Raw genomic sequence first — 57,671 nt, 5'->3', positions numbered from 1 at the left:
CGCGGCCCCACCGAGGTGATGGTCGACGCCGACACCGCCAAGAAGCACAAGCTGAAGCTCGGTGACGAGCTCCGCACCATCACCTTCCACGGCGACATCCGCGCGAAGATCTCCGGCATCGCCGAGTTCAAGGTCACCAACCCGGGCGCCACCGTCGTCTACTTCGACACGGCGACCGCCCAGCGCGGCCTGCTCGGCACCTCCGGCCTGTTCACCAACGTCATCGTCACCGCCAAGGACGGCGTCAGCGACGACCAGCTGAAGAGCAACATCGCCGCGTCCGTCGGCGCCGACACCTACAAGCTGCAGACCGCCGCCGAGGCCGCCGACGAGGGCCGCAAGGACGTCGGTTCCTTCCTCGACATCATGAAGTACGTGATGCTCGGCTTCGCCGGCATCGCCTTCCTGGTCGGCATCTTCCTCATCTTCAACACCTTCTCGATGCTGGTCGCCCAGCGCACCCGCGAGATCGGTCTGATGCGCGCCATCGGCTCCGACCGCTCGCAGATCAACCGCTCCGTGCTCACCGAGGCGCTGCTGCTCGGCGTGTTCGGCTCGGCCCTGGGCATCGGTGCGGGCATCGGCCTGGCCGTCGGCCTGATGAAGCTGATGGGCCTGATGGGCATGAACCTGTCCACCGAGGACCTCACCGTCCTGTGGACCACCCCGGTCATCGGCCTCGTCCTCGGCATCGTCGTCACCGTCGTCGCCGCCTGGATCCCGGCCCGCCGTGCCTCCCGGGTCTCCCCGATGGCCGCGCTGAGCTCGATCGGTGCCCCCGAGGACCGCAAGGCCGGCGTCGTCCGTGCCGTCATCGGTCTGGTGCTGACCGGCGCCGGCCTCGCCGCGCTGCTGCTGGCCGGCAACGCCGAGAAGGCGAAGGACGGGTCGCTGTGGCTCGCCCTGGGCGTCGTGGCCAGCCTGATCGGCTTCGTCGTGATCGGTCCGCTGCTCGCCGGCGGCGTGGTCAAGGTCCTGGCCGGGGCCGTCCTGCGGCCCTTCGGCTCGGTCGGCCGGCTCGCCGAGCGCAACGCGCTGCGCAACCCGCGCCGTACGGGTGCCACCGCGGCGGCCCTGATGATCGGCCTGGCGCTGGTCGCCTGCCTGTCCGTGGTCGGGTCCTCGATGGTGGCCTCCGCCACCGATGAGCTCGACAAGTCGGTGGGCGCGGACTTCATCGTGGCCTCCGACACCGGCCAGCCGGTGCTGCCGAAGGCCGAGGAGACCATGCGCGCCACCAGGGGTCTGGAGCACGTCACCGCCTACCGCACCGTGGACGCGAAGGTCACCGCCCCCGACGGCTCCGTCAAGAAGACCGACCTGAGCGTCACCGACCCGACGTACCCGCAGGACGTACGCCGCAAGATGCGGGCCGGCGAGCACAAGGACGCCTACGCGGCCGGCGCCATGGCGGTCGGCTCGCTCTACGCCGACGAGCACAAGATCAAGGTCGGCGACCGGATGACCGTCGCGTTCGAGGGCGGCAAGACCGCAGAGCTGAAGGTCGCCGCGATCACCCTCGACGAGGGCAACCTCGACAAGGGCGTGATGTACGTCAGCACCGCGACGGCCGAGGCGAACGTGCCCGCCGACAAGCTGCCGCGCCCGTTCATGCTGCTGGGCAAGGCCAAGGAAGGCCAGGCCGACGCCGCGTACGGGGCCCTGAAGGCGGACCTGGGCCAGTACCCGCAGTACACGGTGCGCGACCAGACCGACTACAAGCAGGCGCTGAAGGACCAGGTCGGCACCCTGCTGAACATGGTCTACGGCCTGCTGGGCCTGGCGATCATCGTGGCGGTGCTGGGCGTGGTGAACACCCTGGCCCTGTCGGTGGTGGAGCGGACCCGTGAGATCGGCCTGATGCGCGCCATCGGCCTCTCCCGCCGCCAGCTGCGCCGCATGATCCGCCTGGAGTCGGTGGTCATCGCCCTCTTCGGTGCGCTGCTCGGCCTGGGCCTGGGCATGGGCTGGGGCGCCACCGCCCAGCAGCTGCTCGCGCTGGAGGGCATGAAGGTGCTGGAGATCCCGTGGGGAACGATCATCGGGGTGTTCATCGGATCGGCCTTCGTGGGTCTGCTCGCGGCGCTGGTCCCGGCCTTCAGGGCCGGCCGGATGAACGTGCTGAACGCGATCGCCAGCGAGTAGCCGGCACGGCGCCCGCAGGGACGCAATGACGGGCCCGATGGCCCCGGTCCTCCTCGGGGGAGGGACCGGGGCCATCGGCGTAGGCTGGGAACCCCCGGCCCGCAAGGCGCGTCGGGCCCCTCGTGTTGCCCAGATCCCGGACCCTGCGGACGGAAGCCCTTACCTCATGAGCCTGCACGGACTGCTCGACGCCGTCGTCGCGGACCCCGCCCTCGCGGAAGCGGTCACCGCGGCTGCCGACGGCAACCGGATGCACGTGGACCTGGTCGGTCCGCCCGCGGCACGGCCCTTCGCGATCGCCGCGCTGGCCCGGCGTACCGAACGGACCGTCCTCGCCGTCACCGCCACCGGGCGGGAGGCCGAGGACCTGGCGGCGGCGCTGCGGTCGCTGATGCCGCCGGAGCTGGAGAGCTCCGTGGTGGACTACCCCGCCTGGGAGACCCTGCCGCACGAGCGGCTGAGCCCGCGCAGCGACACCGTCGGGCGCCGGCTCGCGGTGCTGCGCCGGCTCGCCCACCCCAGCAAGGACGACCCGGCGGCCGGCCCGGTCAGCATCGTCGTCGCGCCGATCCGGTCCGTGCTCCAGCCGCAGGTCAAGGGGCTCGGCGAGCTGGTGCCGGTGGCGCTGCGGCAGGGGCAGACCGCCGATCTCGGCGAGGTCACCGAGGGGCTCGCGGCCGCCGCCTACGCCCGGGTCGAGCTGGTCGAGAAGCGCGGCGAGTTCGCCGTGCGCGGCGGCATCCTCGACGTGTTCCCGCCCACCGAGGAGCACCCCCTCCGGGTGGAGTTCTGGGGCGACGAGGTCGAGGAGATCCGCTACTTCAAGGTGGCCGACCAGCGGTCCCTGGAGATCGCCGAGCACGGCCTGTGGGCCCCGCCGTGCCGCGAGCTGCTGCTGACCGGCGAGGTACGGGAGCGGGCCGCCGCCCTCGCCGAGGAGCACCCGGAGCTCGGCGAACTGCTCGGCAAGATCGCCGAGGGGATCGCGGTGGAGGGCATGGAGTCCCTCGCGCCGGTGCTCGTCGACGACATGGAGCTGCTGCTCGACGTGCTGCCGGCCGGTGCGATGGCGGTGGTCTGCGACCCCGAGCGGGTCCGTACCCGGGCCGCCGACCTCGTCGCGACCAGCCAGGAGTTCCTGCAGGCCTCGTGGGCCGCCACGGCCGGCGGGGGCGAGGCGCCCATCGACGTGGGCGCGGCCAGCCTCTGGGGCATCGCGGACGTCCGGGACCGGGCCCGCGAGCTCGGCACGATGTGGTGGTCGGTCTCGCCGTTCGCCGCCGACGAGGCCATCGGCGCCGACTCCCTCACCCTGGGCATGCACGCCCCCGAGAGCTACCGCGGCGACACCGCCCGCGCGCTGGCCGACACCAAGGGCCGGCTCGCCGACGGCTGGCGGACCGTCTTCGTGACGGAGGGTCACGGACCGGCCGCCCGTACCGTCGAGGTGCTCGGCGGCGAGGGCATCCCGGCCCGGCTGGAGGCCGACCTCGGCTCCCTTGAGCCTGCGCTGGTGCACGTGGCCTGCGGGTCCGTCGAGAGCGGCTTCGTCCACCCCGGCCTGAAGATCGCCGTACTGACCGAGACCGACCTGACCGGGCAGCGCACCGCCACCAAGGACCTCGGCCGGATGCCCACCCGGCGCCGCAAGACCATCGACCCCCTCACCCTGGAGGTCGGCGACTACATCGTCCACGAGCAGCACGGCGTCGGCCGCTACATCGAGATGGTGCAGCGCACCGTCCAGGGCGCCACCCGCGAGTACCTGCTCGTCGAGTACGCCCCCGCCAAGCGCGGCCAGCCCGGCGACCGCCTCTACATCCCCACCGACCAGCTGGAGCAGGTCACCAAGTACGTCGGCGGCGAGGCGCCCACCCTGCACCGGCTCGGCGGCGCCGACTGGACCAAGACCAAGGCGCGCGCGAAGAAGGCCGTCAAGGAGATCGCGGCCGACCTCATCAAGCTCTACAGCGCCCGCATGGCCGCCCCCGGGCACACCTTCGGCCCGGACACCCCCTGGCAGCGGGAGCTGGAGGACGCCTTCCCCTACGCGGAGACCCCCGACCAGCTGTCCACCATCGCCGAGGTCAAGGAGGACATGGAGAAGTCCGTCCCGATGGACCGGCTGATCTGCGGTGACGTCGGCTACGGCAAGACCGAGATCGCGGTCCGCGCGGCCTTCAAGGCGGTCCAGGACGGCAAGCAGGTCGCCGTGCTCGTCCCCACCACCCTGCTGGTGCAGCAGCACTTCGGCACCTTCTCCGAACGCTACAGCCAGTTCCCGGTCAACGTGCGGGCGCTGTCCCGCTTCCAGACCGACACCGAGGCCAAGGCCACCCTGGAGGGCCTCAAGGAGGGCTCGGTGGACGTGGTCATCGGCACGCACCGGCTGTTCTCCTCCGAGACCAAGTTCAAGGACCTCGGGCTGGTCATCGTCGACGAGGAGCAGCGGTTCGGCGTCGAGCACAAGGAGCAGCTGAAGAAGCTGCGGGCCAACGTCGACGTGCTGACCATGTCCGCGACCCCGATCCCGCGCACCCTGGAGATGGCGGTCACCGGCATCCGCGAGATGTCCACGATCACCACCCCGCCGGAGGAACGGCACCCGGTGCTGACCTTCGTCGGCCCGTACGAGGAGAAGCAGATCGGCGCGGCCATCCGGCGCGAACTGCTGCGCGAGGGCCAGGTCTTCTACATCCACAACCGGGTGGAGTCCATCGACCGGGCGGCCGCCAAGCTGCGCGAGATCGTGCCCGAGGCGCGGATCGCCACCGCCCACGGGCAGATGGGCGAGAGCCAGCTGGAGCAGGTCGTGGTCGACTTCTGGGAGAAGAAGTTCGACGTGCTGGTCTCCACCACGATCGTGGAGTCCGGCATCGACATCTCCAACGCCAACACCCTGATCGTGGAACGCGGCGACAACTTCGGCCTGAGCCAGCTGCACCAGCTGCGCGGCCGGGTGGGACGCAGCCGCGAGCGCGGGTACGCGTACTTCCTGTACCCGCCGGAGAAGCCGCTGACGGAGACCGCGCACGAGCGGCTGGCGACCATCGCCCAGCACACCGAGATGGGTGCGGGCATGTACGTGGCGATGAAGGACCTGGAGATCCGCGGTGCGGGCAACCTGCTCGGCGGCGAGCAGTCCGGGCACATCGCGGGCGTCGGCTTCGACCTGTACGTCCGCATGGTCGGCGAGGCGGTGGCCGACTACCGGGCTTCGCTGGAGGGCGGCGCCGAGGAGGAGCCGCCGCTGGAGGTCAAGATCGAGCTGCCGGTGGACGCGCACGTCCCGCACGACTACGCGCCCGGCGAGCGGCTCCGCCTCCAGGCGTACCGGTCCATCGCCTCCGCCAACTCGGAGGAGGACGTCAAGGCGGTGCGCGAGGAACTCACCGACCGCTACGGCAAGTTGCCGGAGCCGGTGGAGAACCTCCTGCTGGTGGCCGGGCTGCGGATGCTGGCCCGCGCCTGCGGGGTCGGCGACATCACCCTGCAGGGCAACAACATCCGCTTCGGCCCGGTGGAGCTGCGCGAGTCCCAGGAGCTGCGCCTCAAGCGGCTGTACCCGGGTTCGGTGATCAAGCCGGCCACCTCGCAGGTGCTGGTGCCCCGCCCGAAGACCGGCAAGATCGGCGGCAAGCCGCTGGTCGGCCGCGACCTCCTGGCCTGGACGGGGGAGTTCCTCACCCAGATCCTGGGCTGAGCGCGGGCGGCGGCCTTCCGGGCGGGGTGTCCGTCCGGAAGGCCGCGCGGTCGAGGCTCAGAGCTCGTCGAGGTCCAGGGCCGCGGCCATTGCCCGGTAGCCGGCGTCGCCCGGGTGGATGTGGTCGCCCGAGTCGTAGGCGGGCAGGATGCGGTCCCGGTCCTGCGGGTCCGACACGGTGCTGTCGAAGTCGACGACGGCGTCGTACGCGCCGGAGGTGCGGACCCACGCGTTGAACGCGTCGCGCCGGGCCTCGTTGTCCGGGGTGTCGTAGAAGGAGCCCTTGATCGGGGTCAGGGTCGAGCCGATCACCTTGATCCCGCGGGCGTGGGCCTGGCGGATCAGCGTGCGGTGGCCCTCGATCAGCTGGTTGACGGAGACCTCGGGGGTCGGGCCGCCGACGGCGCCGGGCATGCTGCCGCCGATGTCGTTGATGCCCTCCAGGAGGATGACCGTGCCCACGCCCGGCTCGCTCAGCACGTCCTTGCGGAAGCGGGCGACGGCCTTCTCGCCGGCCCAGGACCAGTCGTTGGTCACCTGGTTGCCGCCGATCCCGTGGTTGAGGACGCTACGGGGCCGCCCGGCTTCGACGAAACGTTCCGCCAGCTGGTCGGGGTAGCGGTTGTCGGCATCGGGGGTGGAACCGACGCCGTCGGTGATGGAGTCGCCGAAGGTCACCACGGCGTCCCGGCGCCGGGAGTCCCGGCCGCCGGAGACCTCGACCCCGGTCAGGTAGTACCAGGAGGTGCTGGTCTCCGTGAACGCCGTGCCGCTCACGTCCGAACGGTGATCGCCCACCGCCCGGTAGGCGGTGGCGCCGGCGAAGTGGTGGAAGGTGGTGGGGCCCGTCGGCCCGGCCAGGTAGAGGGTGACGGTCACCGACTCCAGCGCGTCCACCGGGAAGGGCACCCCGTCGCTGTGGGCCGTGCCGCCGGCCGGGATGGTGAGCGACCGGCCGTGGCCGAAGGTCAGCTGCCGCACCGAGCCGGGCCGCACCGCGCCGCCCCCGGCGGTCTTGGCCACCGTCGCCCCGGTGATCCGCAGCGGAGTGCTGCCGTAGCGGTTGGACAGCTCGATCCGGGCGCGGGTCCCCCCGGTGCTGACCCGGACCACCTGCCGGACCGTGTGGTCGGAGAAGCCCTGCTGCGACCAGTTCGGCCCGAAGGGTGCGGTCGGCTGCTGGGGCGAGGCGGCCCAACCGCCGCGCCAGGAGGCGCCGCCGGACCCGGCGCCGTGGTCCGCGGCCGCGGCCGCGGCGGGGCGCGCGGCCAGGGCCTCCGGGCCGGCGACGGGCAGTGCGGCCAGTGTGGCGGTGGTGAGCAGGGCGACGCCCGCGCGCCGTAACGGGCTCTTGATGGTCATGGTTTCCCCCGGTTCGTTCCGAAGTCCGTTTCTCTGACTGCGTGCACGCAATCAGGATCAAGTGGTGATCGACTCCGGCTATTCCCCGGGGTTCCGGGCAGGGGTCCGGCGCCCGGCGCGGTGAGGCGGGGTCAGGCGCGCAGCAGGAGGGCCGTACGGTCCCAGAGTCCGTCCAGGAGGGAAGGGTCGTCGGACAGCTTCGCGAAGAGGACCATGCCCTCCAGCTGGGCCAGTACCGCGCGGGCGGTGTCCCGGGAGCGGCCGGGCAGGGCCGCGTGCACCAGGTCGATCTGTTCGTCGAAGATCTCCGCGAGGCGGGCCTGGACCACCTCGTCCCGGCCGCTCACCTCCAGGGCCAGGTTGCCGAACAGGCAGCCGTGCACGGAACCGTGCTCGGCGCGGGCGGCGCGCTGGGCGGCCGCCTGCTGTTCGAAGAGCCCGCGCAGCCGGTCCTCGCCCGGGCCCGGGGCGGCCAGGAGGGCCGTCCAGGAGGGGCGCTGCGCGGCCCAGTGCGCGTTCACCGCCTCCACGGTCAGGGCCTGCTTCGACGGGAAGAAGTGGTAGAAGCTGCCCTTCTTCACGTCCGCGCGGGCGCAGATCTCGGCGACGCCCACGGCGGTGTAGCCGCGTTCGAGCACGAGCGCGCAGGCCGCGTCCAGCAGGCGTTCCCGTGCGGTGCTCGTCCGTCCCATGGCGGCGAGTATACGACCGGCCCACTGGTGAATAGTTGACCGGTCGTCTAGTCTCCGGGGCATGACTGCTTTCACGGAACTGTTCGGTCTGGAACACCCCGTCGTGCAGGGCCCGTTCGGCGGCGGGCTGTCCTCCGTCGCGCTGGCCTCGGCCGTCTCCGAGGCGGGCGGGCTCGGCTCCTACGGCGCGCACATCCTCACCCCCGAGGGGATCGGCGGGCTGGTGGAGGAGCTCCGCCGGGCCACCGGCCGGCCCTTCGCGGTCAACCTGTGGGTGCCGCACCCGGACGAGGCCGCCGGGCCCCCTGACGCGGACCGGCTCGCCCGCTACGCGGACCTGGTGCGGCCCTGGTACGAGGAACTCGGCCTGGATCCCGCCCTGCTGGAGGACCCGCCGCCGGCCCCCGCCTTCGACGCGCAGATCGAGGCGCTGCTGGCGGCCGCCCCGCCGGTGATCAGCTTCGTGATGGGGATCCCCCGGCCCGAGGTCCTCGCCGAGGCCCGGCGGCTGGGCATCGCCACCATCGGCACGGCGACCACGGTGGAGGAGGCCGAGGCGGTCGAGGCCGCCGGGATGGACGCGGTCGTGGCGTCGGGCAGTGACGCCGGCGGCCACCGGGGCTCGTTCCTGCGGCCGGTGAACGAATCGCTGGTCGGCACCTTCTCGCTGGTCCCGCAGGTGGCCCGGGCGGTGTCGGTGCCGGTGATCGCGGCCGGAGGCATCGCCGACGCCCGCGGCGTGGCCGCCGCGCTGACGCTGGGCGCCGACGCGGTGCAGGTGGGCACGGGCTTCCTGGCCACCGAGGAGTCCGGGGCGAGCGAGGTCCACCGGGCGGCGCTGGCCGGCCCCGAGGCCCGGTCGACCGTCCTGACCCGCGCCTTCTCCGGCCGCCTCGCGCGGGCCGTCCCGAACCGGTTCACCCGCGGGATGCTCCCCTACGAGGACCGGGTCGCGCCCTACCCGCTGCAGTACACGCTGACCCGGCCGCTGCGGGAGGCCGCGGCCGGGGGCGGCCGGAGCGGGCTCGCCAACCTCTGGGCGGGCCAGGCCGCCCCGCTCACCCGGCGCCGTCCGGCCGCGGAGTACCTCGCGGAACTCGCGACCGGGGTGCCCCGCCGCGCCACGCTCCGCTAGCGCAAGCCCGGGGGCGGGGGAGGTGGCGGATCAGGCCTTCTCGGAGGGGCCGCCTTCGAGCTTGTCGCCGTCGACGATGTCCTTGTCGGTCGGCGCCTGGGTGTTCACGGGCTTGTTGAACTCGGAGAAGGCGATCTCCCCGGTCTCCTTGCCCGTGACGGTGGTCTTCAGGAAGTACGGCTCGCCCTCCATGGCCACCCAGTAGGTCTCGTCGCCGTCCTTGCCGGCGTTGGTCAGGGTCCACGCCGGCCCGGCGGGCAGCTTGGTCTCCTGGCCCTTGCGGGCGAGCGGCAGGGATCCGAACTCGTCGAGCAGCTCGTCCAGGTCGCACACCTTGGCCATCTCCTTGGCCTCGGTGCTGGTGGCGGTCTTCTTCACCCAGCGGTCGGCGAGCTGCTTGACCACCGCCTGCTTGGTCTCCTCCGACTCGCCCTTCAGCGAGGCCCGGTAGAACTGCTTGTCGGCCTTGAAGTAGAGGAGCTTGGAGTCCTTGATGATCTTCATGGACCCCTGGCCCTGCATCGAGACGGTGCCCGCGCAGTCGCCGGCCTTGCTGATGGCGAGGTCGAGGCTCATCGGCTTGCCGTCCTCGATCACCTGTCCCTCGACGCGCAGCGAGGTGGCGGCCCGGGTGGCGGTGAGGGCCTTCTGGGCTATGTCCGGACCGGAGAGGTCGTTGAACGGGTGCTTGCTCGGGCTCGGGCTCGCGCTGGGAGCGGCCGGGGTGTTCGTCTTGCCGGGCTTCGCATCGTCGGAGCCCGAGCCGGATCCGTTGCAGGCGGTCAGCCCGAGAAGGGCGGCCGAGGCCAGGGCTGCGGTGGCGGTCACACGGGCAGGTCGCATGGATGCTACTTCCTGTTGCGGAGGTGTGGAGCCGGTCAAGGGGGCGGCGAGGGGCGAGTGTACGGGGCGGTACCGACACGGGGCGTCGGGGGAGACGCCCTCCCCTGCCGGGGCGGTTCCCCGGGAGGGTGCGTGCGGCGGCCCGGTCAGCAGCCCGGTCAGCCGCCCATCTTGGCCAGGTCGACGATGTCCTTGTCGGCCGGAGCCGGCACCTGCACCGGCTTGTCGAAGCCGGAGAAGTTCATCTCGCCGGCCTCCTCGCCGGTGTGGACCGTCTTCAGCAGGTAGGGCTCGCCCTTGGTGGCGACCCAGACGGTCTCCGTGCCGTCGTCGGTCTTGGTGGTGATCTCCAGGGCCTCCTGGCCGTTCACCGTGCCGGTCTTGCCCTTCTTCGCGCCCTCGCTCTTCTCGAACTCCTCGGTGAGCTTGCCCAGGTCGCAGAACCCGGCCACGTCCTTGGAATCGGCGTCGGTGGCCTTCGACTTCACCCACTTGCCCGCGAGCAGCTTCAGGGCGAGAGCGGCCTCGTCCTTGGGCATGTCCTTGAACTCCGAGCTGTAGAAAGCCTCGTCGGCCTTGAGGTAGAGGTCCTCGCCCTTCTTGAGCAGCTCGGCCTTGCCCTCGCCCTCGGTGCCGAAGGTGCCGGTGCACTCGGCCCCGCCCTTGGTCATGGACATCGTCACGTGGACGGTCTTGCCGCCGTCGGGGAAGGTGCCGCTGAAGGTCAGCGAGGAGGCCTTCCTGACGGTGTCGAGAGAGGCGTTGACCACCTCGGAACCGGACTTCCCGGCGAACGGGCCGGACTCGGCGGCGGAACAGCCGGTGAGGGCGAGGGCGGCCGTGCAGGCGAGGGCGGCGGAGGCGGTGGTCAGGCGGGCGGGGTTGCGCATGGGGGGAGGTCTTTCTGCGGGAGGGGGGAGCGGGGCGGAGAGAGCGGGTGGGGCGGTCAGGGTGGGGCGGGGCCGGCGTGGGGCCGGCGCGGCGGGCCCGGGAAGGCCCGCCGGCGCGTCACAGTACGGGGCGGGGACCAAAAGCGGAACGGTGGGGTCCGGTCCTCGCCCGAGGGTCGGCGGCCGGAGGTGGGGGCCTCCGGGCGGCCGGGGTCCGGCGGCTCAGCCGGTCTTCTTCCAGTCGGCGCAGCCGCTGGTCTTGAAGTAGGCGTCCTTGGCGGAGATGGTCACCACGGCCGAGCCTTCGGGGTTCTCGTTGGCGATGATCGAGTCGATGCCGTGCTCGGCGTCCTTGGTGCGCTCCCAGTAGCAGTTGTCGCTGCCCTCGGCCGGTCCGGCCGACTTGTAGGTGCCGGGGGCGAGGTCCAGGCCCACCTTGAACATGCCGCCGTCGCCCTTGGCCTCGGACTTCGGGCTGCCGGTCGCCTTCGGGTCCACGGCCTCCCAGTCCTTGCAGTCGTTGCTCTTGAGGATCTTGGCGGAAGCCTTGACGGTGAGGTAGCTGGAGCCGGTCACGTTGTCGTTGGCGATGATCGAGTCGGTCTCGCCGGAGGAGTCCTTGGCCAGCTCCCAGTAGCAGCCGCTCGTGGAGCTGTTGCCGCTGGTGCGGTACGTGCCGGGCTTGAGGTCCTTGCCCACCTCGAAGGTCCCGTTGCCCTTGAAGGCGCCGGCCTTCTTGGACTCTTCCTTCTTCTCCGGGGACTTCTCCTTGGTGCCGCCGGTGCCGGAGTCGGCGGGCTTGCTGCTGCTCGTGGACTTGCCCTTGTTCTTGTCCGCGTCGGTGTCCGTGTCGGAACAGGCGCTCAGGGTGACCAGGGCGAGTGCCGTGCCGATACCGGCGAGGGCCGTGCGGGTGAGCCTGGAGGCGTGCGACATGTCTGGCCTTTCTTCGATCCGGTGGTGGGGGGACGGGGGTAATAACAACAGAAGCTGTGAACCGAGTCAACAAGATTCATGAGATTCATCGAGTTCACGCTGTGAAGCTGGTTCTCGGCTGTGTACGGGTATCCTCTGTGCATGCCGGAGAACACTGCAGAGGCCAGCGCCGACCCCGCAGGCGGCGCAGGAGCCGCCACCGAGGCCGCCACCGAGGCCGTCGCCGAAGTCACCGCCGCCGAGATCGCCCGCCTCGCCGGCGTCGGCCGGGCGGCCGTGAGCAACTGGCGGCGCCGTCACGTCGACTTCCCCAAGCCGGTCGGCGGCACCGAGACCAGCCCCTCCTTCGCCCTCCCCCAGGTCGAGTCATGGCTGCGCGCCCAGGGCAAGCTCGCCGAGGTGCCGCTGCGCGAACGGGTCTGGCAGCAGGTCTCCGGCCACCCCGGCGGAGCCGTCGCGGGCCTCGTCGAAGCGGGCTGCGTCCTGCTCCTCGTACGCGATCGGCCGACCGATTGGCTGGAGGCCGCCGCAGTCTCCGACCCGCGTACGGCCGCCCTGCTCCGGCCCCTGCTCGCCGAGGTCCTCACCGCCCGCCTCGGCCCCGGCCACCCGCTGGCCGGCCCCGTCGCGGAGGGCATCCCCGCCGCCTCCGTCCCGCTGCTGCGCGCCGCCGCCGAACTCGCCGCCGAACTCGGCGCCCGCAAGGCCTTCGAGTTCCTCCTCGGCCGCCACCTCGACGCCAACCCCCGCCAGTACACGCTCACTCCGGCCGGCCCCGCCGAGCTGATGGCCGCACTGGCCGGCGACGCCGCCGGCACCGTCCTCGACCCGGCCGGCGGCACCGGCACCCTGCTGCGCGCCGTACGCGCCCCCGCCGCCCTCCACATCCAGGACAGCAGCCCGGAACTGGCCGCGCTCGGTGCCCTCCGGCTCGCCCTGCACGGCGGCGCCGAGGTCCGGGCCGCCGCCGCGGACAGCCTGCGCGCCGACGCCTTCCCGGGCCTGGCCGCCGACGCGGTGCTCTGCCACCCCCCGTTCAACGAGCGCAACTGGGGCCACGAGGAACTCGCCTACGACCCCCGCTGGGAGTACGGCTTCCCCGCCCGCACCGAATCCGAGCTCGCCTGGGTGCAGCACGCCCTCGCCCACCTCCGCGAGGGCGGCACCGCGGTGCTCCTGATGCCGCCCGCCGTCGCCGCCCGCCGCTCCGGCCGGCGCATCCGCGCCGACCTGCTCCGGCGCGGCGCCCTGCGCGCCGTCGTCGCGCTGCCCGCCGGCGCCGCGCCCCCGTACGGCATCCCGCTCCACCTGTGGGTGCTGCGCCGGCCGGCCCCGCACGGCCCCGCCCCCTCCGGGCTGCTGCTCGTCGAGACCGCCTCCCTCGCCGCCGACGGACGGGACAAGTCCTCCTGGCCGGCCGTGCAGGCCGCGGTGCTGGACGCCTGGACGGCGTACGACCGCACCGGCGCGGCCGAGGAGGCCCCGGGGGTCAGCCGGGTCGTCCCGGTCATCGAACTCCTCGACGACGACGTCGACCTGACCCCTGCCCGGCACCTTCCGCCGCCCGCCGCCGGCGGCGGGCCGGCGGAGCTCGCACGCGTAAGGGAGCGCCTGGACGAGACCCTCACCCGGGCCGCCCGGCTCACCCCGCCGCCCCCGGCGGCGCCCGCCCCGACCGCCGGACCCGCCGCCGCCCCGACCGCCGGACCCGCCGCCGGACCCGCCGCCTCCGGACCCGCCCGCCTGCCGCTCACCACCATCGGCGAACTCGCCCGGGCCGGCGCCGTACTGCTCCGCACCGGTACCGGCAGCGGCACCGGCCAGGCACCGGTCCTCACCGAACACGACGTCCACTCGGGCACCGCCCCCTCCGGCACCCTCGCCGAAGGGCCCGAGGACCCCGTGCGCACCGAACCCGGCGACGTCGTCGTCCCGGTGATCGGAGGGACCTCCGCCGCCCGCGTCATCGGAGCGGACGCCGCCGGCGCCGCCCTCGGCCGGAACCTGCAGCTGCTCCGCCCCGACCCGGACGCCCTCGACCCCTGGTTCCTGGCCGGGTTCCTGCGCGGCACCGCCAACAACCGGCAGGCCAGCAGCTATGCCTCCACCGCGACCCGGCTCGACGTGCGCAGGCTGCAACTGCCCCGGCTGGCCCTGGCCGACCAGCGCGTCTACGGCGAACGCTTCCGCGCCCTGGCCGAGTTCGAGGACGCGCTGCGGCTCGCCGGCCGCCTCGGCGAACAGCTCGTCCAGGGCATGTACGACGGACTCACCGACGGGACCGTCACGGTTGGGTACAACCCCTGACCACCGTCGGGAGTCGGTGTATACGCTCGGACCCGCACGTCCCCGTCAGTCCTTCACGCCAGTCCCCAGGAGCAGTGATGCACGGCCCCGGCTACCCGCCGCAGCAAGCCCGACCCGGCAACGGGTTCCTGGTGACCATGCGCGTGCTGTTCGCACTGCTGCCCGTACTGAGCTGCGGCCTGCTCGCGTTCGGGACGCTGATCCGGCTCGCGGTCGTCACCCGGCGCCCGCGCGACTGGGCCCTGTGCGTGGCCGACGGCGCCCTGATCGTGGTCTGCCTCGCCCTGGTCGGTGAGGACCCCACCGAGGACGCCAGCACCTGGATGGGAAACACCGGCATGATCACCATGCTGACCACGGCCGTGGTGGTCGTCGTGTACTTCCTCTACAGCGACATCAAGCACTGGGAGAACGTCCCGGCCGCGCCCGCCGGCTGGTACCCCCCGACTCCGCCGGTCACCCCGCAGTACGGCTACCCGCCGGTGGCGGACCGCACCCCGCCGACCGCGCACACCACGCCGTCCGCTCACACCACGCCGACCGCGCACATCCCGCCGTCCGCCCACACCACCGTCCCGATGCAGCCGCCCGCACCGCAGCCGCACCAGCCGCCCGCCCAGCAGCCCCACCAGCCGCCCCGCATCGGCCAGGTCCGCGCCGAACTCGACGAGCTCAGCGAGCTGCTCCGCAGACAGCAGGGAGAGCAGGACCGTTGACCGAGCGCGTCATCGCCGACCGGTACCAGCTCGCCACCGTCCTCGGCCAGGGCGGCATGGGCCAGGTGTGGACCGCCTACGACCGGCGGCTCGACCGCCGCGTCGCCGTCAAGCTGCTCCGCCCCGACAAGGTCGCCGGCCCCGGCACGGTCGCCGAGGAGCTGCGCCGCCGCTTCGTCCGCGAATGCCGGGTCACCGCGCAGGTCGACCACCCCGGCCTGGTCACCGTGCACGACGCCGGCAGCGACGGCGACGACCTGTACCTGGTGATGCAGTACGTCGAGGGCGCCGACCTCGCCGACCACCTCGCCGAGCACGAGCCCTACCCGTGGCCGTGGGCGGTCTCGGTGGCCGCGCAGCTCTGCTCGGTGCTCTCCGCCGTGCACGCCGTGCCCATCGTCCACCGCGACCTCAAGCCGCGGAACGTGATGGTCCGCCCGGACGGCACCATCCTGGTCCTCGACCTCGGTGTGGCCTCCGTGATGGACACCGACACCACCCGCCTCACCAACACCGGCACCCCCATCGGCAGTCCCGCCTACATGGCCCCCGAACAGGCCATGGGCGGCGCCGTCGGCCCGTACACCGACCTGTACGCGCTCGGCGTGCTCATGTACGAACTGCTCAGCGGCAGTGTCCCGTTCGCCGGATCCACCGCCCTCGGCGTACTGCACCGGCACCTGTACGAGCCGCCGCTCCCCGTCCGCCAGCTCCGCCCGGAGATCCCGCACCAGCTGGAAGCCCTGCTGCTGCACCTGCTCGCCAAGGACCCCCAGGACCGCCCCCGTTCCGCCCAGGAGGTCTACGAGGCCCTCGCCCCGCTGCTGCCCACCGCCGGCGGCCGGGCCCCGGCCGGGCCGATGGACCCCACCCGGCCGTTCCTGCGCCCGCAGGCGCCCTGGCCGGACCGGGCCACGGCCGCGGTCATCCCGCCCCGCCCGGCCTCCCTCCCCCCGACCCCGTCCGGGGGACCCCCGTCGCGCCCCGACATCGCCTCCTCCGTGGACGAGGTCAAGCGCCTGCTCGACGAGGGCAGGCTCACCCAGGCCGTGGACATCCTGGGCTCCCTGCTGCCGGCCGCCGCCGCCGAGCATGGGGAGAAGTCCCCGGTCGTCCGCTCCCTGCGCAAGCAGTACGCGGCCACGCTGATGGACGACGGCCAGTACCGGCGGGCCCTGCCCGAGCTGCGCCGGCTCGCCGACGAACTCCCGCCCGGCGACCCGCAGTCCCTCCGCTTCCGCTACGACGCCGCCCAGTGCCTGGACCAGCTCGGCGAGGCGGCCGCGGCGCTGGCGGAGTACCGCTCACTGCTGCCGCTGTTCGAGAACCACTACGCCAACCCGGACCCGGAGCTCGCCCTGGAGGTCCGCCGCCGGATGGGCCACCTGCTCCTCTCCCTCGGCGACCGGCAGGCGGCCCACGACACCCTGGCCCGGCTCCTCTACGACGCCGAACGCCTCCACGGCCCGGCCCACCCCCTCCCCGCCGAGGTCCGCCGGACCCTGGCCTGGCTGGGCCAGGTCCGCGGCTGACCTCACCCGGCGATCCGGGCCTCCGGGCTCGCCCCGGCCGGGGCACCGGCCGTGCCCTGGCCGCCCTGGCCGCCCTGAGCGGTCCGACCGCCCTCACCGGTCCGACCGCCCGCCGTGCCGCGCCGGCGCATCCGGGCCGCCCCCACGGGAACGAGCGCGAGGCCCGCCAGGCCGACCGCACCGAGGCCCAGGCCGGCCAGCAGGCCCGGCGGGCGGAAGGTGCAGGTCACCGTCGTGGTCCGGCCGTCCAGGGGGATCGCGACCAGGCCCAGGTGGCTCTCCGCCGAGCGCCCGTCGCAGGTCCAGCCCGGAATCCGGGGCGCCGCCAGCACCGCCGTGCCCGTCGACCCGGTCGGCAGCTCCGCCCGGACCCCGCGCGAACCGACCCGCACCGACACGGCGGCGGTGTCACGCAGCGCGGACACGGCCGCGTCCAGACGGCTCCGGTTCAGGCACTCCAGGGTCCAGCTCTGCGGCTCCTTCCTGGCGAAGACCAGCTTCGAGGCCGCGCCGTGCGAGACGCCCATCGGCTGCATCGCCGCCCGGTTCTTCGGGGCGTTGCCGCGCAGCACGAAGGACGTACCGTCCGCCAGCTTGGCCCGGCCGTCGTAGGCAGGGGCCCACAGGTAGGCCTCCGTACCCGCCGCGCACACCCCCGGGGCGACCGGCCGCTCGTACACCGGGGCCCCCAGCAGGAGTTCCTGGTTGCGGAACGGCGAGTCGCCGAAGACCGGCGGGGCCGCCGCCGGCGGGCGGACCGTCACCAGCGGCAGGGTGTCCCGGCGCAGCACCGAGCCGTCGGGCTGCAGCCGGGCGCCCACCGCGAACAGCGCGTCCGTCACCGGGTTGTCGATGCTCTGCACGTTCCGGCCGCGTGAGGTCCAGCCCGCGCCCAGCGCCGCCATCGTCCGCGTGAACACGTCCGGGGTGTGGCTGCTGTAGTACGAGCCGCCCTGTCCGCCCAGCAGCATCGGGTCGTTCCCGCCCAGGGCCGGCCGGCTCGGGTCCGTGCGGTACGCGGGCCAGCCGTCGGCCGCGGCCAGCGCCCGGGCCCGCTCGGTGTGCTCCCGCCCCCAGGACGGGTAGTCGTCCAGCAGGGCCAGCTTCTCGTGGTGGCCCCAGGCGTTGGTCGCCGCCGCCTGCCCGGCCAGCACCAGCGCGAGCAGCCCGGCCGCCGGCAGGACGAACCGCTGCCGGTGCAGCAGCCACCAGGCGAGCCCGGCCGCCGCCAGCCCGCCCAGGAACAGGGCGTACGACCAGGAGGTCGGCAGCGCGCTGCCGGTCGCGCCGAGCGCCGCCGCGGCCACCACCGCCGCGCCGCCGGCCAGGGCCCGCGGCCCCGGCCGGCCCGCCGCCAGCCCGGTCCACGCGGCGATCACCACGATCCCCGCCAGCACGAACGTCTGCCGGTAGGCGCTGCCGTTCGGGGTGGCGAAGACGTGCCAGGCCAGATGGGTCGGCTTCCACTGGAAGGAGAGGAACACCGCCAGCACCAGCCCGGTCCACCACAGTCTGCTCCGGGCCGGCACCGCCCGGTGGAACGGCAGCGCGGCCGCCAGCAGCAGCGTGCCCGTCCCCACGAACAGCGCGGGGGAGGAGAAGCTGTACGTGGCCGGCAGCAGGCGCGCGGCCAGGTCCGTCCACTTCTCCGGCTCGAACTCCCGCACCAGCCCCGGATAGGCGTGCCGCGACCCGAGGAACACCGGCACCAGCACCGGCCCGGCCAGCGCGATGCCCAGCAGGGTGGCGCCCGCAGCCCGCAGCACCACCCGCACCCGGTCCCGTACGTCCTCCTTCTCCAGGACCACGCGGACCAGCAGTACCAGCGCCGCCCCGAGCGTCGCCATGTAGGCGGTGTAGAAGTTCGCCGCCCAGCACACCGCCACCACCACCGGGGCGAGCACCGTCCGGCGCCGCCGCAGCGCCCACTCGCCGGTCAGGCAGAGCGCGGGGAAGGCGATCAGGCCGTCCAGCCACATCGTGTTGTAGGAGGCCTCGATCACCGACCAGCCGCACAGCGCGTACGAGGCGCCCAGCACCGCCGCACCCCACCACGGGCCGGGCCGCATCGTCCGCAGCAGCCCGGCCATCACCGCCGCGGCCGTCGCGATCTTCAGCACGGTGATCACGTACACCGCGAGGTCGATGTCCTCGCGCGGGAAGAGACCGACCAGCACGGCGAACGGGCTCGTCAGGTACGTGCCGAAGTCGGGCAGGAAGCTGGTGCCGTAGCCCGACTGCCAGTTGAGCAGCACTCCGCCCGAGGCCTCGCCGTGCAGCATGTCCCACAACCGGGCGTGGAACGGCACGAATTGGTTGCCGAGGTCATTGAGGCTGCGGTTCCGGTGGCCGTACGGGAAGACCCGGGCGGCCGCGTCCCCGGCGCACACCGCCAGCGCGGCGATCAGCGCCGCGAGCGCCGATCCGTACAGGCCGGGGCGGCGCGGTGCGTTGTGCGGTGTCGACATGGTGGGGTGACCTTGGCAGTGTCGGGAGACGGACGGATGGCCGACGGGTGAACACGCACCCCGACGGCACGGGAATCGTTGGTCGAACCGGTGGCCCGTACCAACCTGAGCTCATACCATCGATCATCGCAAGGCCCTTGTGCACTGACGCACAATCTCACGGCCCTGGAGGCTCCTTTGCACCCTCGTCGTCGCACTGCGCTCTCCGTCTCCGCCGCCCTGCTCCTCGCGGCACCGCTGCTCTCCGCCTGCTCCGGCGAGGCGCGCCCCGGCACGGCGGCCGTCGTCGGCGGTGAGCGGATCACGACCTCCACGCTCCAGGCCCAGGTGAAGGACGTGCGCGCGGCCCAGCAGCGCACCGACGACCCGGCCCAGCAGATCGCCGCCACCACCCGGCTGGAGCGGGTCAAGCTCAGCAGGATGGTCCAGCTGCGGGTCCTGGAGCGGGCCGCGGACGACGCCGGGATCACCGTGACCACCAAGGAGATCGAGGGCGTCGCCAAGAACCAGCTGGCACAGGCCGGCGGCGACCCCGCGCAACTGGAGAGGCTCCTGCTGGCCCAGCGGACCCCGCTGGCCCCCGGCCAGGCCGCCGAGGAGATCCGCTTCCAGCTCCTCTACGGCAAGCTCCTCGACCGCTACGGCGAGGAGCAGGCCATGGCCCGTCTCGCCGCGGCCGCCGGACAGCTGCACATCGAGATCAACCCGCGCTACGGCGCGTGGGACGCCAAGCAGATCACCCTCGGCGAGGGCCGCACCCCGTGGATCACGCAGAAGACCCGCACCGAGGAACCCCAGGCCTGACACGACCGGCCACCGGGGTAGGTTCGGGGTGTGACCGACCACGACGCCCTCTCCGCACACCCCGACCGGCCCGCCGACGGGGGCACCGGCCGGATCGTCCTGCTGACCACCAGCCACCGGGTCGCGCCCGGCCTGCTGTCCTGGCCCGCGTGGCAGACCCTGCGCGGCGCCGACCGGGTGCTGTGCGCCGACCCGGAGCACCCGCAGCTGCCCTACCTGCGGGAGGCCGGGATCCGGGTGGAGGAGGAGAGCCCCGAGGCCCGGGACCTGGTCGAGGAGTGCGCCGGCGGCCGGACGGTCGTGGTGCTGCCCACCGGTGAGGGCGACCGGCGCCTGACCGACGGCCTGGCCCGCATGGCCGGCTCCGGCCGGGTCGCCATGCCCGGCCTGGAACTGCTGCCCGGCTCCTACGACCTGCCCGGCGCCCGGCTGCTCGACCTGGTCCAGGTCATGGACCGGGTCCGCCGGGAGTGCCCGTGGACCTCGCAGAAGACCCACGAGGGCCTGGCCAAGTACGCCATCGAGGAGGCGTACGAGCTGGTCGAGGCCATCGAGGCGGGGGACCGCGAGGAACTCCTGGAGGAGCTCGGCGACGTGCTGCTCCAGGTCGTCTTCCACGCTCGGATCGCGGAGGAGAGCGAGGAGGAACCCTTCTCCATCGACGACGTGGCCGGCGCCCTGGTCGCGAAGCTCGTCCACCGGCACCCGCACGTCTTCGGCGACGCCGAGGCCGAGACCCCCGAGGACGTCCGCGAGCACTGGCAGCGGACCAAGGCGGAGGAGAAGCAGCGGGAGTCGGTGACCGACGGCGTCCCGCTGGGCCAGCCCGGACTGGCCCTGGCCGCGAAACTCGCGGGGCGGGCCCGCGCCGGCGGCATCGAGGTCGCGCTGCCCCGGGGCGAGGGCATCGGGTACGAGCTGCTGGCGCTCGCCGCACGGGCGGAGGCGGAAGGAGTGGAGCCGGAGACCGCGCTGCGCGCGGCGGCCCGCGCCTACCGCGACGCGATCCGCGCCGCGGAGGGCATCGACGGATAGCCCCGGCCGTGATCCGCCGGACACCCCCTTGCCCCGGCGCGGCTCGTGTCACCGACGCGGGGAGCGGCCCGAGGGGTTGTGCCAGCAGGGGTCCGGCGGGTTCAGGAACCACTCGCCGAAGCCGAGCGGGCGCGACCGGCCCCCGCCGCCCACGGGCACCGCGTCGTGGAAGGTCCGGCCCGGCGGGGCACCCAGTTCCTCCAGCACCACGGCGGTCCGCTCGATGAACACCGGAGGCCCGGCCAGGTACACGTCCTGGTCCGGCCACAGCCCCCGGGTGCCGAGCGCGGTCGCCAGCCGGTCCGTGGCCTGCTTGCGGTGCCGGCCCGGAGCGGGGGTGATGTAGGTGACGCTCAGCCAGCCGAAGGACGCCGCGAACTCCTCCATCAGCGGGCGGTCGTACAGGTGCGCCTGGTCGCGGGCGACGGCGAAGAGCCGCACGTCCTGATCGGGAGGGCGCTCGGCGAGTTCCTCCAGCATGGCCCGCACCGGCGCCCAGCCCGTCCCGGCGGCGATCATGCTTATCGGCCGTCCGTCCCGGCGCAGGACCATCCGCCCGCCGGGCGCTCCCAGCCGCAGCACCTCTCCCGGCTGCGCCTCGCGCACCAGGGCGGGGCTCAGCCGGCCCCGCTCGATCCGGCTGACGTGCAGATCGACGGTGTGGTCGGGACGGGGCGCGTTGCCCAGGGAGTACGTGCGCCAGGTCGTCGGCACGCGTTCGCTGCTCACACTGACGTACTGGCCCGGCCGGTACGGCAGCGGGAGGTGGGGCCGCAGGGTCAGCACCCCTATGTCCTCTCCGTACTGGAGGTGCTGCACGATCTCCGCGTCCCACCACGGAGGGTCATCGCTCTCCGCGGCGCCGGCCGTCATCGCGTCGGCGATCAGCTGGTACGCCTCGCCCCAGGCCTTCTCCAGGGCCGGGTTCCACGCCGCGCCGGAGGTCTCGGCGAGCGCGGCGAGCAGGCTGGCGCCGACGGCGGCGTAGTGTTCGGGGCGGATCAGGAACTTCCGGTGGTCCCGGCCGAGTTCCCGTAGATAGGGGAGGACGGTGTCGTCGTCCAGGTGGGCGATGACATGGGTGAGCGAGGCGAACAGCCGGTCCCGCTGGCGTTCCATGTCCTCGAAGGAGGACGGGAACAGCTCGCGGATCGCGGGGTTGTGCCAGAAGAGGTGCGAGTAGAAGAACTTGACCGCGTGCTCGGCCCGCCTCTCCACCACCGCGAAACTGTCTCTCAAGATCCTCACATCCACAGGACCGAAAGTAGGAACAGCGGACGAGGCCAGGTCAAGCTCCGTCCGATCTACGGACAGCCGCGACGAACGCCACATAACGGATGGGGCTCCGCGGGCGGGATACGGTCGGACCGTGCACGATGACCCGCCCACGCTGTTCGACTGGCAGTTCGCGACCGACCCCTACCCCGCCTACGCCTGGCTGCGCGAGCACTCCCCGGTGCACCGCACCACGCTGCCCAGCGGGGTCGAGGCCTGGCTGGTGACCCGGTACGCCGACGCCCGCCAGGCCCTGGCCGACCAGCGGCTCAGCAAGAACCCGGTGCACCACGCGGAGCCGGCGCACGCCAAGGGCAAGACCGGGATCCCGGGGGAGCGCAAGGCGGAGCTGATGACCCACCTGCTCAACATCGACCCGCCGGACCACACCCGGCTGCGGCGGCTGGTGTCGAAGGCCTTCACCCCGCGGCGGGTCGCCGAGTTCACCCCGCGGGTGCAGGAGCTCACCGACCACCTCATCGACGGCTTCGCGGACCGGGGGGAGGCGGACCTCATCCACGAGTTCGCGTTCCCGCTCCCCATCTACGCCATTTGCGAGATGCTCGGCGTACCGCGCGAGGACCAGGACGACTTCCGCGACTGGGCCGGGATGATGATCCGCCACGGCGGCGGTCCGCGCGGCGGGGTCGCCAGGTCCGTGAAGAAGATGCGGAACTATCTGGTCGACCTCATCCATCGTAAAAGGGATGATCCGGGCGATGACCTGATCTCGGGTCTGATCCGGGCGAGCGACCACGGCGAGCACCTGACGGAGAACGAGGCCGCCGCCATGGCCTTCATCCTGCTGTTCGCGGGGTTCGAGACCACGGTCAACCTCATCGGCAACGGGGTCCACTCCCTCTTCGTGAACCCGGACCAGCGGGCCCGCCTCCAGGCCTCCCTCGCGGCGGGGGAGACGGAGCTGCTCGCCACCGGGGTCGAGGAACTCCTCCGCTACGACGGCCCGGTCGAGCTGGCCACCTGGAGGTTCGCCACCCGCCCGCTGGTCCTCGGCGGCCGGGAGATCGCCGCGGGCGACCCCGTCCTCGTCGTGCTCGCCGCCGCCGACCGGGACCCCGCCAGGTTCGCCGAACCGGACACCCTGGACCTCTCCCGGACCGACAACCAGCATCTCGGATACGGGCACGGGATCCACTACTGCCTCGGTGCCCCGCTCGCCCGGCTGGAGGGGCAGACCGCCCTCGCGAGTTTGCTGACGCGGATTCCGGATATGGAGCTCGCGGTGGACCCGGACGCGCTGCGCTGGCGCGGCGGGCTCATCATGCGTGGCCTGCGCACCCTTCCGGTTCGGTTCACTCCCCGTAATTAACTGACCTCCGGTCAGCCCGTTTCCTGACATTGCGTCAGCAATGTGACCTTCGCGTGATCTGCGCTGCATCGACTTGTGACAAGCGTTCGGGGAGCGCTAGGTTCCACGGAACTTCCCCGCTGTCACGCGAAAGGTCCACCCTCATGCGTTCCGGGAACGGCCGTCACCGTAGGCCCCGTCAGGCTCCCGCCTTCGTCGTAGCCGCCGGAGTCACCGGCTCCGCGCTCGCGCTGCCGCTGCTCGCCGCCACCAATGCCTCCGCCGCGGACACCGGCACCTGGGACGTGGTGGCCGACTGCGAGAGCGGCGGCAGCTGGAGCGCCAACCCCGGCGGGGGTGCGTACGGCGGACTCCAGTTCACACAGGACCAGTGGGAGCGCGCCGGCGGCCTCGACTACGCCCAGCGCGCCGACCTGGCGAGCCGCTCCCAGCAGATAGCCGTCGCCGAGCGGGTGCTGGCGGCCGAGGGCCCGCAGGCCTTCGGGTCCTGCGCCGAGCAGGCGGGCCTGGACCGGAACGCCCCGGCCGCCCAGGTGGACCCGGGCCAGACGCGCGCCGAGCGGCAGGCCGAGGAGAAGGAGCGGGCGGAGAAGGCCCGCTACTCGGAGCTCCAGCAGTCCGATCCGGCCGGCACCCCCGGCGGGGTGTTCATGCCGGGCGTTCCGGCCATGCCGGCCCCGATGCCCCCGACCGTGGAGCCCGCCGCTCCGGTCGCCCCCACCGCGCCGGTGGCCCCGGTGGCGCCCGAGCAGCAGCCGACCGCCCCGACCGCGCCGACGGCCCCGACCGCTCCCACCCCGCCGCCGTTCACCGGCAACCCGACGGCCCCGCCGATCACGCCCACCACGCCGACGACTCCCGGCACTCCGGGCACTCCGGGCAATCCGAACACTCCCGGTACTCCCGGCAACCCGAATACTCCGGGTACTCCCGGCAACCCGAACACTCCGGGCACTCCCGGCAGTCCGACCACGCCGGCCGTGCCGACCACCCCCGGTACGCCGACCTCCCCGGCGGACCCGTCGGTCCCCGCGACCCCGGGCGCCACCCCCGGTGCGCCGGACGCCGCGAACGCGTCCACCATCTCCACCACGACCGCGGACCCGGCGGCGACCCCGTCCGCCGCTCCGTCAGCTGCCGCCGCGCAGCAGGGCGCAGCCGCGCAGACCGACCCGGCGGCGGGCACCGGACGCCACCGCGGGGCAGCCGCGGTCGAGACTCCCGCCACTTCTGACACGCCGGCCCCGCAGTCCGGTTCCACCTACACCGTGAAGTCCGGTGACAGCCTGACGAGCATCGCGGACGCCAAGGGAGTGAAGGGGGGCGCGAAGGCCCTCTACGCGGCCAACGAGCAGGTCATCGGTACCGACGAGGACCTCATCAAGCCGGGTCAGAAACTGGATGTAACCGCGGAATAGGGCCAGTTCGAGCAGCCGAAAAGGGCTCAATGTCCCTTTCGTTCAAATGAGACTTGCGTCTCTTCCGCTCAACTGGCGTGTCCTCCCTGTGACCTTCCGCGAAGTGGCCCCTCACCTGCGCAAACACCCCTTCGGGGAGCGCAAGTAGGGGCCATTTCGGGCTCGGAACCCCGATTGAACATCCGGGCAGGACCTGTCTACCTTCTGAATCGCTCGCCACCGCGGGCCCCTTCGACCGCATCGCCGAGTCCTGCCGGCGGGCGGAGGGAACAGTCGTCGCGCAAGCGCCGAAGGCAGGAGCGGGGGAACCACAGGTTTTCCGCCGGAACGCGACCGTTCTGACCGACGGTCACCGACCGGCTAGGGGTAAAGCCACGCGCTAGGACGCGAGGCCGGGCAACTCATCCGCCCGAACCCGACAGCTCACCTCGCAGGCGTCGGTGAGGAGAAGTTCCATGCTGCTTTCCGGCAAGGGCAAGCACCGTCGCGCCTCCAAGGCCACCCGCATCGTCACGCTGGCCGGTGTCACCGGTGCCGCGATCGCCGCCCCGCTGATGGCCGCGGGCACCGCGAACGCCGCCACCGCCTCGCAGTGGGACACCGTCGCGAAGTGCGAGTCCGGCGGCAACTGGTCGATCAACACCGGCAACGGTTACTACGGCGGCCTGCAGTTCTCGTCCTCCACCTGGGCGGCGTTCGGCGGCAAGAATTACGCCCCGCAGGCCAACCAGGCCAGCAAGGCGCAGCAGATAGCCGTCGCCGAGAAGGTCCTCAAGAGCCAGGGCAAGGGTGCCTGGCCGCACTGCGGCAAGGGCCTGACCAACTCCGCCTACAACGGCGGCTCCACGGGCGGCAACTCGAACGGCTCCTCGTCCAAGGCGAAGTCCGAGAGCAAGAAGACGCAGTCGAAGAAGGAGACGAAGCGCACCGAGACCGTCACCCGGTCCGAGCGCGCGCAGACTCCGGCCCCGACCAAGCCCGCGGCCAAGCCGGCCACCCCGGCCCCGGCCGCGCCGAAGACCGGCAACGGCTCCTACGAGGTCAAGACCGGCGACACCCTCGGCGCGATCGCCGACGCCCACCAGGTCCAGGGTGGCTGGGAGAAGCTGTACGACCTGAACAAGGACATCGTCTCGGACGCCGACCTGATCTTCCCGGGTCAGAAGCTGAAGCTTTCCTGACGTCTGCTCGAACTCTTCCCACCGCCTTCCCGGCGGCAGGACATCCGCCCGGCGCGATACCCACGCGCCGGGCGGTCGTGTGTGGCCGGGCGGCCCCCGCCGGGGCCGGGACGGGGCCTCAGCCGGGGCCGTATGTCCGGGAAGACGGGTATTCGGGCCCTTTTTCGTCCCAGGACCCGGGCGGTCGACCGGCCGACCCTCCTGCTCCGGTTAGGCTCTAGTCCGGCAGGGGTCGTGCCACGGCCCCCGATGCCGCCGCACACCTAGCGTCACATCCCAGAAGGAGATGCTCGTGCCGTCCATCGACGTCGTCGTAGCCCGGGAAATCCTGGACTCCCGAGGCAACCCCACGGTCGAGGTCGAGGTTGGCCTCGACGACGGCAGCACCGGCCGTGCTGCAGTCCCCTCGGGTGCCTCCACCGGTGCCTTCGAGGCCATTGAGCTCCGCGACGGGGACCCCAGCCGTTACATGGGCAAGGGTGTCGAGAAGGCCGTCCTCGCCGTCATCGAGCAGATCGGCCCGGAGCTGGTCGGCTACGACGCCACCGAGCAGCGCCTGATCGACCAGGCCATGTTCGACCTGGACGCCACCGACAACAAGGGCTCCCTCGGCGCCAACGCCATCCTCGGTGTCTCCCTGGCCGTGGCCCACGCCGCGTCCGAGGCCTCCGACCTGCCCCTGTTCCGCTACCTCGGCGGCCCGAACGCGCACCTGCTGCCCGTTCCGATGATGAACATCCTCAACGGCGGTTCGCACGCGGACTCCAACGTGGACATCCAGGAGTTCATGATCGCGCCGATCGGTGCGGAGTCCTTCTCCGAGGCGCTGCGCTGGGGCACCGAGGTCTACCACACCCTCAAGTCCGTGCTGAAGGGCAAGGGTCTGTCCACCGGCCTCGGCGACGAGGGCGGCTTCGCCCCGAACCTGGGCTCCAACCGCGAGGCCCTGGACCTCATCCTCGAGGCCATCAAGCAGGCCGGCTACGTCCCGGGCAAGGACATCGCGCTCGCGCTCGACGTCGCCGCCTCGGAGTTCTACAAGGACGGCAAGTACAACTTCGAGGGCCAGGCCCGCTCGGCCGCCGAGATGACCGAGTACTACGAGGAGCTCGTCTCCGCGTACCCGCTGGTCTCCATCGAGGACCCGCTGTTCGAGGACGACTGGGCCGGCTGGAAGGTCATCACCGAGAAGCTCGGTGCCAAGGTCCAGCTCGTCGGTGACGACCTGTTCGTCACCAACCCGGAGCGTCTGGCCCGCGGCATCGAGGAGGGCACCGCGAACGCCCTGCTCGTGAAGGTGAACCAGATCGGTTCGCTGACCGAGACCCTCGACGCCGTCGAGCTCGCCCAGCGCAACGGCTTCAAGTGCATGATGTCGCACCGCTCCGGCGAGACCGAGGACGTCACCATCGCCGACCTCGCCGTCGCCACCAACTGCGGCCAGATCAAGACCGGCGCCCCGGCCCGCTCCGAGCGCGTCGCCAAGTACAACCAGCTGCTGCGCATCGAGGAGATCCTCGACGACGCCGCGGTGTACGCCGGCCGCAGCGCCTTCCCGCGCTTCAAGGGCTGAAACCTCTAGATACCTCTAGAGCCTCCCTACGTCCCCGCATCCGGTCCCGTACCGTGTGCGGGGACGTAGTGCGTAGTAAGGGGAGGCGCGACATGGCCGGGAACCGGGACCGGTTCTCCACCGCGACCAGGCTCAAGCAGCTCGGTGAGCGCACCGCCGCCCACGTCTACCGCTCGCAGTCGCGCCGTCAGGTCCGCCGCAGCCGGCTCACCGGCCGCGCCGCCCTGCTGGTCCTCGTCCTCTGTACGCTGGTCGTCGCCCTCGCGTACCCGATGCGCCAGTACGTCTCCCAGCGCTCGGAGATCTCCGAGCAGCAGCGGACCGCCGACGAGGCGCGCCAGCGCCTCGAGGAGCTCCGGGACGAGAAGGCCCGCTGGCAGGACCCGGCCTATGTGAAGCAGATGGCACGCAAGCACCTCCACTTCGTCCAGCCGGGGGAGATCGGCTACACGATGGCCGACCCGGACGCCGAGGCCGAGGAGCGGCGCCGTACCGAGCACGGTGCGGCCGACCGCCCCTGGTACTCCAACGTCTGGGACGGCGTGGACAAGGCCGACCGCCCCGACACCGACTGAATCAACCGCGAACGAAGAGATTCCTCCAGGCATGCAGACGCCCCCGCCCCAGACCGACCGGACCGAGCCGACCGCCGAAGACATCGAGGCGTTCCAGCAGCAGCTCGGCCGACCGCCGCGCGGGCTCCGCGCCATCGCGCACCGCTGCCCGTGCGGTCAGCCGGACGTGGTCGAGACGGCCCCCCGTCTCCCCGACGGCACCCCCTTCCCCACGCTGTACTACCTGACCTGCCCGCGCGCCGCCTCCGCGATCGGCACGCTGGAGGCCAACGGCGTGATGAAGGAGATGCAGGCCCGGCTCGCCGAGGACCCGGAACTGGCCGCCGCCTACCGGGCCGCGCACGAGGACTACATCGAGCGGCGCGACGCCATCGAGGTGCTCCAGGGCTTCCCGAGCGCCGGCGGCATGCCGGACCGGGTCAAGTGCCTGCACGTGCTGGTCGGCCACTCGCTGGCGGCCGGCCCGGGCGTGAACCCGTTCGGCGACGAGGCCCTGGCCATGCTGCCGGAGTGGTGGGCCAAGGGCCCCTGCGTCACCCCGTGCGGGGAGAAGAAGGAAGAAGAGGGGGACGCGTGATCAGGGTCGCCGGTATCGACTGCGGTACCAATTCCATCCGCCTGCTCGTCGCCGACTGCGACCGCGAGACCGGCGAGCTGGTCGAGCTGGACCGCCGGATGACCATCGTCCGGCTGGGCCAGGGCGTCGACCGGACCGGCCGGCTGGCCCCGGAGGCCCTGGAGCGGACCTTCGCGGCCTGCCGCGAGTACGCCGCCGTGATCAAGGAGCTGGGTGCCGAGCGGATCCGCTTCGTGGCCACCTCGGCCTCCCGGGACGCCGAGAACCGCGAGGAGTTCGTGCAGGGCGTCAAGGAGATCCTGGGCGTCGAGCCCGAGGTGATCTCCGGCGACCAGGAGGCGGAGTTCTCCTTCACCGGGGCCACCAAGGAGCTGGCTGACGCCGAGCACCTCGACAAGCCCTTCCTGGTCGTCGACATCGGCGGCGGCTCGACCGAGTTCGTGGTCGGCGAGGAGCACGTCCGGGCCGCGCGCTCGGTCGACGTGGGCTGCGTACGGATGACCGAGCGGCACCTGGTCGTGGACGGGCGGATCACCGACCCGCCGACCGAGGAGCAGATCGCGGCCATGCGGGCGGACATCGAGGCCGCCCTGGACCTGGCCGAGGAGACGGTGCCGCTGTCCGAGGCGCGCACCCTGGTGGGCCTGGCCGGCTCGGTGACCACGGTCGCCGGGATCGCGCAGGAGCTGCCCGAGTACGACTCGGCGCGGATCCACCACTCCCGGGTCTCCCTCGAACAGGTCCGCGAGATCACGAGCGCGATGCTCACCGGCACGCACGCCGAGCGGGCCGCGATCGGCGTCATGCACCCGGGCCGGGTGGACGTCATCGGGGCCGGATCGCTGGTGCTGCTGGCGATCATGGAGCGGATCGGCGCACATGAGGTCGTGGTCTCCGAGCACGACATCCTCGATGGAATCGCCTGGTCGGTTGCCTGAATCACCTTGAAAAGGACGGCGGGCGGGTCGCTCGGCCCGTCCGCCGGAAAAAGTTCGTGAAGTTCTTCACAAGGAAAAAGGGCCTGATGGGCCGCCGGAAGGGCGCTTGAGGGCCCGGAGGGGGCTCTCAGGCCCTTTTCGCGCCCCGTTCGTAAGAACGACGGGCGCCACGGGATCCGTGTCAGAGATACCCACCAAGGCCAGTGGTCCATTCCACTTGAGGGCTTAGAGGCCAGTTCAGGACTGGGGTCCAACGACTCCCGTTACCCCTTGGTTCCCGTTGTGGACCATGACCTGTGTCACGCGGGCCGCGCAGTGTAACAGAGGGTCCGGGGGTTCTTGTGAAGGGGCTCACGAGCGTCCCCCTAGCGGGTGCTGGATACTCGTTCCATGAGCACCACGGAGCGTCCCAGGATCCTCGTAGTAGGCGGTGGGTACGTAGGGCTGTACGCGGCGAAGCGCATCATGAAGAAGATGCGCTACGGCGAGGCGACTGTGACCGTCGTCGACCCGCGGTCGTACATGACCTACCAGCCCTTCCTCCCCGAAGTGGCCGCAGGCAGCATCTCGCCGCGGCACGTCGTCGTCCCGCTGCGACGCGTGCTGCCCAAGGCTGAGGTTCTCACCGGCCGGGTCACCACCATCGACCAGGACCGCAAGGTCGCCGTCGTCACGCCGCTCGTCGGCGAGGCGTACGAGCTGCCCTTCGACTACCTGGTGATCGCGCTCGGCGCCATCTCCCGCACCTTCCCGATCCCCGGCCTCGCCGAGCAGGGCATCGGCATGAAGGGCGTCGAAGAGGGCATCGGCCTGCGCAACCACGTCCTCGAGCAGCTCGACAAGGCCGAGTCCACGACGGACGAGAACGTCCGCCGCAAGGCCCTCACCTTCGTCTTCGTCGGCGGCGGCTTCGCCGGCGCCGAGACGATCGGCGAGGTCGAGGACATGGCCCGCGACGCGGCCAAGTACTACACCACGATCAAGCGCGAGGACATGCGCTTCATCCTGGTGGACGCGGCCGACAAGATCCTCCCCGAGGTCGGGCCCAAGCTCGGCACCTGGGGCAAGGAGCACCTCGAGTCCCGCGGCATCGAGATCTACCTCGGCACCTCGATGGACTCCTGCGTCGACGGTCACGTCGTGCTGAAGAACGGCCTCGAGGTCGACTCCAACACCATCGTGTGGACCGCCGGCGTCAAGCCGAACCCGGCGCTGGCCCGCTACGGCCTGCCGCTCGGCCCCCGCGGCCACGTGGACACCGCCGCCACCCTCCAGGTGCAGGGCACCGACTACATCTGGGCCGCCGGCGACAACGCCCAGGTCCCGGACATGGCGGCCCGCAAGGCCGGTGTCGAGAACGCCTGGTGCCCGCCGAACGCCCAGCACGCGCTGCGCCAGGCCAAGGTCCTCGGCGACAACGTGGTCTCCGGCATGCGGGGCTTCCCGCAGAAGGAGTACGCGCACTCCAACAAGGGTGCGGTGGCCGGTCTCGGCGTCCACAAGGGCGTTGCGATGATCGTCATGGGCGGGATGAAGATCAAGCTCAAGGGCCGGCTGGCCTGGTACATGCACCGTGGCTACCACGGCATGGCCATGCCGACCTGGAACCGCAAGATCCGCGTCTTCGCCGACTGGACCCTCGGCATGTTCCTCAAGCGCGAGGTGGTTTCCCTCGGCGCGCTCGAGACCCCGCGCGAGGAGTTCTACGAGGCCGCCAAGCCGGCCCCGGCTCCGGCCGCCTCGGCTCCGGCCGAGAAGGCCAAGGCGTCCTGACGCCCCGGGTCTGACCGTTCCACCCCGACAGGGGCCGCCTGCCATCCGTGGTGCGGGCGGCCCCTTCGGCGTACCCGGGGGCTGCTCCGGCGTACCAGGGCCTCCCGCTGGGCAGACCTACTGACCGGAGGTGTGCGCCCATGACCGACGCCGCGCCGCGGTTGGCCGCTCTGACCGAGACCCTGCTGGGATCCCCGCCGCCGGTGCGGATCCGGGCCTGGGACGGCTCCGAGGCGGGCCCGCCCGGAGCCCCGGTGCTCGTCGTACGGCACCGCCGCGCCCTGCGCCGGATGCTGTGGCGGCCGGGCGAACTGGGCATGGCCCGGGCCTGGGTGGCGGGCGAGCTGGAGGTCGAGGGCGACCTGTTCGACCTGCTGGACCGGCTGGCGGGACTGCTGTGGGAGCGGGACCCGGCCGCCGTCCCCGGGCCGCCGCCCGCCCGGCCGGAGCGACGGCCGGAGCGCCGTCCGGAGCCCGCCGCGGTGGCCCGGCTGCGGCAGCGGGCCGAGGCCGGCCGGGCCACACTGCGGACCGCCGCCGACCCCGCCGCCCGGGCCGCCGTCCGGGAACTGCTCACGCTCGCCGGCCCGCTGCCCCCGCCCCCGCCGCCGCCCGAGGAGACCGTCCGGCGGCGCTCCGGGAAGGCCCACAGCCGCCGCCGGGACCGGCAGGCCATCAGCCACCACTACGACGTCGGCAACGCGTTCTACGAACTGGTCCTCGGGCCCTCCATGGTCTACAGCTGCGCCTACTGGCAGCCCGGCGGCACCCTGGAACAGGCCCAGCACGACAAGCTCGACCTGGTCTGCCGCAAGCTCGCCCTGTCCGAGGGGGACCGGCTCCTCGACGTCGGCTGCGGCTGGGGCTCCATGGCGCTGCACGCGGCCCGCGCGTACGGGGCCCGGGTCACCGGGATCACCCTCTCCCGCGAACAGGCCGCGTACGCCCGCAAACGGGTCGCCCAGGAGGGCCTGGCGGACCGGGTGGAGATCAGGGTCCAGGACTACCGCGACGTCAGGGAGCGGCCCTACGACGCCATTTCCTCCATCGGCATGGCCGAGCACGTCGGCACGGTCCGCTACCGCCGCTACGCCGAAACCCTGTTCGCCCTGCTCCGTCCCGGCGGCCGGCTGCTGAACCACCAGATCGCGCGTCGGCCCGAGCCCGACGAATCGGCCTACCGGATCGACGAGTTCATCGACGCCTACGTCTTCCCGGACGGCGAGCTCGCACCGCTCGGCAGCACCGTCGGCGAACTGGAACGGGCCGGCTTCGAGGTCCGCGACGTCCAGGCGCTGCGCGAGCACTACGGCCTCACCCTGCGGGCCTGGGTGGCCCGGCTGCGGGAGAACTGGCCGGAGGCGGTCCGCCTCACCTCCCCGGGCCGGGCCCGGGTCTGGCTGCTCTACATGGCGGCCTGCGCCCTCGCCTTCGAGCACGGCCGGCTCGGCGTCAACCAGGTCCTGGCGGTGCGTACGGAGGACTCGGGGGTCTCCGGCCTCCCGCCGCGGCCGCGGGTGTGGCGGGAGTAGCGGCGCCACCGGAACGGCGAAGGCCCCGCGACCGGTGGTCGCGGGGCCTCGGGCCGTGTCTTTCGGATCAGGCCGGGTGCAGGGTGCCCGACTACTCGGTCTTGATGGCGGTCAGCATGTTCAGCCGGGCGGCGCTGCGCGCCGGCCACATGGCCGCGAGCACGCCCACCAGGGCCGCCAGCAGCAGGAAGATGCCGATCCGGTCCCACGGCAGGACCAGCGAGTAGTGCGGGATCGACTTGGCGATGGTGGTGCCGCCCGCCCAGGCGAGGAAGACACCGGAGAGCACGCCCAGCGCCGCGCCGAACAGGGAGATGACCACCGACTCCAGGCGGATCATGTTCTTGACCCGGCCGCGGTCCAGGCCGACCGCCCGCAGCATGCCGATCTCCTGGGTCCGCTCGAAGACGGACATCGCCAGGGTGTTGACCACGCCGAGCACCGAGATGATCAGGGCCATGCCGAGCAGGCCGTACATGATGTTCAGAGCGGTGTTGATCATTCCGCCCATCTCGTTGCGCATGTCCTGCTGCGTCATCACGTTGACCGCCGGGTTGTTGCCCAGGGCGTCGATGATCGCCTTCTCGGAGGCCTTGGACTCGCCGCCCTTGGTGTTCACGTACACCTCGGGGATGTACGGGGTGTCCGAGTGCGCCAGGGCGATCCTGTCGTCGATCAGGTACGGGGAGAGCATGCCCTCCAGGTCCTTGTAGACCGCGCCGACCTTGAGCCGGCCCTTCTTGCCGTCTTCGAAGGTGACGTCCAGGACGGAACCGACGGTCAGCTTCTGGCTCTTGGCGGTCTTCTCGGCGACCGCGACCTCGCCGCGGCCCAGGCTCGCCAGGGAGCCGCCGGTGACCTCGACGTTGAGCAGCTCGCCGATGGTGGCCGGGTTGACGCCGGAGGTGGCGCGGTACTGCTCGCCGACCTTCAGGGCGGTGGCGGTCTGTGGGGAGACGGCGGTGATGCCCGGGGCCTTGGCCAGCGTCTCGGCCACCGACTTGTCCAGGCTGCCCACGCCCATGGCCATGGAGACCTTGTAGTCGGCCTTCAGCTTGTCGGTGCTCATCCGGTCCACGGCCTTGCCGACGGTGATGCCGATGACCGACATGGCGGTGACCAGGGTGAGGCCGATGGCCAGCGAGGCGGCGGTGACCGCGGTGCGGCGCGGGTTGCGGACGGCGTTCTGCGCGGCCAGCTTGCCGGGGACGCCGAAGACCTTCTCCAGCACCGGGCGGATCGCCGCGATGACCGGCCGGGAGAGCAGCGGGAGCAGCACGATCAGACCGAGCATCAGCAGGAACCCGCCGGCGGCCACGGTGTACTTGCCGTCGGCGCCCTGGCCGACGCCGAGCAGGACGGTGCCGATGCCCAGCAGGCCGAGCAGGGAGCCGAAGACGTTGCGGACGACCAGCGACTTGGCGGTGGCCGGCAGGTGGGCGCTGCCCATGGCGGCGACCGGGGGGATCCGGCCGGTGCGCCAGGCCGGGATGAGGGCGGCGAGGGTGGTGACCACGACGCCGATGACCACGCCGGTGACGATGGTGCCCGGGGCGACGACCAGCTCGCCGGCCGGGATCTTGGCGCCGAAGGAGTTCATCGCGGAGCGCATGGCGACCGCCAGGCCGATGCCGCCGGCCAGGCCGATGGTCGCGGAGATGACGCCGACCAGGCCGGCCTCGGTGAGCACGGACCGCATCACCTGGCCGCGCTTGGCGCCGACGGCGCTCAGCAGGGCCAGCTCCTTGGTGCGCTGGGCGACGAGCATGGTGAAGGTGTTGTAGATGAGGAAGACGCCGACGAAGAGCGAGATGCCGGCGAAGATCAGCAGCATGGTGCTGAAGGCGCCCATCTCGCGCTCGATGTTCTTCGCCTGCTCGTCGGCGAGCGCGGCTCCGGTCTTGGCCTCGGCGTTCTCGCCGACCAGCGGCCTGATCGCGGAGAGCAGGGTGTCGGCGGACGCGCCGGCCTTCGCGGCGACCGTCAGGTCGCTGTAGTAGCCGGGCTTGAGGTAGAGCTGCTGGGCCTGCGCGGTGGTGAACAGCACCAGGCTGCCGCCCGCGTTGACCTGGCCGTCGTCGGTGGTGAAGACACCGGTGAGGGTGTACTCCTTCACCGGGCCGTTGGTGGCGACCCGGACCTTGTCGCCGACCTCGTACGCGCCCTTGCGCGCGGTCTCCCGGTCGAGGGCGACCTGGTCGGCCCGGGCCGGCCCGGTGCCCTCGGCGAAGGCGTACTGCGGGTCCTTGCCGTCCTTGACCGGGGCGTAGTTGGAGCCGCGGTTGGCCCAGCCGGAGCCGATCAGCTTGCCGTTCTCGTCGCCGACGCCGGCGAAGCCGGAGACCCGGCCGGCCACGGTGGCCACGCCGTCGAGGGCCTTGACCTTGTCGAGGGTGCGCTGGCTGATGCCGGGCTCGCCCTCCTTGGAGCCGTCCTCGTTGCGGGTCTGGCCGTAGGAGGTGACGGCGACGGCGACGCCGTCGTAGCTCTTGGCGGACTGGCCCGAGAGGGCCTTGCCGACGGTGTCGCTGAAGACGAGGGTGCCGGAGACGAAGGCCACGCCGAGGGTGACGGCGAGCACCGTCATCAGCAGTCTGGCCTTGTGCGCCAGGATGTTGCGCAGGGCGGTACGGAACATGGTGGGGAATCCAGGAAGTTCAGGGGTGGGCGGCGGGCGCGGCGGACCGGACGGTCACGGCGGACCGGTCGGTCAGCTGGTGCGGCCCTTGGCGTCGAAGTCCTTCATCCGGTCGAGCACCTGGTCCGGGCTCGGGCTGTGCATCTCGTCGACGATCCGGCCGTCGGCCAGGAAGATCACCCGGTCGGCGTAGGAGGCGGCCACCGGGTCGTGGGTGACCATCACGACGGTCTGGCCGAGCTCGCGCACCGAGTTGCGCAGGAAGCCCAGGACCTCGGCGCCGGAGCGGGAGTCGAGGTTTCCGGTGGGCTCGTCGCCGAAGATGATCTCGGGGCGGGCGGCCAGGGCGCGGGCGACGGCCACGCGCTGCTGCTGGCCGCCGGAGAGCTGGGTGGGCCGGTGCGAGAGGCGTCCGGAGAGGCCGACCATCTCGATGACCGTGTCCAGCCACTGGCGGTCGGGCTTGCGGCCGGCGATGTCCATGGGGAGCGTGATGTTCTCCAGGGCGGTCAGGGTCGGCAGCAGGTTGAACGCCTGGAAGATGAAGCCGATCTTGTCCCGGCGGAGCTGGGTGAGCTGCTTGTCCTTGAGCGCGCCGAGCTCGGTGTCGCCGATCCGGACCGAGCCGGAGGAGAAGGTGTCCAGGCCCGCGACGCAGTGCATCAGGGTGGACTTGCCGGAGCCCGAGGGGCCCATGATCGCGGTGAACTGCCCCTGGTGGAAGTCGACGGAGACGTTGTCCAGGGCGACCACCCGGGTCTCGCCCTGGCCGTACACCTTGGAGAGGCCGGTGGCGCGGGCGGCCACGGCCTGGGCGGTGCGCGGGGCGTGGTTCATGGTGGTCACTTCGGGGGCTCCTGTCGGGGCGGGGGACGTGTTCTGCGGGACCTTTCCATCGTCCTCGCGCCGGCCCTGCCCGGGATCAGCCGCCGAGCCCGTTCCCTGGGGGACCGCAGTCTGACGGCGGGGGAGGGGCGTACGCCTCTGGTATGACGCCCCTTCTCGGGGGCGGGGTGGCCCGGGGTGGCGCGCGACCAGGCCGGAACGGCGTCGAAATCCCGTCATTCACGAATCGGGGCCGATCGCCTCGCACACGGGGCCGACCCTGGCGTTCTGATACCTGACGCTCACTCAGTCGCCAATAAAATCAGACAACATCGGAAAGAAGTCCGTCGGATGCGAGCGATGTTCCAGTTAGGCTCACCATTGCGTTCACGGCTTTTGCGTCACCGCCGCACGCCTGGCCCGGATGGTGGAATGCAGACACGGCGAGCTTAAACCTCGCTGGCCTTCGGGCCGTGCCGGTTCGAGTCCGGCTCCGGGCACTCGCAGGCCGCTCCCGTCCGGAGTGCCGGGCCGCGCGGAGTCCGCGTCTTTTGTCCACTGCGCTTCGTGCTGCCGTCTTCTAAGATCCTCCTCCAGCAGTAGAGTGATTTCTTTGCTAACGCATTACTCTTGATGCAAGGCCGCGCACGGTGGCCATGGAGGAGTGAGATGAGGAGCAGCAACCCGGTCTTCTCGCGACGGGGGTTCAGCCGCGACAACGGCGGCCACGCGGGCTTTGGCGCGCAGCCGCAGATGCAGGCCGGGACCGCGACCAACCCGTACGCGACCAACCCGTACGCCGTGGACCCGCAGACCGGCATGCCGGCCGCCCCGGCCGCCGGCAGCGTGATGACCATCGACGACGTCGTGAGCCGTACGGCCATGACGCTGGGCACGGTCATCCTGACGGCCGTCCTGTCCTGGGTCCTGCTTCCCGTGGACCCGGCCAACATCAGCAAGTCGTACGGCATCGCGGTCGGCGCCGCCCTCGTCGCGTTCGTCCTGGCGATGGTGCAGTCCTTCAAGCGCAAGCCCGCGCCGGCGCTGATCCTGGGCTACGCGGCCTTCGAGGGCGTGTTCCTCGGTGTGATCAGCTCCGCGACCAGCACGTACATCTCCCCCGGCGTGGTCATCCAGGCCGTGCTCGGCACGATGTGCGTCTTCGCCGCAGTGCTCTTCGCCTACAAGATGCGCTGGATCCGAGTCACCCGCCGCTTCTACGGCTTCGTGATGGCGGCCGCGCTGGGCTTCGTGCTCCTGATGGTCGCGAACTCGCTGTTCGCGGTCTTCGGCGGCGGTGACGGCCTCGGCTTCCGCTCGGGCGGCCTGGGCATCGTCTTCGGCATCGTCGGCGTGATTCTCGGCGCCGCCTTCCTCGCCCTGGACTTCAAGCAGGTCGAGGACGGCGTGACCTACGGCGCCCCGCGTGAGGAGTCCTGGCTGGCCGCCTTCGGCCTGACCATGACCCTGGTCTGGATCTACCTGGAGCTGCTGCGGCTCTTCCAGATCCTCTCCGGCAACGACTAGCAGTACCGCTCCCGGCCGGGTTCCGGCCGGGACGGGGAAGGCCCCGCGAGCATCGCTCGCGGGGCCTTCCCGCGTTCACCGGCCGGGCGTTCACCCGTGGCCGGGCGGTGATCAGCCGAACTTTCTGGCTGCCCGGCGGAGGTCGTACTCGTGGAGGATGGCTTTGGCCTGGCCGTACGACAGCTCGTACGCGCCGCGCAGCCAGCTGAGCTTCTCCTCGAAGCGGACGAGGGAGGGGCCGTCGTCGACGGCACGGAGCCAGTCGGACAGTTCACGACCGGTGGTCTGCGGGATGCGGTCGATCATGTTGCGATGGGTCTGCTCGGAGAACTCTACGGACATGGGCGCCTCCGGGGGTATGGCCGTCGTGCTGTTCTCTTCACGACACCATTCCGCAGTGTTCGCCTGTTGGCAATGGTGCCCGGACGGCGCGTAAGGTCGCTCGGGTGGTTGATACTTCGCCTCTGGACGCCGTTGTGGAACGTTTCGCCGACCGCCTGAGGGCCGCGCCGCAGAGCCGGCTGCAGCGGGGCGCGGCGGCCGAAGGACTGGCGCTCGCCCGGGAGCTGGCGGCGCGTGCGCAGCGGCTGGAGGGCGTGGCGGAGCCACGGGAGATGCCGGACGCGGGGATCTTCGCCGTCGGGGACCAGCTGGCGGTGGCCGGCCGTGACCTCGCCGAAGCGCTGCGGCTGGCGGCCCGGGAGGGCGCGGACAGCACGGCGGCCCCGTCCGGGGATCTGGACGAGGCCGTGGGGCTGGTGGAGCAGGCCGAGGTCAGAGCGATGCGATGACCCGGTCCGCCAGGATGTAGACGTTGTTGTCGGGGTCCTCGGAGTCCCCGCAGGAGAAGGTCAGGGCGTACGCCCCGGAGATCCCGGAGCCGCCCAGCAGCACCGGCGCGGTGCCCGACCGGAGGGCTTCGGCGAGCCGCTCGGCGGTCTCCCGGTGCCCCGGGGTCATGCACAGCGTGGTGCCGTCGGTGAAGACGTACACGTCCAGCGTGCCCAGCGGGCCCGGGCGGACGTCCGCGAGGGCCGTACGGGCCTCGGCGAGCTCCTCCAGGCGGCTGACGGTGCGCTCGTGGTCGGCGCCCGGGTTGGGCTGCACGGGCACGAAGTCGGGGTGCGAGGGGTGGCGCCGGCGCGCGGCGGCCAGCTCGGCCGAGTCCGCCGCGTGCTCCGGGTAGTCGTCCTCGAAGACCGCGTCCTCGGCCGGACGCGGCTCCAGGCCGACCAGGTCGGCCTGCCGCGGCAGGAAGACCGGGCTGTCCTCGCCCAGCCCGGGCAGGCCGCCCAGCAGGGAGGGCGCGTCGGCGGCGTCGCGGGCCTCCTGCGCGGCCCAGAAGGCCCGCGCCTCGGCCAGCTCGCGCTCCCGCTCCTCGGCGAGGGCCTCGGCCACCGCGGCCCGTATTTCGGCGGCGGGGGTATCCCCGGCGCTGCGGGCGTGCGGGACGGTCGCACCGCGCAGGTGGACCGATGCCGCGAGCTCGTCGCGCAGGGCCGAGACCTGCTTCCGGAGACCGTGGACGGCGTGCAGCGCAGCAGCGCCCACGGCCGTGGCAGCGGCCGTGGTCAGCAGCAGGGCAAGAGACATGGCGCTCACTGACTAACTCCTGAGGTGATTCGATCCCCCGACTTCCTACAACAGCTTGTCCCGACCTGGGAATGGCGTGCAGTGCATTACGTCACGAAAAGGACAGGGCTTTTGTCACGCAAAGTGCCCCCGGATGGGCGTTGACCTGCACAAACGCCGATCCCCCAGGATGAATGTCACATCCTGGGGGAGATTTGGTCACAAATCGGTCGCGGCGCGATTAGATTCTGCGTCAGTACGGCGAGACGATCTTCCGGACCCCTTGGCGCGTCTGGGGACGGCCCGGGTCGCGCAGTCGACCGCCTACGGTCCGTACCGGCCCGGGACTAGCTGAGCCGCTCGATCACCATGGCCATGCCCTGGCCGCCGCCGACGCACATCGTCTCCACGCCGAACTGCTTGTCGTGGAACTGCAGGCCGTTGATCAGCGTGCCGGTGATCCGGGCACCGGTCATCCCGAACGGGTGACCGACGGCGATGGCCCCGCCGTTGACGTTCAGCTTCTCCAGGGGGATCTCCAGGTCCCGGTACGACGGGATGACCTGGGCGGCGAAGGCCTCGTTGATCTCGAAGAGGTCGATGTCGCCGACGGTCAGGCCGGCCCGCTTCAGCGCCTGCTTCGTCGCCTCGACCGGGCCCAGGCCCATGATCTCGGGAGACAGGCCGGTGACACCCGTGGAGACGATCCGCGCCAGCGGGGTCAGGCCCAGCTCGCGCGCCTTGGTGTCGCTCATGATGACCAGGGCGGCGGCGCCGTCGTTCAGCGGGCAGCAGTTGCCCGCGGTGACCAGCCCGTCCGGGCGGAACACCGGCTTGAGGCCCTCCACGCCCTCGAGGGTGACCCCGGCGCGCGGGCCGTCGTCCTTGCTGACCACGGTGCCGTCCGGGGTGGTCACCGGGGTGATCTCCCGCTCCCAGAAGCCCTTCTTGATGGCTTCCTCGGCCAGGTTCTGCGAGCGGACGCCGAACTCGTCCATGTCCCGGCGGGTCACGCCCTTGAGCCGGGCCAGGTTCTCGGCGGTCTGGCCCATCGCCATGTACGCGTCGGGGACCAGCCCGTCCTCGCGCGGGTCGTGCCAGGTCGAACCGGTCGACTGGGCGACGGCCGCGGTGCGGGCCTCGGCCTCGGCGAACAGCGGGTTGTGGGTGTCGGGCCACGAGTCCGAGTTGCCCTTGGCGAAGGAGGACACCATCTCGACACCGGCCGAGATGAAGACGTCGCCCTCGCCGGCCTTGATCGCGTGCAGCGCCATCCGGGAGGTCTGCAGCGAGGAGGAGCAGTAACGGGTGATCGTGGTGCCCGGCAGGTAGTCCATGCCCATCTGCACGGCCACGATGCGGCCCAGGTTGTTGCCCTGCTCGCCGCCGGGCAGACCACAGCCCAGCATCAGGTCGTCGATGTCACGCGGGTCCAGCTCCGGGACCTTCGCCAGCGCGGCCTGGATGATCGTGGCGGTCAGGTCGTCCGGCCGGATGTCCTTGAGGGACCCCTTGAAGGCGCGCCCGATGGGCGAGCGAGCGGTGGAAACGATGACTGCTTCGGGCATCGGGACTCCAAGAGGGGTTGCGGCTGTGCGGACCGGATGCGAAGTTACCGGCCCGTACCGTCGAGGTCACCGCCTGCGCGGTGTGATGCGGACCCCTTTTTCCGCGAAACCCCTGTTCCCCGGGCCCTGCCCGCTACCCGGCCCCCGAAACCCCCGCCCCCGCGCGGCCGGGCCGGCCGCACCGCACCGCCGCGCGGGCAGGCGTGCCGCGTCGCCACCGGCCGTGTGGGCAGGCGTGCCGCAGGGCGATGGGGGTCCCCCCTGCTCGAGCGAAGTCGAGAGCTTGGGGGTGGGGGTCCCCCCGGACGGAGTCTGGGGGAGGTGGGCACACGGCACACCGGCCCGCGCCGGACGCGCAGCGTGTCCCCGCACCCCGACCCCGCAGACGGGTCGGACCCCGTCCGGGCGGAGCCTGGTCAGGCCGGGCGGGGTTCGGGGGTGTCCGCCGGGCCGGGCTCGGCGATCGGCTCGGGCGCCGACTCCGGCGCCGGGAGGCGCCGCCGCCTGCGGTGCTTGAGGAGGGCCCACGGCCCGCGGGCCGCCGTGACCTCCGTGCCCGCCTGCCCCGCCGCCGCCGAAGCCGCCTTCGCCACCGGCAGCATGTCCTCGTCCCGCGAGACGTCCAGCCGGTCGGACTCCGGCCACACGCCCAGCGCCGCGCACAGCGTCGGCAGCACCGCCATCGCCGCCGTCGCGTACCCCTCCGCCGACGGGTGGTACGAGTCCGGCCCGAACATCTCCCGCGGGTTCGCCGCGAACTCCGGCCCCAGCAGGTCCCCCATCGACACCGTCCGGCCGCCCTGCGCCACCACCCCTATGGTCTGCGCGGCCGCCAGCTGCCGGGACAGCCGACGGGCCAGCCAGCGCAGCGGCTGGTACACCGGCTCGATGGTGCCCAGGTCCGGGCAGGTCCCCACGACCACCTCGGAGCCCGCCAGCCGCAGCCGCCGTACCGCCGCAGTCAGCAGCCGCACCGACTGGGTCGGCGGCATCCGCCGGGTCACGTCGTTCGCGCCGATCATGATCACGCACACGTCCGGCACCGGCCGGTCCCCGTCCAGCAGCAGCGAGACCTGACGGTCCAGGTCGTCGGACATCGCCCCCGACAGCGCCACGTTCCGCAGCTCCACCGGCCGCTCGGCGACCGCCGACAGCCCCGAGGCGAGCAGCGCCGCCGGGGTCTGCCGGGCCCGCCGCACCCCCAGCCCGGCCGCCGTCGAATCGCCGAGCATGGCCAGCCGCAGCGGCCCCGGGCTCAGCTCGGGCCCGCCGAACTCGGTCCCGTACAGCCCGTCGGCGCGCGGCGGGTCCGACAGCCCCGTCCCCACGGTCCGCTTCGCCAGCTGGACCTCCGCCAGCACCACACCCACAGTCGCGACACCGAGCAGGCCGAGCCCGCCCCCTCCGTACGCCGCGCCCGCCGCGATGCGGCGGGCCGTCCTCGCTCTGGACACCCTTCGTGCCACCTCCTCGTCGCCGGACGGGTGCCGGACTGTCTGTCCGCTTCCTGCCCGTTAACGACGCTCGGCCAATCCCTTTCCGCATACTCTGGCGGCACCTCCCGGAGAACCCGTGGAGTCCCGTCCCTGGAGAACATGGTGCAATTCCACGACTCGATGATCAGCCTCGTCGGCAACACCCCGCTGGTGAAGCTCAACCGTGTGACCGAAGGCCTTCAGGCCACCGTCCTGGCCAAGGTCGAGTACTTCAATCCGGGCGGTTCCGTGAAGGACCGGATCGCCCTGCGCATGATCGAGGCGGCCGAGCAGAGCGGCGCCCTCAAGCCCGGCGGCACCATCGTGGAGCCGACCAGCGGCAACACGGGCGTCGGGCTCGCCATCGTGGCCCAGCAGAAGGGCTACAAGTGCATCTTCGTCTGCCCTGACAAGGTGTCCATGGACAAGATCAACGTGATGCGCGCGTACGGCGCCGAGGTCGTGGTCTGCCCGACCGCCGTCGACCCCGAGCACCCGGACTCGTACTACAACGTGTCCGACCGCCTCGCGCGCGAGCCCGGCGCCTGGAAGCCCGACCAGTACAGCAACCCGAACAACCCCCGTTCGCACTACGAGACCACCGGCCCCGAGCTGTGGGAGCAGACGGACGGGAAGATCACCCACTTCGTCGCGGGCGTCGGCACGGGCGGGACGATCTCCGGCACCGGGAACTACCTCAAGGAGGTCTCCGGCGGCAAGGTCAAGGTGATCGGCGCCGACCCGGAGGGCTCCGTCTACTCCGGCGGCTCCGGCCGCCCGTACCTGGTCGAGGGCGTCGGCGAGGACTTCTGGCCCACCGCCTACGACCAGAACGTCGCCGACGAGATCATCGCCGTGTCCGACAAGGACTCCTTCCAGATGACCCGCCGCCTCGCCAAGGAGGAGGGCCTGCTGGTCGGCGGCTCCTGCGGCATGGCCGTGGTCGCCGCCCTGCGCGCCGCCGAGGGCCTCGGCCCGGACGACGTGGTCGTCGTCCTGCTGCCGGACAGCGGCCGCGGCTACCTCAGCAAGATCTTCAGCGACGAGTGGATGTCGGGCCACGGCTTCCTGGAGGACGCAGGCCCGTCGGCGCGTATCGGGGAGGTCCTCGCCGACAAGCAGGGCACCCTGCCGTCGCTGGTGCACATGCACCCGGAGGAGACCGTCGGCCAGGCCATCGAGGTGCTGCGCGAGTACGGCGTCTCCCAGATGCCGATCGTCAAGCCGGGCGCCGGCCACCCCGACGTGATGGCCGCCGAGGTCATCGGCTCCGTGGTGGAGCGCGAGCTGCTCGACGCGCTGTTCACCCAGCGGGCCGCGCTCTCCGACCCGCTGGAGAAGCACATGAGCGCGCCGCTGCCGCAGGTCGGCTCCGGCGAGCCGGTCTCCGACCTGATGGAGGTGCTCGGCGAGGCCGACGCGGCCATCGTGCTCGTCGAGGGCAAGCCGACCGGCGTGGTCAGCCGCCAGGACCTCCTGGCGTTCCTCGCCAAGGGCGCCAAGTAACGCCCGGGCGCGCAGGTCCTCGCCGGACCGGGAAGCGGCACGAAGCCGACACGTGACGGCAGCACCCGCTTAACACGCCTCCGGCACAGTGGTGGATGTCGGCAGGACCCGCCCCGACGGGCGGGCCGGCCGACACCACCGAACGGCGTCGTGCACCTCCGGAGCGGCTCCCGGACCGCACGGACGCCATGGACGCGGACCTCCGGCCTGACCCGGCTGCCGTGTCCTGGGGCGGGGACCGCCGTCGTCCCGCCCCCCGGCCCGGCCGGGGGTGCGGCGGTCCCCGCGCCCTCTTTTTTGGGCGGCTTCGCCTCCGGGGCCGCCTATGTCGGCTCCAGGCGGGCGTGCGTCCTCGGAAGCCGCTCCTTCGTCGCGGTTTCCTCCGGGCGCTCGCCCGCCTTCGCCGACGCGGCCCCTTCGGCTCAGCCGCCCGTGCGGGCTTCGTGGCAGGGCGTACCCGCCCGATGGGTGCGGGGAGACACGAGGACGCGCGGCGGGGCCGGCCCCGTCCCGGAGCGCGGGGCGGATCCGACCCGCCGGGGCTGCGCGGGGCGTCCACCCCTCGGTCCACCGCTTGCCGTCCTGCATAGGTGCATGCAGAGTGCTGCATGACTGAATACAGTTGCACCCGGACGGAGGACACCCCCGCATGACCGACAGCCCGGCCGCCCGGCTGCAGAAGCTGTTCGAGGGGCACCGGCTGACGCCGACCCAGCGGCGCATCGCGCACTGCATGGTGCGCGGCGCCGCCGAAGTGCCCTTCCTGTCCAGCGTGGAGCTCGCCGAGCTCGCCGGAGTCAGCCAGCCCTCGGTCACCCGGTTCGCCGTCGCGCTCGGCTTCGACGGCTACCCGGCCCTGCGGAAGTACCTGCGCGAGGTCGCCCCGGCGGAGCCGCCCCGGGCCCCCGGCCAGACCGAGCAGAACTCCTACCAGCAGGCCGTGCACGCCGAGATCGAGAACCTCCGCCACCTCGCCGAGATGCTCGCCGACCCCGGCCCCGCCGAGGAGGCCGGCCGGCTGCTGGCGGGTTCCGTCCCGCTGCCCGTGCTCGGACTGCGAGCCGCCTCCTCGCAGGCGCGCGGGTTCGCGTACTTCGCGGGCAAGGTGCACCCCGACGTACGGCTGCTCGACGAGGGCGGCTCCATGCTCCCCGACCGGATCGACGCGGCCGCCGGTGCCGGTGCCACCGCCCTGCTCTGCTTCGCGCTGCCCCGGCACCCGCGCGAGGTCCTCGACGCCCTGGAGTACGCCCGGTCCACCGCCGGGCTCACCGTGGTGACCGTCGCCGACTCCGCCTTCGCCCCGGTGGCCCGCCACTCCGACCTGCTGATCCCCGCCCCCGTCGGCACCGGCCTCGCCTTCGACACCGCCTGCGCGCCGATGCTGCTCGGCCGGGTCCTGCTGGAGGCCATGGCGGACGCCCTGCCCGGCGCCCAGGCCCGCCTGGAGTCCTTCGACGCGAAGGCCGCCGCCCGCGGCCTCTTCGTCGAGTAGTTCATTCCGCGTCGAGTGGTTCGTTCCGCAGGTCCATTCCGCCTCCCCGTCCGGCGGGTCAGCGGTAGTTCAGCTCGGCCAGTTCCGTCGCCAGCCGGGTGCGCAGGGCGGGGATGCGGGCCAGCAGGGGCACTACGGCGTTGCGCACCGGGCGCAGGAGCCCGTTCCGGGTCGTGGCGACCCGGGTCATCCGGTCGGTGAGGGCCACCACCCGCAGGGCCACCGGGCGCCGGCGCGCCTCGTATCCGTCGAGGTCGCCGGAGGCCAGGGCGAGGCCGAGGGCGTGGCCGTCCTGGATTCCGGTGTTCATGCCCTGGCCGCCGGCCGGGCTGTGAACGTGCGCGGCGTCCCCGGCGAGGAACAGCCGCCCGGCGCGGTAGCGGTCGGCGACCCGGTGGTGGATGCGGAACCGGGACGACCAGACCAGCGAGGTGACCGTGGCCTGGCTCGGAGCCCGCTCGTCCAGCAGCTTCCGGACGAAGGCGAGGTCCGGTTCGGCGGGTGCCTCGTCGACGGTGGCGACGATCCGGTAGCGGCCTCCGGGCAGCGGGGCGATCACGGTGAGGCCTGCGGCGGCGAAGGTCAGCGAGACCTCCCCGGCGCCCGGCGCCCAGTCCATGGCGACGTCGGCGAGGACGAAGGACTCCGCGTACGCGCTGCCGGAGAAGGGGATCCCGGCGGCCTCGCGGACCGAGCTGTGCATGCCGTCCGCGCCGACGGCGTACGCGGCGCGCAGAGTCTCGCCGGTCGCGGTGGTGAGGGTGACCCCGTCGGCGTCCTGGGTGACCGCGGTGACCTCGTACGGGCGGTGCACCTCCCCGCCGAGGGCGCGCAGCCGGTCCAGGAGCACGGCCTCGGTCTCGTACTGGGGGACCATCAGCGCGTACGGGTGGGCGGTGGCCAGGCCGTCGAAGTCGATCGCGGCGAGCGGGCGGGCGCCGTCGCGGATCCGGAACCGGCTGACCGGGTTGCCCCGGCCGATGAGCTCGGCGGACAGCACGCCGGTCGGGTCGAGCTCGTCGAGGACCTCCAGGGTGCGGGCGTGCACCACGGCCGCGCGGGAGGTGTTGGCCCCCTCGGCCTGCCGGTCCAGGAGTACGAAGTCCACACCGGCGCCGGCCAGGGTCACGGCGAGGGCGAGGCCGGTCGGGCCGGCGCCCACGATGGCGATCTCGGTGCGGTCGGGCAGCGGGAGTGCGGCGGTGCTGGTCATGGCGGCCTCCTCCGGATTGCCAACGATTGTTGGCCAACGGCTGTTGACTAAAGGGTGGGCCCTTCGGGCTGGAAAGTCAACAGGTGTTGGCCTACATTCGTTGGCATGACAGCGCGCACCTCGGACACGACCAAGGCGGCGATCCTGCGGGCCGCCCGGGACCGGTTCGCCGCCCATGGATACGAGCGGACCACCATCCGCGCCGTCGCGGCGGACGCGGACATCGACCCCTCGATGGTCATGCGGTACTTCGGCAGCAAGGAGGGGCTCTTCGACGCCGCGCTGGCCGTGGACCTCAGCCTGCCGGACCTGACCGCCGTCCCGGCGGCGGACCTGCCCGGAGCCCTGGTCGCCCATTTCGTACGGCGCTGGGAGGGCGACCCGGCCGACGACGCCCTGCTGGTCCTGCTGCGCTCGGCGGTGACCAACGAGCGGGCCGCGGAGCGGATGCGGGAGGTGTTCGCCGCCCAGGTGGCCCCCGCCCTGGCGGCGGCCGTCGGGCCCGCCCGCGCCGCCCGCACCGCGGGCCTGGTCGCGGCCCAGCTGCTGGGCCTGGCCGTGACCCGCTACCTGCTGCGGCTGCCCGCCGTGACCGCCCTGGCCCCTGAGGACCTGGTCGCGGGCCTCGCCCCGGCCCTCGCGGCCACTCTCACGGCCGGCCCGGCGCCCGCGGCGGACTGACCGGGGTCCCCGGACCGGTGGGTGCCCGCCGGCTCGCCGCCGGCCGGTCCACGTGCCGCCGGCCGCGCTCAGGGGGCGAGCAGCGCGTCCGCGTGGCCGCCGCCCGCCTCGGCCACGATCCCGTCCAGGGTCTGGGCGGGGCGCGCGAGGGCGAAGCGGACGCCGCCGCCCGCCTCCACCGCGAACCCGTACACGGCGGGCCGCGGCAGGCTGTTGTAGCCGTAGTGGGCCGTGAAGAAGTACGCGCCGGTGTCCGGGACGGCGATCAGGTCGCCGGGCGCCAGCTCCGGCAGTGCGCGGTCCTCCGCGACCAGGTCGCCGGAGAAGCAGGCCGGCCCCGCGATGTCCTGCGCCACCGGCGGCCCCGCCTTCGGCGCGCCCTTCGCGTCGTAGGCCAGCACCCGCACCGGCCACGACGCCGGGGCGTACACGGTGCGGGTCAGCACCTGCACCCCCGCGTGGGTCAGCGCGATCGCCCGCCCGCCCGTGCTCTTGGTGTACTCCACCCGGGCCAGCACCAGTCCGTGCTTGGCGAGGAGGGACCGGCCGAACTCGGTCACCAGCCCGTAGCGTCCCGAGAACAGGCCCGGCGCGGCGTCCCGGAGCGCCGCGACGTACTCCGCGTACGCCGGCGCCTCCTCGTCGGAGGCGAAGTTCACCGGCAGGCCGCCGCCGATGTCCAGGGTGTCGACCTGCCGCCGGCCGGCCGCCGCGTTGATCTCCTCTGCCAGCCCGTACAGCTCCCGCACCCCCTCCGCGATCAGCGGCAGCGCCACGCCCTGCGAGCCGGAGTGGGTGTGCAGCCGGGTGAGCCACGGGCGCTCCAGGTACGCCCGGACGAGCCACTCGCGCGCCCCCGGGTCCCGTAGCGCCACACCGAACTTCGAGGTGGCCGTCGCGGTGGAGGTGGCCGCGATGGAACCGGCGCCGAGCTGCGGGTTCACCCGGACCCCCAGCGGGGACGCGGTCGGCGCGGCCGCGACCAGCCCGTCCAGCCGCTCCAGTTCCTGCCGGTTGTCGGCGTTCACCGCGATGCCCAGCGCCAGCGCCCCGCGCAGCTCCGCCGGGGTCTTGGCGGGGGAGTCCAGCACGGTCCGTTCCGGGGCCAGCCCGGCCGCCCGCGCCAGCGCCAGCTCGCCCGGGCTGGCCACCTCGCAGCCGATCCCGCAGTCCGCGAGCAGCCGCAGCACCGGCACCAGCGGGGCCGCCTTGGCGGCGAAGGCGTGCAGGACGGGGGTGCCGGGCGGCAGGGCGGCCGCGAAGGCGGCCCGCAGGGCGGCGGCCGAGGAGCGGATCCCGGCCGTGTCCAGCAGACAGACCAGCGGGTCCGCGCCGTCCCCTCCGCCCTGCCCCACGCCGTCCCGCGCGCCGTCCGGTCCGCCGATCAGCCCCTGTGCCACGGCGGCCCGTACGGCCAGGTCACGGCGGGTGCCGGGGGAGGGGGCGGGGGCCCCGGCCGGGGCGCCGGCGGGGCCGGCGGCGGCCGCGGCGGTGCCGGAGTGGGCGGCGTCCGTACCGGAGTCGAGGGCCATGTCCGCCAGCCAACCACCCGGCGCGTCCGGCCGCAGCTGTTGACTGAACCTATTCAGGCCGCGAGGATGTGAATGGATTAACCAACATTCGGAGGAGGCACCGCCATGTCAGGACCCCGCCCCGTTCGCGCTGCGCGAGGCACTGAGCTCAGCACCCTGGGATGGCAGCAGGAGGCCGCCCTCCGGATGCTCCAGAACAACCTCGACCCCGAGGTCGCCGAGCACCCCGACAAGCTCGTGGTCTACGGCGGCACCGGCAAGGCGGCCCGCGACTGGCGCTCCTTCGACGCGATGGTCCGTACCCTGCAGACCCTCAAGCAGGACGAGACCATGCTGGTCCAGTCCGGCCGCCCGGTCGGCGTGATGCAGACCCACGAGTGGGCCCCGCGCGTCCTGCTCGCCAACTCCAACCTGGTCGGCGACTGGGCCAACTGGGAGGAGTTCCGCCGCCTGGAGCACCTCGGCCTCACCATGTACGGCCAGATGACCGCCGGATCCTGGATCTACATCGGCACCCAGGGCATCCTCCAGGGCACCTACGAGACCTTCGCCGCGGTCGCCGCGAAGAAGTTCGGCGGCACCCTGGCGGGCACCATCACCCTCACCGCCGGCCTCGGCGGCATGGGTGGCGCCCAGCCGCTCGCCGTCACCATGAACGACGGCGTCGCGATCTGCATCGACGTCGACCCGCGCGCCATCGAGCGCCGCATCGAGCACCGCTACCTGGACGTGAAGGCCGACAACCTCGCGCACGCGCTCCAGCTGGCCACCGAGGCCCGCGACGCCCGCCGCCCGCTGTCCATCGGCCTCCTGGGCAACGCCGCCGAGCTGCTCCCGCAGATGCTCGCCGAGGGCGCCCCGATCGACATCGTGACGGACCAGACCTCCGCCCACGACCCGCTGGCGTACCTGCCGATCGGCGTCGCGTTCGAGGACATGGCCGACGCCGCCGCCAAGGACCCGGCCGGCTTCACGACCCGCGCCCGCGAGTCGATGGCCAAGCACGTCGAGGCCATGGTCGGCTTCATGGACGCCGGCTCCGAGGTCTTCGACTACGGCAACTCGATCCGCGGCGAGGCCCAGCTGGCCGGCTACGACCGCGCGTTCGCCTTCCCCGGCTTCGTCCCCGCCTACATCCGCCCGCTGTTCTGCGAGGGCAAGGGCCCGTTCCGCTGGGCCGCCCTGTCCGGCGAGGCCTCCGACATCGCCAAGACCGACAAGGCGATCCTGGAGCTCTTCCCGGAGAACGAGTCCCTGCACCGCTGGATCAAGATGGCCGGCGAGCGCGTCCACTTCCAGGGCCTGCCCGCCCGCATCTGCTGGCTCGGCTACGGCGAGCGCGACAAGGCCGGCGAGCGCTTCAACGACATGGTCGCCTCCGGCGAGCTGGCCGCCCCGCTGGCCATCGGCCGCGACCACCTCGACTGTGGCTCCGTCGCCTCGCCGTACCGCGAGACCGAGGCCATGCTCGACGGCTCCGACGCGATCGCCGACTGGCCGCTGCTCAACGCCATGGTCAACGTGGCCTCCGGCGCCTCCTGGGTCTCCCTCCACCACGGCGGCGGCGTGGGCATGGGCCGCTCCATCCACGCGGGCCAGGTCACCGTCGCCGACGGCACCCCGCTGGCCGGCGAGAAGATCCGCCGCGTCCTGACCAACGACCCGGGCATGGGCGTCATCCGCCACGTCGACGCCGGCTACGACATCGCCGAGTCGGTCGCCGACGCCAAGGGCGTCCGCGTCCCGATGCGCGAGGGTGACTCCGCGTGACCGAGGGTTCCTTCACCCGCCCCGCCGCCGCTCCCCGCGGCGGCGGGGCGGGGAGCGGCGGGACCGGCTTCCACGGCATGTGGAACGAGCTCGCCCCCATCGGTCGCGACCGCGGCACCCGCGGATACCGCCGCTACGCCTGGACCGAGGCCGACCGGGACTGCCGGGCCTGGTTCCGGGCGCAGGCCGAGAGCCGCGGGCTCACCTACGAGCTCGACCGCAACGGCAACCAGTGGGCCTGGCTCGGTGACCCCGCTGCCGGCGACGCCGTGGTCACCGGAAGCCACCTCGACTCCGTCCCGGACGGCGGCGCCTTCGACGGCCCCCTCGGCGTGGTCTCCTCCTTCGCCGCCCTCGACGAACTGCGCGCCCGGGGCGTGGAGTTCACCCGGCCGCTCGCCATCACCAACTTCGGCGACGAGGAGGGCGCCCGCTTCGGGCTGGCCTGCGTCGGCTCCCGGCTCAGCGCCGGGCAGCTGACCAGGGAGAAGGCGTACGAGCTGCGCGACGCGGACGGCATCACCCTGCCGCAGGCCATGGAGGCCGCCGGCCACGACCCGGAGACCATCGGGCCGGACCCCGAACGCCTCGCCCGCATCGGCGCGTTCGTCGAACTCCACGTCGAGCAGGGCCGGGCCCTGGACCTGTCCGGGGACCGGGTCGGCATCGCCTCCGCGATCTGGCCGCACGGCCGCTGGCGCTACGACTTCCACGGTGAGGCCAACCACGCCGGCACCACCCGCCTGGTGGACCGCCGCGACCCGATGCTGGCCTACGCCGAGACGGTGCTCGCCGCCCGGCGCGAGGCCGAACTGGCGGGCGCGGTCGCCACCTTCGGCAAGATCTCCGTCGAGCCGAACGGGGTCAACGCCATCCCCTCGCTGGTCCGGGGCTGGCTCGACGCCCGCGCCGCCGACCAGGTCGCTCTCGACCAGGTGATCGACGGCATCCGCAAGGCCGCCGGCGAATACGCCGACCGGCACGGCATCGACCTCGCCGTCACCCGGGAGTCCTTCACCCCCGTGGTCGAGTTCGAGCACGCCCTGCGCGACGAACTGGGCCGGATCCTGGGCGGGAAGACCCCCGTCCTGGGCACGGGCGCCGGACACGACGCCGGGATCCTCTCCGCCGCCGTCCCGACCGCGATGCTGTTCGTACGGAACCCCACCGGCGTCTCCCACTCCCCGGCGGAATACGCCGCCGAGGACGACTGCGTCGCCGGTGTCCTCGCCCTCGCCGACGTACTGGAAGGACTCGCGTGCCGGTGACCACCACGTACTGGCTGGAGCACGCCTGGCTCGGCACCCTCGTCGAGCCCGGCGTCACCCTGGAGGTGTCCGCCGACGGCCGGATCGCCGCCGTCCGCACCGGGGCGGACACGCCCCCGCCCGGCGCCGAGGTGCTCCGCGGCCTGACCGTCCCGGGCCTGGCCAACGCGCACAGCCACGCCTTCCACCGGGCCCTGCGAGGCACCGTACAGCTGGGCTCGGGCACCTTCTGGACCTGGCGCGAGGTCATGTACTCCGTCGCCCAGAACCTCACCCCCGACTCGTACTTCGCCCTCGCCCGGGCCGTGTACGCGGAGATGGCGCTGGCCGGCATCACCAACGTGGGCGAGTTCCACTACGTCCACCACGCGCCCGGCGGCACCCCCTACGCCGACCCCAACGCGATGGGCGAGGCACTGATCGAGGCCGCCGCCGCGGCCGGCATCCGGATCACCCTGCTGGACACGGCGTACCTGTCGAGCGGCTTCGGCGAGGCCCCCAACCAGCACCAGCTGCGGTTCTCCGACGGCACCGCCGACGCCTGGGCCGAGCGGGTCTCCGCCCTCAAACCGCGCGAGCACGCCCTGATCGGTGCCGCCGTGCACTCCGTACGGGCCGTGCCGGCCGATCAGCTGGCCACCGTCGCCGAGTGGGCGCGACAGCGGCGGGCCCCGCTGCACGTGCACCTCTCCGAGCAGACGGCGGAGAACGACGCCTGCCTGGCCGCGCACGGCCGCACGCCCACCCAGCTGCTCGCCGACCACGGCGTGCTCGGCCCGCTCACCACCGGCGTCCACAACACGCACCTCACCGACGGCGACATCGCCCTGCTGGGCGGCTCCGCCACCGGTACCTGCATGTGCCCCACCACCGAACGCGACCTCGCCGACGGCATCGGCCCGGCCGTACGGCTGCAGCAGGCGGGCAGTCCGCTGTCGCTGGGCAGCGACAGCCACGCGGTGGTGGACCTGCTGGAAGAGGCCCGTGCGATGGAGCTGAACGAACGGCTCCGCAGTCGGACCCGCGGCCACTGGACGGCGAACGCGCTGCTGACCGCCGCCACCGCGGACGGCCACGCCGCGCTGGGCCTGCCCGACGCGGGACGGCTGGAGGCGGGCGCGCTCGCCGACTTCACCACCATCGCCCTGGACTCGGTCCGCACGGCCGGCCCGGTGCCACGGCTGGGTGCCGAGACGGCGGTCTTCGCGGCGGGCGCGGCGGACATCCGCCACACCGTCGTGGCCGGCCGCCACGTCGTCCGCGACGGTGCCCACACCCTCGTCCCCGACGTCCCGTCCGCCCTGGCCGAATCGATCGCCGCGCTCCGGTCCTGACGCGGCCTTTCCCCCACCCCGCCCTTTCCCGAAACCGGGGCACAGCCCCGGACCCGGCCGCCGTGCCGGGGACGGGCCGACCGTGCCGGGGAGCGGCCGACCGTGGCGGATCTGCGGGTCCGTCGTGGCTGGTCGCGCAGTTCCCCGCGCCCCTACGGGCGCAGCCCCGGAGGCCGGCCCGCGCGCCCGATGCAGCCCAAGGCGGCCAGGCCGCGGGTGCGGCCCCGTCTCCAGGGTCCGGGGCGGAGCCCCGGTTTCGGGAAGGGGCGGGGCGGGGAAAAGCGAAGCCCTGAGAGGAACCCATGACCACCACAGCCATCACCAACATCGGCAGCCTCGTCACCAACGACCCCGCCCTCGGCGAAGGCCCCCTCGGCCTCGTCGAGGACGCCGCCGTCGTCATCGAGGGCGACAGGATCGCCTGGGCCGGCCCGACGGCCAAGGTCCCGGCCACCGACACCGCGTTCGACGCGGACGGCCGCGCCGTCATCCCCGGCTTCGTGGACAGCCACAGCCACCTCGTCTTCGCGGGCGACCGCACGCAGGAGTTCAACGCCCGCATGTCGGGCCGCAGCTACTCCGCCGGCGGCATCCGCACCACCGTCGCCGCCACCCGCGCCGCCACCGACGCCGAGCTCGAGGCCAACCTGCTCCGCCACCTCCACGAGGCGCGCCGCCAGGGCACCACCACCTTCGAGACCAAGTCCGGCTACGGGCTCACCGTCGAGGACGAGGCCCGCGCCCTGCGCATCGCCGCCGCGCACACCGACGAGGTCACCTACCTCGGCGCCCACATCGTCTCGCCGGACTACGCCGAGGACCCCGCCGCCTACGTGGACCTCGTCACCGGCCCGATGCTGGAGGCCTGCGCCCCGTACGCCCGCTGGGTGGACGTCTTCTGCGAGAAGGGCGCCTTCGACGGAGACCAGGCCCGCGCCGTCCTCACCGCCGGCCGGGCCAAGGGCCTGATCCCGCGGATCCACGCGAACCAGCTCAGCTTCGGCCCGGGCGTCCAGCTCGGCGTGGAGCTGGGCGCGGCCTCCGCCGACCACTGCACCCACCTCACGGACGCGGACGTCGACGCGCTGGCGAACTCCGAGACGGTCGCCACCCTGCTCCCCGGCGCCGAGTTCTCCACCCGCGCCCAGTGGCCGGACGCCCGGCGGCTGCTCGACGCGGGCGCCACCGTCGCCCTGTCCACCGACTGCAACCCCGGCTCCTCCTACACGAGCTCCATGCCGTTCTGCATCGCCCTCGCGGTCCGGGACATGGGCATGACCCCCGACGAGGCGCTGTGGTCCGCCACCGCGGGCGGCGCCCGCGCGCTGCGCCGTACCGACATCGGCCGGCTGACCCCCGGATCGCGCGCGGACCTGGCCCTGCTGGACGCGCCGAGCCACGTCCACCTGGCCTACCGGCCGGGCGTCCCGCTGGTCTCGGCGGTCTGGCAGAAGGGCGAGCGCGTGCACTGACGGACGTGCCGGGGCACGGCCCGTCAGGGTCCCCGGCTTGTTCTGTCCCTTGTCTTCCCTCCGTAGGGTCCCGGGCGTACCTTGAGCCCCCGATCTGATGTGCCGTCAGTAACTTGTGGCCCGAGGGGAAGACCAAGGTGTCCGACCGGATACGCTCCACCGCGCTCCTGATCGCTTCCGCGCTCGCCGGTTCGGCGGCGGCCGTGCTGGCCGCCGCCCCCGCGGCACACGCCGATGTGGTCGACGTCAAATACGACTGCAAGACCCCCATCGGCGACAAGTCGGCCGTCTCGCCCATCGACATCAAGGCGGTGAAGGAGGGCGAGGGCTACAAGCTGACGATGTCCTTCCAGAAGGGCGTCTCCTCCAGCCCGGTCGAGCTCGGCAAGGGCGCGATGAACCCCAGCGCGCTGATCGTGGTCAAGGGCGCGGAGGAGGCGAGCGTCCCGGTCTCCGGCCCGCCCAACGCCGAGGCCGCGCCCGCCAACACCCCCATCAAGATCAGCGACCTGTCCGGCACCTACAAGCCGAAGAAGTCGGGCAAGGTCACCTTCACCGCGGGCGTCCTCACCATCAAGGCCCTGGGGACCACCACCACCTGCACCCCGGGCAACAGCCCGAAGCCCTCGCTGGAACTGGACGTGACCGCCGCGGGCGGCACCCCCCAGGGCACCGGCACCTCGGGCGGCGAATCCGACAGCCTGCCCCAGACCGGCCCCGCCGACTCCGCACTGGCGCTGGGCACCCTCGGCGGCACCGTCCTGCTCTCCGGCGCGGCCGGCGTGCTCTGGCTGACCCGGCGCGGGCAGCGGGCCCGGTCCTGAGGGTCCCCCCGATGCACGCGCGCCACCGCCAGCAGCGCCCGGCCCCCCACCCCGTCCGCCCGCGCATCCGCCGGAGCCCGCGCCGGGCCGCCACCCCACTGGCGGCCCCGCTCGCCGCGTTCCTGCTGGCCACAGCGTCTCCGGCGCATGCGACGAGCCACCCGGCGCACCCGGCCCCGGCTCCGGCCGCCTCCGCGGCCCGTGCCGCGGGCCCCGGCTGGACCGCCGAGCCGGCCACCGCGTCCCCCTCCGCCGCCGCCCGCCCGTTCTTCTACCTGCAGGGCCCCGCCGGCAGCGTGCTGGAGGACCGCCTGGTCCTCGCCAACCCCACAGACCGGGAACAGGTCATCACCCTGCGCGGGGCCGACGCGTACAACACGGCGGACGGCGCCTTCGCGGTGCGCCCGCCCGGTGCCTCGACCGGGTCCGGCCCCTGGATCAGCTTCGGCACCCACGGCACGGTCAGGGTCCCGCCCCGGCACCGCGCCGTGGTCCCCTTCACCGTCACCCTGCCGGCCGACGCCGTCCCCGGTGACCACCCGGTCGCGGTGGTCGCCGCGGCGGCGGGCCACGAGGCCGGCGTACGCGTCCACCTGCGGGTCAGCGGGCCCACGCTGGCCGCCCTCACGGTCGAGGACGTGTCGGTGGCCGGCCGGGGCGCGGCCGCCCGGGTCCGCTACACCCTGGTCAACCGGGGGAACGTGGCCCTGTCCCCGGAGGCGGCGCTGCATACGGACGGCCTGTTCGGCGGCCCGAAGACGCGTCCCGCCCGCCGGCTGCCGGTGGAACTGCTGCCAGGCCAGCGGGTGGACCTGACCGAACCCTGGCCCGGTGCGCCGGCACTCGACGCGGTGGACCTCACCCTCACCGTCACCGCCCCCGGCGGCGCCCGCGCCACGGGCACCGCTTCGGCCCGCCTGGTGCCCTGGTCGGCCGCGGCCTGGACCGGAGCCGGTCTGATCGCCCTGGCGGCCGCGGCCCTCGCCGCCCGCCGCCTGGCCCGTGCGCGGCACCGGGACCCCGGCCCGTCCGGCCCGCCGTCCCCCGCACCCTCCGTACGGGAACCGTTCCTAGCGATGTTGGCCAGTGTTGGCCAGATCGCTGGATTCCGGACGTGTAGCCCGGTGATCCCGCGAACGGTCTTCGGGATCGGGGAGCAGCACGAGCTGGTCACCTTGGTCCGGTCGAGTCTTGCCGCCTCTGTTTGGCATGCTCGCTGTCCTGGGTGGGCTCGTGGTCCCGCGTGGCCTGGGAACGGATGCGGTCTGGCCGGTAGCTCTCCGTGCACTCATCCTCTGGTGGGTGCCGGTCACACCTGGCCGACGCCGGATCCTGTGTCCCAGGCCGCGCCTGCCGATCGCCACGGCCGCCGAGTGGTGGCGTGTGACGGTGGTCTTCGTGTGGGTCTGCCGGAGCGGGCCCTTCCAGTGCTGCTCGCCCCAGATGCTGGTGTACGCCGGATCGACGGCGATGACGACGAGGCCCGCGTGGAAGGCCATGCCGCGCAGACGTTCGCGGAACCGGGCGGTGGGGATGCCGGCGACGGTGCGACGGAATCGCTTGCCGCGTCCGCCCCGGCCCATCGTCTCGCGGCCGGTGGTGCGGGCGTCCGCGAAGTCCAGGTTTTCCACCACGATTCCCACGCACTGGTGCTGTTTTGTCAGGGCGATGAGATCGGTGATCGCGGCCCGCAGGCGGCCGTCCCGCCGGGATGCCGGGCCTGTGAGGTCGAGGGGGATGGTGTGGGGTGTGCCGGTGGGGTTGCCGTGCGGGTCCAGGACCCAGGCGGCGAGGTGGTCGGCGTTCAGGTCGATGCCGATGGTGTGTTCCCCCAAGGCTCGGATCTCCCCGGGGGTGGGGAGCGCGGCGGTGTCGGCGGACCAGGAGGCGTCCAGGTGCCAGCGCCCGCGCACGGGATCGTGCACGATGTCGTACCGGACGGCCCGGTTCGCGGTCACCCGGTCCAGCCACTCCTCGCGCCGGTGGTGGAAGCCGATGGTGCAGCTCAGCCTGTAGCGGCCACGCGGGGCGTTCGCCAGGTGCCGCAGTGGCTCCGGCAGAACCAGCGTCACTGTGCCGTCGTCCGGGGCCACGGTGATCGTGTAGTTGCCGTGTGGTGCGCCGGACTCGCCGTCGGCGGTCAGGAACAGCCGCCCGGCATTCCACCGCTGCTGCCACTCGGTCTCGGTGAGCTGTGCGTCGGCCAGGTTGTGGCGGACCCTGGCCAGGCG

General features: G+C 72.7%; 43 protein-coding genes, 1 tRNA gene and 1 riboswitch (2 of these 45 cut by a window edge). Of the genes, 28 read left to right on the top strand and 16 right to left on the bottom strand.

Translation table 11 applies throughout. From position 1 onward, the window contains the following. On the top strand, positions 1–2,145 hold the 3' portion of the coding sequence (locus ACGFQ9_RS10325) for an ABC transporter permease (RefSeq protein ID WP_393573180.1). Its footprint begins 429 nt before the window's first position; only the last 2,145 of its 2,574 coding nucleotides appear in the window; its start codon lies beyond the left edge, outside the window; its stop codon occupies positions 2,143–2,145. A gap of 166 nt (positions 2,146–2,311) precedes the next feature. Beyond that, the gene (gene mfd / locus ACGFQ9_RS10320; protein WP_393573178.1) at positions 2,312–5,848 is read left to right on the top strand and encodes a transcription-repair coupling factor; all 3,537 of its coding nucleotides are present in this window, start codon (positions 2,312–2,314) and stop codon (positions 5,846–5,848) included. A 57-nt stretch (positions 5,849–5,905) separates the two neighbouring features. Here mfd and ACGFQ9_RS10315 read toward each other — a convergent pair whose 3' ends face one another. Beyond that, the gene (locus ACGFQ9_RS10315) at positions 5,906–7,210 is read right to left on the bottom strand and encodes an SGNH/GDSL hydrolase family protein (RefSeq protein ID WP_393573176.1); all 1,305 of its coding nucleotides are present in this window, start codon (positions 7,208–7,210) and stop codon (positions 5,906–5,908) included. A 131-nt stretch (positions 7,211–7,341) separates the two neighbouring features. After that, positions 7,342–7,902 carry a TetR/AcrR family transcriptional regulator gene (locus ACGFQ9_RS10310; protein ID WP_393573174.1) on the bottom strand — a complete coding sequence of 187 codons (561 nt, stop codon included), beginning with the start codon at positions 7,900–7,902 and terminating at the stop codon, positions 7,342–7,344. Between the two features lie 61 nt (positions 7,903–7,963). Here ACGFQ9_RS10310 and ACGFQ9_RS10305 point away from each other — a divergent pair, with 61 nt between their 5' ends. Continuing rightward, complete coding sequence (locus tag ACGFQ9_RS10305; protein ID WP_393573172.1) at positions 7,964–9,037, top strand: NAD(P)H-dependent flavin oxidoreductase; 1,074 nt, start codon at positions 7,964–7,966, stop codon at positions 9,035–9,037. A 30-nt stretch (positions 9,038–9,067) separates the two neighbouring features. On the opposite strand, the gene ACGFQ9_RS10300 is transcribed toward ACGFQ9_RS10305, so the two are convergent. The 3 genes from ACGFQ9_RS10300 to ACGFQ9_RS10290 form a co-directional block, all read right to left on the bottom strand. Then, positions 9,068–9,880, bottom strand: coding sequence for a hypothetical protein (locus ACGFQ9_RS10300; protein WP_393573170.1), 813 nt, complete (start codon positions 9,878–9,880; stop codon positions 9,068–9,070). A gap of 158 nt (positions 9,881–10,038) precedes the next feature. After that, positions 10,039–10,770 (bottom strand): hypothetical protein, encoded by a 732-nt coding sequence (locus tag ACGFQ9_RS10295; protein WP_393573168.1) that lies wholly within the window; start codon positions 10,768–10,770, stop codon positions 10,039–10,041. A gap of 222 nt (positions 10,771–10,992) precedes the next feature. Then, positions 10,993–11,706, bottom strand: coding sequence for a hypothetical protein (locus ACGFQ9_RS10290; RefSeq protein WP_393573167.1), 714 nt, complete (start codon positions 11,704–11,706; stop codon positions 10,993–10,995). A 141-nt stretch (positions 11,707–11,847) separates the two neighbouring features. Here ACGFQ9_RS10290 and ACGFQ9_RS10285 point away from each other — a divergent pair, with 141 nt between their 5' ends. The 3 genes from ACGFQ9_RS10285 to ACGFQ9_RS10275 all read left to right on the top strand — a co-directional run bounded on the left by ACGFQ9_RS10285 (position 11,848) and on the right by ACGFQ9_RS10275 (position 16,261). After that, entirely contained in the window at positions 11,848–14,013 is a 2,166-nt protein-coding gene (locus ACGFQ9_RS10285) for a class I SAM-dependent DNA methyltransferase (protein ID WP_393573165.1), read from the top strand. A 77-nt stretch (positions 14,014–14,090) separates the two neighbouring features. Beyond that, entirely contained in the window at positions 14,091–14,729 is a 639-nt protein-coding gene (locus ACGFQ9_RS10280) for a hypothetical protein (RefSeq protein WP_393573163.1), read from the top strand. A gap of 56 nt (positions 14,730–14,785) precedes the next feature. Next, on the top strand, positions 14,786–16,261 hold the full coding sequence (locus tag ACGFQ9_RS10275; RefSeq protein ID WP_393573760.1) for a protein kinase: 1,476 nt from the start codon (positions 14,786–14,788) through the stop codon (positions 16,259–16,261). 2 nt (positions 16,262–16,263) lie between these two features. Here ACGFQ9_RS10275 and ACGFQ9_RS10270 read toward each other — a convergent pair whose 3' ends face one another. Then, complete coding sequence (locus tag ACGFQ9_RS10270) at positions 16,264–18,729, bottom strand: YfhO family protein (protein ID WP_393573162.1); 2,466 nt, start codon at positions 18,727–18,729, stop codon at positions 16,264–16,266. Positions 18,730–18,906: 177 nt separating this feature from the next. Here ACGFQ9_RS10270 and ACGFQ9_RS10265 point away from each other — a divergent pair, with 177 nt between their 5' ends. Then, the gene (locus ACGFQ9_RS10265) at positions 18,907–19,533 is read left to right on the top strand and encodes a SurA N-terminal domain-containing protein (RefSeq protein ID WP_393573160.1); all 627 of its coding nucleotides are present in this window, start codon (positions 18,907–18,909) and stop codon (positions 19,531–19,533) included. Positions 19,534–19,563: 30 nt separating this feature from the next. Continuing rightward, positions 19,564–20,568: a nucleoside triphosphate pyrophosphohydrolase gene (locus ACGFQ9_RS10260; protein ID WP_393573158.1), complete on the top strand. Its 1,005-nt coding sequence runs from the start codon at positions 19,564–19,566 to the stop codon at positions 20,566–20,568. A 48-nt stretch (positions 20,569–20,616) separates the two neighbouring features. Here ACGFQ9_RS10260 and ACGFQ9_RS10255 read toward each other — a convergent pair whose 3' ends face one another. Next, positions 20,617–21,816: a globin domain-containing protein gene (locus tag ACGFQ9_RS10255; protein ID WP_393573156.1), complete on the bottom strand. Its 1,200-nt coding sequence runs from the start codon at positions 21,814–21,816 to the stop codon at positions 20,617–20,619. 121 nt (positions 21,817–21,937) lie between these two features. Between ACGFQ9_RS10255 and ACGFQ9_RS10250 the strand changes: the two genes are divergently transcribed. The 9 genes from ACGFQ9_RS10250 (at position 21,938) to ACGFQ9_RS10210 (ending at position 32,740) form a co-directional block, all read left to right on the top strand. Continuing rightward, positions 21,938–23,173 carry a cytochrome P450 gene (locus ACGFQ9_RS10250; protein WP_393573154.1) on the top strand — a complete coding sequence of 412 codons (1,236 nt, stop codon included), beginning with the start codon at positions 21,938–21,940 and terminating at the stop codon, positions 23,171–23,173. Between the two features lie 143 nt (positions 23,174–23,316). Then, complete coding sequence (locus tag ACGFQ9_RS10245; protein WP_393573152.1) at positions 23,317–24,591, top strand: transglycosylase family protein; 1,275 nt, start codon at positions 23,317–23,319, stop codon at positions 24,589–24,591. A gap of 275 nt (positions 24,592–24,866) precedes the next feature. Continuing rightward, positions 24,867–25,043, top strand: a riboswitch (cyclic di-AMP (ydaO/yuaA leader). A 3-nt stretch (positions 25,044–25,046) separates the two neighbouring features. Next, positions 25,047–25,772, top strand: a complete 726-nt coding sequence (locus tag ACGFQ9_RS10240; RefSeq protein WP_393573150.1) for a transglycosylase family protein — start codon at positions 25,047–25,049, stop codon at positions 25,770–25,772. A gap of 286 nt (positions 25,773–26,058) precedes the next feature. Continuing rightward, positions 26,059–27,345 (top strand): phosphopyruvate hydratase, encoded by a 1,287-nt coding sequence (eno, locus tag ACGFQ9_RS10235; RefSeq protein WP_393573148.1) that lies wholly within the window; start codon positions 26,059–26,061, stop codon positions 27,343–27,345. A 92-nt stretch (positions 27,346–27,437) separates the two neighbouring features. Further along, positions 27,438–27,920: a septum formation initiator family protein gene (locus ACGFQ9_RS10230; protein ID WP_393573146.1), complete on the top strand. Its 483-nt coding sequence runs from the start codon at positions 27,438–27,440 to the stop codon at positions 27,918–27,920. A 31-nt stretch (positions 27,921–27,951) separates the two neighbouring features. Next, the gene (locus ACGFQ9_RS10225) at positions 27,952–28,497 is read left to right on the top strand and encodes a DUF501 domain-containing protein (RefSeq protein WP_393573144.1); all 546 of its coding nucleotides are present in this window, start codon (positions 27,952–27,954) and stop codon (positions 28,495–28,497) included. Next, on the top strand, positions 28,494–29,435 hold the full coding sequence (locus ACGFQ9_RS10220) for an exopolyphosphatase (protein ID WP_393573143.1): 942 nt from the start codon (positions 28,494–28,496) through the stop codon (positions 29,433–29,435). The genes ACGFQ9_RS10225 and ACGFQ9_RS10220 overlap by 4 nt, the downstream gene beginning before the upstream one ends. A 390-nt stretch (positions 29,436–29,825) precedes the next feature. Beyond that, positions 29,826–31,208, top strand: a complete 1,383-nt coding sequence (locus tag ACGFQ9_RS10215; RefSeq protein WP_393573141.1) for an NAD(P)/FAD-dependent oxidoreductase — start codon at positions 29,826–29,828, stop codon at positions 31,206–31,208. A gap of 140 nt (positions 31,209–31,348) precedes the next feature. Then, positions 31,349–32,740: a class I SAM-dependent methyltransferase gene (locus tag ACGFQ9_RS10210; RefSeq protein ID WP_393573140.1), complete on the top strand. Its 1,392-nt coding sequence runs from the start codon at positions 31,349–31,351 to the stop codon at positions 32,738–32,740. 91 nt (positions 32,741–32,831) lie between these two features. Here ACGFQ9_RS10210 and ACGFQ9_RS10205 read toward each other — a convergent pair whose 3' ends face one another. Together ACGFQ9_RS10205 and ACGFQ9_RS10200 are read right to left on the bottom strand one after the other, a co-directional pair. Beyond that, on the bottom strand, positions 32,832–35,378 hold the full coding sequence (locus ACGFQ9_RS10205) for an ABC transporter permease (protein ID WP_393573138.1): 2,547 nt from the start codon (positions 35,376–35,378) through the stop codon (positions 32,832–32,834). Positions 35,379–35,450: 72 nt separating this feature from the next. Continuing rightward, positions 35,451–36,224, bottom strand: coding sequence for an ABC transporter ATP-binding protein (locus ACGFQ9_RS10200; RefSeq protein ID WP_365108779.1), 774 nt, complete (start codon positions 36,222–36,224; stop codon positions 35,451–35,453). 397 nt (positions 36,225–36,621) lie between these two features. Between ACGFQ9_RS10200 and ACGFQ9_RS10195 the strand changes: the two genes are divergently transcribed. Both ACGFQ9_RS10195 and ACGFQ9_RS10190 read left to right on the top strand, forming a co-directional pair. Then, positions 36,622–36,703, top strand: a tRNA-Leu gene (locus ACGFQ9_RS10195). Between the two features lie 169 nt (positions 36,704–36,872). After that, positions 36,873–37,730: a Bax inhibitor-1/YccA family protein gene (locus ACGFQ9_RS10190; protein WP_393573136.1), complete on the top strand. Its 858-nt coding sequence runs from the start codon at positions 36,873–36,875 to the stop codon at positions 37,728–37,730. Positions 37,731–37,841: 111 nt separating this feature from the next. Here the strand turns inward: ACGFQ9_RS10190 and ACGFQ9_RS10185 are convergent, their stop codons facing one another. Next, complete coding sequence (locus tag ACGFQ9_RS10185) at positions 37,842–38,072, bottom strand: DUF4287 domain-containing protein (protein WP_393573135.1); 231 nt, start codon at positions 38,070–38,072, stop codon at positions 37,842–37,844. A gap of 104 nt (positions 38,073–38,176) precedes the next feature. On the opposite strand from ACGFQ9_RS10185, the gene ACGFQ9_RS10180 reads away from it, so the two are divergent. Continuing rightward, positions 38,177–38,521 (top strand): hypothetical protein, encoded by a 345-nt coding sequence (locus tag ACGFQ9_RS10180; protein ID WP_393573133.1) that lies wholly within the window; start codon positions 38,177–38,179, stop codon positions 38,519–38,521. Here ACGFQ9_RS10180 and ACGFQ9_RS10175 read toward each other — a convergent pair. From ACGFQ9_RS10175 to ACGFQ9_RS10165, 3 genes are all read right to left on the bottom strand, one after another. Next, positions 38,505–39,323 carry a hypothetical protein gene (locus tag ACGFQ9_RS10175; RefSeq protein WP_393573759.1) on the bottom strand — a complete coding sequence of 273 codons (819 nt, stop codon included), beginning with the start codon at positions 39,321–39,323 and terminating at the stop codon, positions 38,505–38,507. The genes ACGFQ9_RS10180 and ACGFQ9_RS10175 overlap by 17 nt on opposite strands. A 326-nt stretch (positions 39,324–39,649) precedes the next feature. Further along, positions 39,650–40,870, bottom strand: coding sequence for an acetyl-CoA C-acetyltransferase (locus ACGFQ9_RS10170; protein WP_393573132.1), 1,221 nt, complete (start codon positions 40,868–40,870; stop codon positions 39,650–39,652). A gap of 416 nt (positions 40,871–41,286) precedes the next feature. After that, a complete protein-coding gene (locus ACGFQ9_RS10165; protein ID WP_393573130.1) occupies positions 41,287–42,324 on the bottom strand; it encodes an SGNH/GDSL hydrolase family protein in 1,038 nt (345 codons plus the stop codon). Positions 42,325–42,468: 144 nt separating this feature from the next. Here ACGFQ9_RS10165 and ACGFQ9_RS10160 point away from each other — a divergent pair, with 144 nt between their 5' ends. Beyond that, positions 42,469–43,851: a cystathionine beta-synthase gene (locus tag ACGFQ9_RS10160; protein ID WP_393573758.1), complete on the top strand. Its 1,383-nt coding sequence runs from the start codon at positions 42,469–42,471 to the stop codon at positions 43,849–43,851. 649 nt (positions 43,852–44,500) lie between these two features. Continuing rightward, on the top strand, positions 44,501–45,346 hold the full coding sequence (locus tag ACGFQ9_RS10155; protein ID WP_393573128.1) for a MurR/RpiR family transcriptional regulator: 846 nt from the start codon (positions 44,501–44,503) through the stop codon (positions 45,344–45,346). A 58-nt stretch (positions 45,347–45,404) separates the two neighbouring features. Here ACGFQ9_RS10155 and ACGFQ9_RS10150 read toward each other — a convergent pair whose 3' ends face one another. Then, positions 45,405–46,559, bottom strand: a complete 1,155-nt coding sequence (locus tag ACGFQ9_RS10150) for an FAD-dependent oxidoreductase (protein ID WP_393573126.1) — start codon at positions 46,557–46,559, stop codon at positions 45,405–45,407. Positions 46,560–46,664: 105 nt separating this feature from the next. Between ACGFQ9_RS10150 and ACGFQ9_RS10145 the strand changes: the two genes are divergently transcribed. After that, positions 46,665–47,240 (top strand): TetR family transcriptional regulator, encoded by a 576-nt coding sequence (locus ACGFQ9_RS10145; protein ID WP_393573124.1) that lies wholly within the window; start codon positions 46,665–46,667, stop codon positions 47,238–47,240. A gap of 68 nt (positions 47,241–47,308) precedes the next feature. Here the strand turns inward: ACGFQ9_RS10145 and ACGFQ9_RS10140 are convergent, their stop codons facing one another. Continuing rightward, positions 47,309–48,772 (bottom strand): diaminopimelate decarboxylase, encoded by a 1,464-nt coding sequence (locus tag ACGFQ9_RS10140; RefSeq protein ID WP_393573122.1) that lies wholly within the window; start codon positions 48,770–48,772, stop codon positions 47,309–47,311. 105 nt (positions 48,773–48,877) lie between these two features. On the opposite strand from ACGFQ9_RS10140, the gene hutU reads away from it, so the two are divergent. The 5 genes from hutU to ACGFQ9_RS10115 all read left to right on the top strand — a co-directional run bounded on the left by hutU (position 48,878) and on the right by ACGFQ9_RS10115 (position 55,440). Further along, positions 48,878–50,542, top strand: a complete 1,665-nt coding sequence (hutU, locus tag ACGFQ9_RS10135; protein ID WP_393573121.1) for a urocanate hydratase — start codon at positions 48,878–48,880, stop codon at positions 50,540–50,542. Between the two features lie 77 nt (positions 50,543–50,619). Then, complete coding sequence (locus ACGFQ9_RS10130) at positions 50,620–51,810, top strand: allantoate amidohydrolase (protein WP_393573757.1); 1,191 nt, start codon at positions 50,620–50,622, stop codon at positions 51,808–51,810. Beyond that, the gene (locus ACGFQ9_RS10125) at positions 51,801–53,144 is read left to right on the top strand and encodes a formimidoylglutamate deiminase (protein WP_393573119.1); all 1,344 of its coding nucleotides are present in this window, start codon (positions 51,801–51,803) and stop codon (positions 53,142–53,144) included. Before ACGFQ9_RS10130 ends, ACGFQ9_RS10125 begins: the two co-directional genes overlap by 10 nt. Positions 53,145–53,446: 302 nt before the next feature. Next, complete coding sequence (hutI, locus tag ACGFQ9_RS10120; RefSeq protein ID WP_393573117.1) at positions 53,447–54,616, top strand: imidazolonepropionase; 1,170 nt, start codon at positions 53,447–53,449, stop codon at positions 54,614–54,616. Positions 54,617–54,753: 137 nt separating this feature from the next. After that, entirely contained in the window at positions 54,754–55,440 is a 687-nt protein-coding gene (locus tag ACGFQ9_RS10115; RefSeq protein WP_393573115.1) for an LPXTG cell wall anchor domain-containing protein, read from the top strand. A gap of 1,070 nt (positions 55,441–56,510) precedes the next feature. Here the strand turns inward: ACGFQ9_RS10115 and ACGFQ9_RS10110 are convergent. After that, positions 56,511–57,671, bottom strand: the 3' portion of a protein-coding gene (locus ACGFQ9_RS10110; RefSeq protein WP_393573113.1) for a hypothetical protein. It continues 261 nt past the right edge of the window; the window shows 1,161 of its 1,422 coding nt (coding positions 262–1,422); its start codon lies beyond the right edge, outside the window; it ends in the stop codon at positions 56,511–56,513.

The organism is Streptomyces sp. NPDC048603, from assembly GCF_043199475.1.
Classification (GTDB): domain Bacteria; phylum Actinomycetota; class Actinomycetes; order Streptomycetales; family Streptomycetaceae; genus Streptomyces.
The sequence above is the reverse complement of the archived record's forward strand: the minus strand, read 5'-3'. Positions and strand labels throughout refer to the sequence as shown.

Coding starts and splice junctions, on each gene's coding strand:
- mfd (WP_393573178.1), top strand. CDS start 2,312: ATGAGCCTGCACGGACTGCTCGACGCCGTCGTCGCGGACCCCGCCCTC.
- ACGFQ9_RS10315 (WP_393573176.1), bottom strand. CDS start 7,210: ATGACCATCAAGAGCCCGTTACGGCGCGCGGGCGTCGCCCTGCTCACC.
- ACGFQ9_RS10310 (WP_393573174.1), bottom strand. CDS start 7,902: ATGGGACGGACGAGCACCGCACGGGAACGCCTGCTGGACGCGGCCTGC.
- ACGFQ9_RS10305 (WP_393573172.1), top strand. CDS start 7,964: ATGACTGCTTTCACGGAACTGTTCGGTCTGGAACACCCCGTCGTGCAG.
- ACGFQ9_RS10300 (WP_393573170.1), bottom strand. CDS start 9,880: ATGCGACCTGCCCGTGTGACCGCCACCGCAGCCCTGGCCTCGGCCGCC.
- ACGFQ9_RS10295 (WP_393573168.1), bottom strand. CDS start 10,770: ATGCGCAACCCCGCCCGCCTGACCACCGCCTCCGCCGCCCTCGCCTGC.
- ACGFQ9_RS10290 (WP_393573167.1), bottom strand. CDS start 11,706: ATGTCGCACGCCTCCAGGCTCACCCGCACGGCCCTCGCCGGTATCGGC.
- ACGFQ9_RS10285 (WP_393573165.1), top strand. CDS start 11,848: ATGCCGGAGAACACTGCAGAGGCCAGCGCCGACCCCGCAGGCGGCGCA.
- ACGFQ9_RS10280 (WP_393573163.1), top strand. CDS start 14,091: ATGCACGGCCCCGGCTACCCGCCGCAGCAAGCCCGACCCGGCAACGGG.
- ACGFQ9_RS10275 (WP_393573760.1), top strand. CDS start 14,786: ATGGGCCAGGTGTGGACCGCCTACGACCGGCGGCTCGACCGCCGCGTC.
- ACGFQ9_RS10270 (WP_393573162.1), bottom strand. CDS start 18,729: ATGTCGACACCGCACAACGCACCGCGCCGCCCCGGCCTGTACGGATCG.
- ACGFQ9_RS10245 (WP_393573152.1), top strand. CDS start 23,317: ATGCGTTCCGGGAACGGCCGTCACCGTAGGCCCCGTCAGGCTCCCGCC.
- ACGFQ9_RS10240 (WP_393573150.1), top strand. CDS start 25,047: ATGCTGCTTTCCGGCAAGGGCAAGCACCGTCGCGCCTCCAAGGCCACC.
- eno (WP_393573148.1), top strand. CDS start 26,059: ATGCTCGTGCCGTCCATCGACGTCGTCGTAGCCCGGGAAATCCTGGAC.
- ACGFQ9_RS10230 (WP_393573146.1), top strand. CDS start 27,438: ATGGCCGGGAACCGGGACCGGTTCTCCACCGCGACCAGGCTCAAGCAG.
- ACGFQ9_RS10225 (WP_393573144.1), top strand. CDS start 27,952: ATGCAGACGCCCCCGCCCCAGACCGACCGGACCGAGCCGACCGCCGAA.
- ACGFQ9_RS10215 (WP_393573141.1), top strand. CDS start 29,826: ATGAGCACCACGGAGCGTCCCAGGATCCTCGTAGTAGGCGGTGGGTAC.
- ACGFQ9_RS10210 (WP_393573140.1), top strand. CDS start 31,349: ATGACCGACGCCGCGCCGCGGTTGGCCGCTCTGACCGAGACCCTGCTG.
- ACGFQ9_RS10205 (WP_393573138.1), bottom strand. CDS start 35,378: ATGTTCCGTACCGCCCTGCGCAACATCCTGGCGCACAAGGCCAGACTG.
- ACGFQ9_RS10190 (WP_393573136.1), top strand. CDS start 36,873: ATGAGGAGCAGCAACCCGGTCTTCTCGCGACGGGGGTTCAGCCGCGAC.
- ACGFQ9_RS10185 (WP_393573135.1), bottom strand. CDS start 38,072: ATGTCCGTAGAGTTCTCCGAGCAGACCCATCGCAACATGATCGACCGC.
- ACGFQ9_RS10175 (WP_393573759.1), bottom strand. CDS start 39,323: ATGTCTCTTGCCCTGCTGCTGACCACGGCCGCTGCCACGGCCGTGGGC.
- ACGFQ9_RS10170 (WP_393573132.1), bottom strand. CDS start 40,870: ATGCCCGAAGCAGTCATCGTTTCCACCGCTCGCTCGCCCATCGGGCGC.
- ACGFQ9_RS10155 (WP_393573128.1), top strand. CDS start 44,501: ATGACCGACAGCCCGGCCGCCCGGCTGCAGAAGCTGTTCGAGGGGCAC.
- ACGFQ9_RS10150 (WP_393573126.1), bottom strand. CDS start 46,559: ATGACCAGCACCGCCGCACTCCCGCTGCCCGACCGCACCGAGATCGCC.
- ACGFQ9_RS10145 (WP_393573124.1), top strand. CDS start 46,665: ATGACAGCGCGCACCTCGGACACGACCAAGGCGGCGATCCTGCGGGCC.
- ACGFQ9_RS10140 (WP_393573122.1), bottom strand. CDS start 48,772: ATGGCCCTCGACTCCGGTACGGACGCCGCCCACTCCGGCACCGCCGCG.
- hutU (WP_393573121.1), top strand. CDS start 48,878: ATGTCAGGACCCCGCCCCGTTCGCGCTGCGCGAGGCACTGAGCTCAGC.
- ACGFQ9_RS10130 (WP_393573757.1), top strand. CDS start 50,620: ATGTGGAACGAGCTCGCCCCCATCGGTCGCGACCGCGGCACCCGCGGA.
- hutI (WP_393573117.1), top strand. CDS start 53,447: ATGACCACCACAGCCATCACCAACATCGGCAGCCTCGTCACCAACGAC.